Here is a 50,524-nt window from a genome sequence, read left to right as displayed (position 1 = left end):
AGCGCGGGCACCCCGGGCGTGGCCGAGGAGGCGGTGGCCGCCGCCGGCGGTGCCGCGAGCGCGGGCGCCCCGAGTGGCCCGCCCTCGTACCGGGTGCGGGCCGTGGGCGGGATTCCGGAGGTGCGGGCCGGGGACGATCTGGCGACGATCATCGCCGGGGCCGCGCCCGACCTCGTCGACGGGGACGTCCTGCTGGTCACCTCGAAGATCGTCTCCAAGGCGGAGGGGCGGATCGTGGAGGCGGCGGACCGGGAGGCGGCGATCGACGCCGAGACGGTTCGGGTGGTGGCCCGGCGCGGCACTCTGCGCATCGTCGAGAACCGGCAGGGCCTGGTCATGGCCGCCGCCGGGGTCGACGCCTCCAACACCCCCGCCGGGACCGTGCTGCTGCTGCCCAAGGACCCCGACGCCTCGGCCGAGGCGATACGGGCCGGGATCCGGGCCGCGCTCGGGGTCGAGGTGGGCGTCGTGGTGACGGACACCTTCGGGCGGCCGTGGCGGTCGGGGCTGACCGACGTGGCGATCGGCGCCGCGGGCGTGCGCGTCCTCGACGACCTGCGCGGCGGCAAGGACAGCCACGGCAACGAGCTGAGCGCGACCGTGGTCGCCAGCGCGGACGAGCTGGCCGCGGCCGGGGACCTGGTCAAGGGCAAGGCGGCCGGCTTCCCCGTGGCGGTGGTCAGCGGCCTCGGGCACCTGGTCTCGGCGGACGCCGGGGGCGGCGGCCGGGCGCTGGTGCGGAGCGCGGCCGACGACATGTTCCGCCTCGGCACCTCGGAGGCGATCCGTACGGCGATGACCCAGCGGCGTACGGTCCGGGCGTTCACCGACGACCCCGTCGACCCCGGCGCGGTGCGCCGCGCGGTGGAGGCGGCCGTCACGGCGCCGGCGCCGCACCACACCACGCCGTGGCGGTTCGTGCTGCTGGAGTCCGAGGAGTCGCGCACCCGGCTGCTGGACGCGATGCGGGACGCGTGGGTGGCGGATCTGCGGCGCGACGGCAAGTCGGAGGAGTTCATCGCCAAGCGGGTGCGCCGGGGCCAGGTACTGCGGGACGCGCCGTATCTGGTGGTGCCCTGCCTGGTGATGGACGGCTCGCACACGTACGGCGATGCGCGCCGGGACGCGGCCGAGCGCGAGATGTTCGTGGTCGCCACGGGCGCGGGCGTGCAGAACTTCCTGGTCACGCTGGCGGGCGAGCGGCTCGGCTCGGCGTGGGTGTCCTCGACGATGTTCTGCCGCGATGTCGTACGGGAGGTGCTCGATCTGCCGGACGACTGGGACCCGATGGGCGCGGTGGCGGTCGGACACGCGGCTCAGGCGCCTCGGGAGCGGGCGGGGAGGAGCGCGGACGCGTTCGTCGCGGTGCGCTGACTGTTCGTCGGGGTGCGCTTAGCGTTCGTTGGGGTGCGTGCGTTCGCTGGGGTGCGCTGTGTGTTCGTCGCGGTGCGCTGTGCGTTCGTCGCGGCGCTCAGCCCGGTGGCCGTTTCGCCGGGGTCTAGAGCGCCGCGATGTTGCCCGGGGTCATCCGGGGCGCGCGGCGCGGTGGGGTGTGGCCGCTGAGGAGGATCAGGCGGGTGGCGCGGTGGCGCTGGCCGGCGTACGGGGCGAGGAGCTCCAGCATCGCGGCGTCGTCCGCGGTGCGGTCGCCCGCCAGGGCGTACCCGACGATGCCCGGCAGGTGGTAGTCCCCGACGCTGACCAGGTCGGGGGCGCCCATCGCTCGCTGGAGGGTCTCGGCGCTGGTCCAGGGGCCGATGCCGGGGACCAGGTGCAGCCGGGCCGCGGCCGCCTCCTGGTCCATCGTGACGGCCTCCTCCAGACGGCGGGCCACGCGTACGGCGCGCAGGACCGTCGAGGAGCGTTTGGCGTCCACGCCCGCGCGGTGCCACTCCCAGGACGGGATCAGGGCCCAGGTCCTGATGTCGGGCATCACGTACATCCGGTCGGGGGCCGGACCCGGGGCGGGCTCGCCGAACTTGCGCACCAGGAGCCGCCAGGCGCGGTACGCCTCGTCCGTGGTGACCTTCTGCTCCAGGATCGAGGGGATCAGCGACTCCATGACCAGGCCGGTCCGGGTCAGTCGCAGGCCGGGGCGGCGGCGGGCGGACTCGGCGACGAGGCGGTGGCGGGGGGCGAAGCCGGCCGGGTCGTCGCCGTCTCCGAGCAGGCCCGGGAGGTGGTCGAGCAGCCACTCGGCGCCCGGGCCCCAGGCCTCGGCCTCCGCTCGGCCGCCGCGGACGGCGACGCGGAGGGTGCCGGGGCCGTCGGGGGTGCGGGAGGCTCGCCAGACCGATCCGTCGGGGGTGGTGCGGAAGGTGGGGTCTGCGGGGCCCCTTCTCAGGGGGCCGAGGACCAGGGCCAGGTCCAGGGGGCCGGGTGGGGTGTAGTGGCGGGTTCCCTCGCCTGTTCCCTCGCCTGTTCCCTCGCGGGGTGCGGTGGGGGTGGGGGTGGCTGTGGGTAGGGGGATGTGGCCGCCTCGCACGGTGGCGCGGGTGGGGGTGGGGTTCGGGGGGGTGAAGCGGCCTGCCACGGTGTTGAGACTACTTGGTGGGTTGGCCCCCACCCCGCCCCTTCCCGAAAGCCCTCTGGCGGGCGGCCGGGGGCTTCGCCCCGGGGGCCGGTCTTTCGTCTGCGGGCCGGTGGGGGCTGGTCGCGCAGTTCCCCGCGCCCCTTCTTATGCCCGGCCTTCGTCTGCGGGTCGTGGCCTCTTCTCGCGCAGTTCCCCGCGCCCCTGAAAACCCTCGTTCGTCTGCGGGTCGTGGCCTCCTCTCGCGCAGTTCCCCGCGCCCCTGAAAACCCTCGTTCGTCTGCGGGTCGTGGCCTCCTCTCGCGCAGTTCCCCGCGCCCCTGAAAACCCTCGCTCGTCTGCGGGTCGTGGACGCTCCTCGCGCAGTTCCCCGCGCCCCTCAAAACCCTCGCTCGTCTGCGGGCCGCAGACGAGCGAGGGGTTCCAGGACCCGCCTGGGCACTGGGGCGCAGCCCCGGCTCAGCCGCCCCACCCCACCCCCGGAGGGTTTAGGGAAGGGGTGGGGTGGGGCCTGGTTACTCGTCGGAGGAGAAGCGGAGCGCGGCCCCCGGGATGTTCGCCTCGCACCACACCCGTACCCCGTCCCGCAGCTCGTTGTCCGGGCCCACCACCGCCCCGTCGCCGATCACCGCCCCGGACAGCACACAGCGCGCCCCGACCACCGACCCCGCGCCGACCAGGGAGTCCGTGATCACCGCGCCGGGCTCGATCACCGCGTCCGCGAGGATCGTGGAGCCGGTGATGCGGGCGCCCGCGCCGATCACGGCGCGCTCGCCGACCACCGTGCCGCCGGTGAGCTTGGCGTCGGGGGCCACCGAGGCGCCCGGCAGGATCAGGCGGTCGCCGCAGCGGCCGGGGACCGCGGGGGACGGGGCCCTGCCCAGGACCAGGTCGGCCGAGCCCCGGACGAAGGCCTGCGGGGTGCCCAGGTCCAGCCAGTAGGTGGAGTCGACCATGCCCTGGAGGTGGGCCCCGGACGCCAGCAGGCCCGGGAACGTCTCGCGCTCGACCGACACCGGCCGGCCCGCCGGGATGGAGTCGATCACCGAGCGGCGGAACACGTACGCCCCGGCGTTGATCTGGTCGGTGACGATCTCCTCCGGCGTCTGCGGCTTCTCCAGGAACGCCTGGACCCGCCCGTCCGCGTCCGTGGGGACCAGGCCGAACGCCCGGGGGTCGGCCACCCGCGTCAGATGGAGGGAGACGTCCGCACCCGATGAGGAGTGCGTCCGGACCAGGGCGCCGATGTCCAGGCCCGTCAGGATGTCGCCGTTGAAGATCAGCACGGGGTCGTCCGGCCCCGAGCGCAGCTTCGACGCCACGTTCCTGATCGCGCCGCCGGTGCCCAGCGGCTCCACCTCCGTGACGTACTCCAGGTGCAGCCCGAGCTTCGAGCCGTCGCCGAAGTACGGCTCGAAGACCTCGGCCAGATAGGACGTCGCCAGCACGATGTGCTCCACGCCCGCCGCCCGCGCCCGGGCGAGCTGGTGGGTGAGGAACGGGACGCCCGCCGCCGGGATCATCGGCTTGGGCGTGTGCACCGTGAGCGGGCGCAGTCTGGTGCCCTTGCCGCCGACCAGGAGGATCGCTTCAGTCACCTGTCGTCTCTGCTTCCTGCTGGGGCCGGGCGGAATCGTTCGTTCAACTACGGCCGGCCAGTTTATGCAGACGGTTCGTGCCCGGTCGGTGCGCCCCCGCCGCTCCCCGCCCCGGTCAGCGCCGGCCCTGGAGCCGGGCCGACGACGACCGGGCCTTGCCGAGCTTCTTGTAGAGGCGCGTCCCCGGGCACTCGGTGGCGAAGCCGTCCCGGTGGCCGGAGATGGCGTTGAGTCTGACGCTTCGTCCCTTCCGGTAGAGATTCCCGCCGGCGGACGTGAGATGCGTGGTGCCCTTCGGATTCACCCCGTACAGACCGAGCTTCCAGGCCGTCAGCCGGGCGATCGCGTCGAGGGCGGCGGTGGACGGGTTGGTGGAGCTGTACGTTCCGATGACCGCGACGCCCATGGAGTTGGTGTTGAAACCGAGAGTGTGCGCCCCGAGGACCGGCTTGGCCACACCTCCCGCGCGGCCCTCGTAGATGTTGCCGCACTTGTCGACGGCGAAGTTGTAGCCGATGTCGCGCCAGCCGCTGCTGCGTACGTGGTAGCGGTAGATACTGCGCAGGACGGACGCCGCCTGCGAGCAGCGGTAGTTGTTGCCGGACGCCGTGTGGTGCACGAAGGCGGCCTTGACCCGGCCGGTGTACACGTACCCGGGCTCGCGCAGATGCTCGTCGGCGCCCCAGCCGTGGCGCGTGATGATGCGCGGACGCGGACCGATGTACGGGCGGGCGGCCAGCCCTTCCGACCCGGCTGCCAGCCCGTCCGCCCCCGCCGCCGGCCCCTCCGCCCCCGCCGTCCGCGGCAGCGCGCGCTCCTCGCGCCCCGGCGCATCCTCCCGCTCCGCCTCCTCCGCCGCGCCCACCCCGTCCGGGTCCGCGCCCGGGTCGACCAGGTCGATGTGCAGGCCCCGGGGCAGCGTGCCCGGTGTCGCCCGGCCCGCCCCGGACGCCTCCGGACGTACCCGCACCTGTACGCCGTCCGAATGGCCCACCCACAGCGGGGCGGTGGAGCCGTGCACGCGCGCGGCGTCGGACTCGGGGGTGCCGGGGTCGGGGGCGTGCTCCTGGTTGTGGGTGTCGACGTCCTGCCAGCCGGACCAGGCGCGGGAGCCGACGGCCCGGGTGCGCACCTGGACCGTGCCGTGGAGTTCGGCCCTGGCGTCGTCCCAGACCACGCCGAGCAGCGAGAACGGTTCGGTGCCGCGCTCCGGCAGCCCCTGGGCGCGGGCGGCGCCCAGCGTCCGGTCGGTCGCTCCCAGCGGGACCAGTGGCAGCGACTGGGTGGAACCCGCCAGTTCGGCGGCGGCGGAGGAGGAAGAAGAAGGCGCCGACGACAAGGAAGACGACGAGGAAGTGGACGCGGTGGCCGACGAAACGGCCGCGGCCTCGGCGGACACGGCGAGCGGCAGGGCGAGTGCGGTGGCGCACGCGACCGAGATCGAGGATGCAAGGAGTGCACGCATGTCGACGATGGTGGACATAAGCGTATAAATCTGTCCATCCCAGAAGCGGCCCGAAACTGACGGACCGTCGGCCGACCGGTGGACGCGGACGGTGCTCTCCCCGGGCGCGCCGCGCGCCCCCACCCGTAGGCTTGCCGCGTGAACGCCAGCGACCGCACCCCCGCCGACCTGCTGCGATCCGCGCTCGCCGCGGACCCGGCCCGCCCCCTGGTCACCTTCTACGACGACGCCACCGGCGAACGCGTGGAACTCTCGGTGGCCACCTTCGCCAATTGGGTGGCCAAGACCGCCAATCTGCTCCAGGGCGATCTCGCCGCCGAACCCGGCGACCGGCTCGCGCTGCTGCTGCCCGCGCACTGGCAGAGCGCCGTCTGGCTGCTCGCCTGCCACTCCGTCGGCGTGGTCGCCGAGGTCGGCGGCGACCCGGCGGGCGCGGACCTGGTGGTGGCCGGGCCGGACGCGCTGGAGGCGGCCCGCGCCTGCACCGGCGAGCGGGTGGCGCTCGCGCTGCGTCCGCTGGGCGGCCGCTTCCCGCAGCCGCCCGCCGGCTTCCAGGACTACGCGGTCGAGGTGCCGAGCCAGGGCGACCGGTTCGCGCCGTACGCCCCGGTCGACCCGGCCGGGGCCGCGCTCGTGGTGGACGGCGTCGAGCTGAGCGCCGCCGAGCTGGTGGAGCGCGCCCGCGCCGACGCCGCCGCCCTGGGCCTGGAGCCCGGCTCGCGGCTGCTCTCGGCGCTCCCGTACGACAGCTGGGAGGGGCTGGCGCGCGGGCTGTACGCGCCGCTGGCCTCCGGCGGCTCGGTGGTGCTCTGCCGCAACGCGGACCAACTGGCCGACGGCGGCCTCGAGAAGCGGATCGAGAGCGAGCGGGTCACCCACCGGGCGCTGTGACGGGTGCGGGCCGCCGGCATACCGCCGGGCGGCCCGCCCGCACGTCCACCGGGCAGGGCCGTCGCGACGGCCGTCCGATCGGCCTTCGGACAGCTGTCGTACGGATGTCGCGCGCACCCGGTACGACCATCGCCCCGGCGCCACCCTTGTGGCCCACAGCGGGCCGAGTCCCCGGGGTCCGGGGCCCAACTCCGGTGGATGATCGGCGGTACGCCACACAACCAAGCGCGCGCGACGACCGTCTACCGGGGTGCCCCGGCCGCATTCCGCGCGCCGCCGACCCGTGAAGGATGGACGCCGACGTGACCGACAGCCCGCCCCCCGAGCCCCACCACCGGGCCGAGGACGAGCCACGACCGGACACGCCGACCCCCGCGGAGCCGGACGCACCCGGGACGAGCACCCCCGCCGAGACCGAAGCCGAAGCCGAAGCCGAAGCCCGCGAGAGCACACCCGCCGGACCCGAAGCCGAAACCGAGGCCCGCGAGAGCACGCCCGCCGGACCCGAAACCGCAGCCGAACCCCACGAAAGCGCGCCCGCCGGACCCGACGTCTCCGACACCCCCGGCGCGCCTGAGCCCGGCAACCGCCGTCGCCACTGGCTGCGTTGGACCGCCCTCGGTGTCTCGTTCCTGGTGCTCGCCGCCGCCGGGACCGGCTGGTGGTTCTACAAGAAGCTCGACAACAACATCCGCACCGACACCACGGCCGCCGCCGAGCTGGAGCGCTACGAGAAGGAGCGCCCGCCGCCCGGCGCGGGCAACGCGCAGAACCTGCTGCTCATCGGCTCGGACTCGCGCGCGGGCAGCAACAGTGCCTACGGCCGCGACGACGGCGGCAGCCAGCGCTCGGACACCACGATCCTGCTGCACCTGGCGGCGGACGGGAAGTCGGCCACCGCCGTCTCGCTGCCGCGCGACCTGATGGCGGAGATCCCCGACTGCCTCAAGCCGGACGGCACCCGCACCCGGGCCCAACTGGCCCAGTTCAACTGGGCGTTCGAGTTCGGCGGCGCCGCCTGCACCATCCGTACGGTGGAGAAGCTGACCGGGATCCGGGTCGACCACCACATGGTCGTCGACTTCAGCGGCTTCAAGGACATGGTGGACGCGGTCGACGGCGTCGAGGTCTGCCTCAAGGAGCCGGTGGACGACCGGCAGGCGCATCTGAAGCTCCCCGCGGGCCGCCAGACGCTCCGCGGCGAGCAGGCGCTGGGGTTCGTCCGCGCCCGGCACGGCTTCGGCGACGGCAGCGACACCGAGCGCATGGACCGCCAGCAGCAGTTCCTCGGCTCGCTGGTGCGCAAGGTGCAGAGCAACGGCGTGCTGCTCAACCCGACCCGGCTCTACCCGGTGCTCGACGCGATGACCAAGTCGCTCACCACCGACCCGGGGCTGAACTCGCTGCGCGACCTGTACGACCTGGTGCGCGGGATGCGGGGCATCCCGACCGAGCAGGTGCAGTTCCTGACCGTGCCGCGCCGGCCGTACGTCAACGACACCGACCGTGACGAGCTGGTCCAGCCGGCCGCCCGGCTGCTGTTCCAGCAGCTCAGGGACGACCGGCCGCTCCAGGTGACCTCGGGCGGGGCCGCGGCGAAGGAGAAGGGGGACGGGAGTGCGCCCACGGGGACGCCCGAGAAGGCGGGCGACTCCGCGTCGGACGACAAGCCCGACGACCCCGTTTCGCCGAGCCCGGCGCCGACGTACCAGGGTTCGAATGCGGCGGTGACCATGTGCGGGTAAAGCGCGTGCCAACGGAGAACAGGGCGAGATGCGGATTGGGCGGATTGCCCGGTTGTAAGGGGCGTGGAATTTGTCACGGCCGTCGCTCTTCGCTCAACTGGGCAGATAGTGTGACGCGACCCGGTGCTTGTGGCCCCCGAGGCCACGCATCGCAGGATCGAATGACTGAGCGCTTTGGGGGAAGTGACTCGAGTGGCACCGACGGAGGACTAAGGCAACCGTGGATGCGCAGAGCCGTGGGCGGGCAGAGGAAGTCGACCCGGCAGACCAGTGGGTACTCAACCCGCAGACGGGCAATTACGAATTGCGACTGAATCCCTCCGGACCGCAGTCGTCCCCGTCGGCAGGCACTCCCCCGCGCAGAACCACCGCCCCCGGCAGAGGCGGCCCCGGCCGCCGCGACGTCCCCGGTCAGCGTGACAACCGCCGCTCCGGCGGCGACCAGGACGGGCCGCCCACCGCGGCGGGCCGGCGCAAGCGCAAGCCCAAGGCGTCCCGCAAGAAGAAGGTCCTGATGTGGACGGGCGGTGTGCTGGGGTTCGTCCTCGTCGCGGGCTCGACCGGCGCGTATCTGCTCTACCAGCACTTCAACAACAACCTGAACACCGTGGACGTCGGTGACGCCGGCAGCAAGCACGCCACCTCCGACGGCCCGGTGAACATCCTGATCATCGGTACGGACAAGCGCACCGGCAAGGGCAACGAGGGGTACGGCGACAAGGGCAGCGAGGGCCACGCCGACACCAACATCCTCTTCCACGTCTCCAAGGACCGCTCCAACGCGACCGCCCTGTCCATCCCGCGCGACCTGGTCACCAACATCCCCGAGTGCCCGACCAAGCAGAAGGACGGCACCGTCAAGACGGTGCGGTCCGAGGCGAACGTGCGCTTCAACACCAGCCTGGGCCAGGACGGCCGCGACCCGGGCTGCACGATGCGGACGGTCAAGGAGCTCACCGGGCTGAGCGTCGACCACTTCATGATGGCCGACTTCAACGCGGTCAAGGAGCTGTCGACGGCGGTCGGCGGGGTCAAGGTGTGCCTGGCCAAGCCGGTGAACGACCCCAAGTCGCACCTCAAGCTGCCGGCCGGGGTCTCCAAGATCAAGGGCGAGCAGGCCCTGGCGTTCGTACGGACCCGGCACAGCTTCGGCAACGAGAGCGACCTCGACCGGATCAAGCAGCAGCAGCAGTTCCTGAGTTCGATGATGCGGCAGATGAAGTCCGACTCGACGCTCACCAGCCCCACCAAGATCTACGGGCTGGCGAACGCGGCGACCAAGGCGCTCACCGTCGACTCGGGGATAGGGTCGATCAAGAAGCTGACCAGCCTCGCGCAGGACCTCAGCAAGGTCGATCTCAAGAACGTCACCTTCACGACCGTTCCGGTCATCGACAATCCCGCTGACGGCAAGGTGCACAAGACCGTGGTCATCGACCCGGTCAAGGCGCCGCAGGTGTTCAGCATGATGCGCTCCGACGTGTCGTTCACCGAGGTGAAGAAGAAGGAGAGCGAGGCCAAGGACGCCCAGGCGGCGCTCCTCAAGGGCACCCGCGCCCAGGCGTCCGCCGTGCGCGTCCAGGTGCTCAACGGCGGCGCGGTGGCGGGCTCCGCCTCCCAGACGCTGCTGTGGCTCCAGAACAGCAAGGGCGTGCTGAAGTCGGACAACGGCGGCAACGCCCCGGCGAAGCTCAAGGCCACCACGCTGGCCTACGCGCCCAACCAGGCGGACCAGGCGCGTAAGCTCGCCGATCTGATGGGTCTGCCCGCGACGGCGCTCAAGCCGGGGACCCAGGACGCGGTGGGCAAGACGCCGATGGTGCTGACCCTCGGCGCGGACTTCAAGGGCGCAGGCATTCCGATCACCGCACCGGCCAAGGCGCCCGAGGGCATCCAGAAGGTCGAAGCGGACAAGTCGGTGTGCGCCAAGTGACACCCGTGCGTACGCAACTGATGCGTACGCGACCGGCGTGTGCCAAGTGACAACAGGTCTCCGGCCCCCACGGGGCGCGGAGACCACCTGAGACAGGGGGTATTGGGGTGGGGCAGAACAGCGTGCGCGGGGAGGGAACGCGGCCGCGGCGCGTCCAAGGCGCCGATCAGCTCGGCTGGGACGAGTCTCTCTACACCGAGGAGGGGGGCGGCGACCGGCCGCCCGCGCAGCGCTCGTCCGGCGACGGGCCGGGCGACGGCAAGGGCACGCCCGAGAAGGCCACGGCCGGCGAGGGCTCCGGGCACCGCCGGGGCGGTCCGCGCAAACGGGTGAAGAAGAAGGGCAAGAGACGGGTGCTGCGCTGGGTCGCCTCGACGCTCGCCCTGCTCATACTCGGCACGGCCGGCGCCGGTTATCTCTACTACGAGCACCTCAACGGCAACATCCGCAAGGGCGACCGCAGCGCGGGCGGCTCCAACGCCAAGAAGTCCGCGGCCAACGCCGACGGCCAGACCCCGCTGAACGTCCTGCTGATCGGCTCCGACGACCGCAACAACCCCGCGAACCTCAAGCTCGGCGGCTCCAAGGACAGCGTCGGCAGCCCGCCGCTGGCCGACGTACAGATGCTGATGCACGTCTCCGCGGACCGCAAGAGCGCCTCGGTGGTCTCCATTCCGCGCGACACCCGCGTCGACATCCCCTCCTGTGTGGACCCGAAGACCAAGAAGACGATGCCGGCCACCAACACCCTCATCAACGAGGCGCTGGGGCGGGGCGGCGCGGGCTGTGTCCTGGACACCTGGGAGAAGCTCACCGGTGTCTACATCGACCACTGGATGATGGTCGACTTCGCGGGCGTGGTGGCGATGGCGGACGCGGTCGGCGGCGCCGACGTGTGCGTCAAGCAGAACGTGTACGACGGACCCAAGCCCAAGGTGCCGGGCGGCTCGCATCTGCGGCTCACCGCGGGCACGCACAAGGTCAAGGGCGAGCAGGCGCTCCAGTGGCTGCGCACCCGGCACGCCTTCGAGAGCGACCTGGGCCGGTCCAAGGCCCAGCACATGTACCTCAACTCGGTGATGCGCGAGCTGAAGAAGCAGAATGCTTTCACCAACACCGGGCGCATCATGAACCTGGCCGAGACGGCCACCAAGTCGCTCCAGGTCTCCCGGGAGCTCGGCACGGTCAAGAAGCTCTACGACCTCGGCATGGAGCTCAAGAGCGTGCCGATGGAGCGGATGAACATGCTGACCATGCCGCGGATCCAGGACTACAAGAACAAGGACCATGTGCTGCCGGCGCCCGGCGCGGCCGAGGCGCTGTGGTCGCTGCTGCGCGAGGACAAGCCGCTCGACAAGAAGGACGAGGCCCCGGCGAAGCAGGAGAGCAAGGGCCCGGCGGCCACCCCGGCCGGCTCGCTCGCACTGTCCGTCGTCAACGGCACCGGCGCGGGCGGCGCCGCGCCCACCCAGAAGCGGGCGACCACGGTCGCCGACACCCTGAAGAACAAGGGCTTCTACAAGGCGAAGGCCTCCGACGTCCGTGGCTCGGCCGCGGTCACCACGCTCACGTACCCCAAGAGCGCGGGCGCGCAGGGCAAGGCCGACGCGCTGTCGGTGGCGACCGCGATGGAGCTGCCGTCCAGCGCGGTGAAGGTGTCGGCCGACGTCTCCACGCTGACCCTCACGGTCGGCGCCGACTGGCGCACCGGCGCCACGTACCCGAAGAAGGCCGCGGAGGACAGCGACCCGCTGAAGGGCACGGAGAACATCAACGGCGCCAACAAGTCGGACTGCATGGACATCTACTGGCCGTACCGCTTCTAGCCGGCTTCTGGTCGGCTTCTGGTCGGCTTCTGGTCGGCGCGTACGCGAAAGGGGGCGCCCGGTGCTGTGAAGCACCGGGCGCCCCCTTTCGTACGAGTCGTACGAGGCGGTGTCAGACCTTGACCGCCGGGCGGCGGCTCGCGATGACCTTCTTGGCGAGCGCCTTCGGGCTGGTCAGGAAGCCGTAGCCCCAGGACATGTGCATGGTGGCGAGGGCGACGGGGATCTGCAGGCGGGCCTTGAGCGGCAGCCCCCGGCCCGCCGGGAGCGAGCCCGCCACGATCGCGGCGAGGTAACCGGCCGGGATCACGAAGCCCAGCGGGGTGAGCACGGCGCCCACCACGACGCCCGCCGCGATCGCGCAGACGGCGGTCGGCGGGGCGAGGTAGCGCAGGTTGATGGAGCCCTCGTGGTAGCGGGCGACGACATGGCGCCAGCGGCCGTAGTCCTTGTACTGCTTGGCCAGGGCGCGCACGCTGGGGCGCGGGCGGTACTGGACCTTCAGCTCGGGCGAGAACCAGATGAGGCCGCCCGCCTCGCGGATGCGGAAGTTCAGCTCCCAGTCCTGGGCGCGGATGAACTCCTCGTTGTAGCCGCCCTGTTGCTCCAGCGCCTCGCGCCGGAAGACGCCCAGGTACACCGTCTCGGCGGGGCCGGCCGCGCCGCCGGTGTGGAAGGCCGCGTTGCCGACGCCGATCTTCGACGTCATGGCGGCGGCGACGGCGTCCTCCCAGGCGTTCTCGCCCTCGGCGTGCATGATGCCGCCGACGTTCTGCGCGCCGGTCTCGCCCAGCAGGCGGACGGCGGTGGCGATGTAGTTCGGGGAGAGCATGCCGTGGCCGTCGACCCGTACCACGATCGGGTGGCGGGAGGCCTTGATGGCCGCGTTCAGGGCCGCCGGCGTACGCCCGGTGGGGTTGGGCACGGTGTGGACCCGCGCTCGTTCGTTGGCGGCGGTCTCGCGTACCAGCTCGGCGGCGATCTCGTTCGTGCGGTCCGTGGACGGGCCGAGCGCGATCACCACCTCCATCTCGCCCTCGTACTCCTGTTCCAGGATGTGGCGGACCGAGTTGCGCAGATGCCGCTCCTCATTGAGGACCGGCATGATCACGGAGACAGCGGGGTGCGTGGCGTTCATCGTGGGTCACGTTACCGCGAACGGGGGACAGCGTTGCGCGCGGCCGGGGCGGCGCCGGTTGTCGCAGATCGTATGGGCTTACGGTGCTCACTATCCCCCTTTCGCCCGCGGAGGTCCCCGTGCCCACGCCGCCCCCCTCCCGCTCCCCCCGTACCGACCGGCCCCGCACCAGACAGCAGGACGAGCGGCCCCGCTGGGGCATGCGGATGGCGACGACCCTCTCGGTCCTCGTGCTGGGTGCGGGCGGGGTGGGGCACGCCGTGGTGACCAGTCTGGACAGCGGGATCGGACGGGTCGACCCGTTCAAGGACATGAAGAACCGGCCGCAGGGCGGGAACGGCACCAACATCCTGCTGGTGGGCACGGACGGCCGGGACAGGATCACCCCGGAGGAGAAGGAGAAGTACCGCCTGGGCGGGGCGCCCTGCCACTGCACCGACACGATGATGATCGTGCACGTCTCGGCGGACCGGAGCCGGGCGAGCGTGGTGAGCATCCCGCGCGACAGCTACGCGGAGATCCCCGAGCACACCGACCAGAACACCGGGGCGCACCACAACCAGCACCCCGTGAAGATCAACGCGGCGTACGCGGAGGGCGGGCCCGCGCTGACGGTGCGCACGGTGGAGCACATGACCGGCCTCAAGATGGACCACTATCTGGAGGTCGACTTCACCAGCTTCATGAAGACCGTGGACGTGCTGGGCGGGGTGCAGATCTGCACCGCCCGGCCGATGCGGGACTCCTACACCGGCCTCGACCTCCCGGCGGGCACGCACAACCTCGACGGGGGGCAGGCGCTCCAGTACGTACGCTCCCGGCACACCGACGGGTCGGCGGACCTGGGCCGGATGCAGCGCCAGCAGAAGTTCATGGCGGCGCTGATCCACCGGGCCACCGGGTCGGGGGTGCTGATGAACCCGGTGCGCTTCCGGGAGGTCGCCTCGACGCTGCTTTCCTCGGTCCGGGCGGACCAGGGCTTCGGCGCGGAGGAGATCCTCTCGCTGGGGCGCACGATGCGGAACTTCGCCCCGGCGTCGTCGGAGTTCGCGACCGTGCCGATCGGGCAGATGGGCTTCCCGGTGAAGGGGATCGGCTCGACGCTGAAGTGGGACCCGGTGAAGTCGCGCAAGCTCTTCGCGGAGCTGCGCGAGGACCGGCCGCTGGCGCGGCCCAAGGGGCAGGACGGCAAGGGCCGGCTGCCGGGCGCGACGGTGGAGGTGGCGCCGGAGCGGATCCGGGTCCAGGTCTACAACGGCACCCGCCAGGACGGCCTCGGGCGCCGGGTCGACGACGCCCTGCGCGCGACGGGCTTTCGCACCACGGGCAACCCGATGGCGGGCGGCACGGCCGACCTCCACCGCACGCTGGTCGAGTACGACCCGCGCTGGGACCGCTCGGCCCGCTCCCTGGCCACGGCCCTGCCCGGCAGCGAACTGCGCCCGGTCAAGGGCCTGGGCCCGGTCCTGAAGGTCACGGCGGGAACCGACTTCACGGAGGTGCGCAGGGTCCGGGCGGAGGCGACGGGGGCGGGCGAGTTCGACACGGTCACGGGCGACCAGTCGCTGTGCCCGTAGCGCCCGTGGCGCCCGGAGGGCGGCTCGGGCCGGGGCCTAGGGCCTGTCCGATGGGTCCGGTCGGCTTCGGTCCCGGGGGCCTTTTCGGTGCTGGTGAGCGGGGGTTTGGTGCGTGCAGCTGCAAGGCGGAGGAGGGCGTCGACGCGTGGGGGCCCCTCCCTGCTCGAGCGGAGCCGAGAGCTTGGGGGAGTCGGCAACCGACGACAACGCCGCTGGGGGTCCCCCCTGGCCCTTAAGGCCTTGGGGGAGGGCGTGCCAAACCCCCGCGTGCCGACCGGACCCATCGGACAGACCCTAGTCGTCCAGGCCCTCCGCCGCCCGCTTCTCCCTGAGTTCCAGGATGGCGCGGCGGCGGGCGAGGCGGTGGGTGCGGCGGATCTGGGCCTCCTGGTAGCGCCGCTCGTCCCGCTCCGTCTCCGGCAGCACCGGCGGCACCGCGCGCGGCTTCCCGTCCGAGTCGACCGCCGCGAAGACCAGATACGCCGAGCCGACCTGCTGCGCCGGGGTGGACTCGTTCCACCGCTCGGCCAGCACCCGGACCCCGACCTCCATGGAGGACCGGCCGGTCCAGTTGACCTGGGCCTTCACATGGACGAGGTCGCCGACCCGCACCGGCATCAGGAACGCCATCTCGTCCATGGACGCCGTGACCGCCGGGCCCCCGGAGTGGCGTCCGGCGACCGCCCCCGCCGCGTCGTCCACCAGCTTCATGATCACGCCGCCGTGCACCGTACCCAGCAGGTTGGTGTCATGGGCGGTCATGATGTGGCTCAGGGTGGTGCGGGACGCCGAGGTCGGCTTGCCCGCGAGATCGCCCGGGAGATCAGTCATACCGCCCAGCTTATGCGCGGCCGGGCGTGTCCTCATTGCGCGGACATTGCATCAGCTGTGCAACAGCACGGGCCCAGATCCCCACCCACCCTGTCAGACACGCGGGGGACCCGTGCATGCTTGACGGCATGAACGACGGATGGTCCGACGACGACCGCGGCGAGCGCTACGGCCGCGGCAGCTCCGCCGCGCAGCCGGACGGCCCGCGCGTGATGCGCCATGTGCAGCGCCCCGTGGGCTCCGCCCCCGTGCGCCCGCAGCGCCCGGTCCCGCCGCAGCAGCCCTCGTACGACGACGGCGGCGGCTACGGGCAGCAGCAGTACGGCAACGGTGTGCCCGCACCCGGTGCGTACGACAGCGGCTACAGCGACGGCCAGGTGTACGGCACCCCGTCCGGGCGCGGCCCCGGCGGGCCCGGCGGCCGCGGTCCGGGTGGACCGGGCGGCGGCCCGGGCGCGGCCGGCGCCCCCGCCAGGCCCCGGCCGAACTGGCGGCGCCGCATCATGATCGGCTCGCTGGTCCTGGTGGTCACCGTGGTCGGCGTCGGTGTCGGCACCTACTTCTGGGCCGACGGCAAGGTGCGCCGCGAGGTGGACCTGTCCAAGGTCATCGACCGCCCCGGCGACGGCAAGGGCACCAACTACCTGATCGTCGGTTCGGACTCCCGCGACGGGCTGTCCAAGGACGAGAAGAAGAAGCTGCACACCGGCTCCGCCGAGGGCAAGCGGACCGACTCGATGATGATCCTGCACACCGGTGACAACGGGAACACGATGATCTCGCTGCCGCGCGACTCATGGGTGCAGATCCCCAGCTTCAAGGGCTCCCAGTCCGGCAAGCTGTTCCCGGCCAAGGGCCACAACAAGCTGAACGCGGCGTACGCGATGGACGGCCCCGAGCTGCTGGTGCGCACCATCGAGGCCAACACCGGGCTGCACATCGACCACTACGCCGAGATCGGCTTCGCGGGCTTCGCGGACATCGTGGACGCGGTCGGCGGTGTGGAGATCGACATCCCGCAGGACATCAAGGACAAGGACTCGGGCGCCGACTTCAAGAAGGGCAAGCAGACCCTCGACGGCCAGCAGGCCCTGGCCTTCGTCCGCAACCGCCACGGCTATGCGGCGGGCGACCTGGAGCGCACCAAGAACCAGCAGCGCTTCCTGTCCGCCCTGGCCAGCCAGACGGCCACCCCGACGACCGTGCTCAACCCGTTCAAGCTCTACCCGGTGATGGGCGCGGGCCTGGACACGCTGATCGTCGACAAGGACATGAGCCTGTTCGACCTGGCGGACATGTTCTGGGCGATGAAGGGCGTCACCAGCGGCGGCGGCACCTCGATGAACATGCCGATCTCCGGCAACGGCCCGCAGACGTCCCTGGTCTGGGACAGCTCGAAGGTCAAGCAGCTGGTGAACGAGCTGAACAACGACCAGAAGGTCACGGTGACGGCGTCCCGGTGAGCCCGGTCCCGTAACGCGACAAGACTCACAGAGAAAACACAGCGGTCTGCACAACTGCCCGCCCTTGCCCCGCTTTGCCCGCCCAACAGGCGGGTTGGGCGGGGTTTTTGGCGTGAAGAAAGCACTACTGCGGCCCTTGTTCCGGTCATACGATCACCGGCGTTCGTACGTTCTCCCGTACTCCGAAGGGCTGTAGTGAACATTCGCCGTGCACTGGCGACGGCCGTCGCCGCCGCTGTGACCGCTCCCGTCGTGATCCTCTCGGCTGGACCCGCGCTCGCCGACGCCAAGCCGGCCGCGCAGACCCAGCAGAAGCCGACGATCGCGGAGCTGGAGAAGGCCGCCGCGGCCGCGAAGAAGGCGTACGAGGACGCGCTCGCCACCGAGAAGACCGCCCGCGAGGCGGTGGCCGCGGCGACCTCCGACACCGCGCCCCTGCATGTGAAGGCCAAGGCGGCCGACAAGGAGGCGGGCACCGCGACGGCCGCGAGGACCGTCGCCGACAAGGCCGTCTCGGACGCCCAGTTCATCCTCGACAAGCTGCCCGCCGATGCGACGGCCGCGGACCGGGCCGCCGCCGAGAAGGTGCTCGCGGACGCCAAGAAGGACGCCGAGACGGCGGCCGGGGTCGAGAAGACCGCCGTCGAGAAGGCCAAGGCCGCCCTCAAGGAGGCGCAGGACGCCGAGGTCGCCGCCTTCAAGGCGCTGTACAGGGCGACCGAGGCCACCAAGACCGCGCTCGCGGCGAAGGAGGCGGCCGACAAGGCGCTCGCCGACGCCAAGAAGGCGGCCGCGGAACCCACTTGCGAGCCCGGCAGCCTGCTCGTCAGCACGGTCCTCACCGGTCTGCCGTCGCAGATCGCTGCCGGCACCAGCACCGACTTCTCGCTGCGGATCACCAACGGCACGGACAAGGCCATCGCCAGGCTGCGGCCGTTCACCTACGTCTGGGCCGCCGACAAGAGCCACCACAAGGTCTCCGCCGGTCTGCTGCACCTCCAGTGGTCCACCGACAGGTCGGGCGGCTGGAAGGACGTCGACAGCCTGCACCGCGCGGGCGTGGTCGAGAACCTGGCGGCCGGTGCGCACACCGACGTGAAGCTGCGGCTGAAGCTCGACGCCAAGACCCCGGCGGGCCAGGGCTTCGCCTTCGTGGCGGCCCTGAACGGGGAGAAGCCCTGCGACGGCTCGGAGCCGCCGATGGACAAGTACCCGTTCGAGATCCTCGCCGCCGGCGCCAAGCCCGGCACGGGCAAGGCGCGGACCACGGACACCAAGCCGCTGGGCGGCACGTCCACCACTGCGGTGAACACCACGTCCTCCGGCCAGCTCGCCGCCACCGGCTCCTCCTCCGCCACCCCGAAGCTCGCCCTGGCGGGCGGCGCGGCGCTGGTGGTGGGCGCGGGAGCGGTCATGGCGGCGCGCCGCCGCCGCACGGACGGCTGAACACCACCCCCGTAGTACGCCTCGGGCCCGTATCCGTCACACACGGATACGGGCCCGACCGGCTTGCGGCTAGGGCAGGTTGCGCGCCATCACGATGCGCTGGACCTGGTTGGTGCCCTCGTAGATCTGGGTGATCTTGGCGTCGCGCATCATGCGCTCGACCGGGTAGTCGCGGGTGTAGCCGTAGCCGCCGAGGAGCTGGACGGCGTCCGTGGTGGCCTCCATGGCGACGTCCGAGGCGAAGCACTTCGCCGCCGCGCCCAGGTAGGTCAGGTCCGCGTCGCCGCGCTCCGAGGCCGCCGCGGCCTGGTACGTGAGCGCGCGGGCCGCGGAGATCTTCATCGCCATGTCGGCGAGCATGAACTGGATGCCCTGGAAGTCGGCGATCGGCTTGCCGAACTGCTTGCGCTCCTTGACGTAGCCCTTGGCGTAGTCGAGGGCGCCCTGGGCGATGCCGAGCGCCTGGGCCGCGATGGTGATGCGGGTGTGGTCCAGGGTCTTCATGGCGGTGGCGAAGCCGGTGCCCTCCGCGCCGATCATGCGGTCGGCGGGGATGCGGACGTTGTCGAGGTAGACCTCGCGCGTCGGGGAGCCCTTGATGCCGAGCTTCTTCTCCGGGGCGCCGAAGGAGACGCCCTCGTCGGACTTCTCCACGACGAACGCGGAGATGCCCTTGCTGCGCTTCTCCGGGTCGGTGACGGCCATCACCGTGTAGTAGTCCGAGACGCCCGCGTTGGTGATCCAGCGCTTGACGCCGTTGAGGACCCAGAAGTCGCCGTCGCGGACCGCGCGGGTCTTCATGCCCGCCGCGTCGGAGCCCGCGTCCGGCTCCGAGAGGCAGTACGAGAACATCGCGTCGCCCTTGGCCAGCGGGCCCAGGTACTTCTTCTTCAGCTCCTCGGAGCCGGAGAGGATCACCGGGAGCGAGCCGAGCTTGTTCACGGCCGGGATCAGGGAGGAGGACGCGCAGACGCGGGCCACCTCCTCGATCACGATGACGGTGGCGAGCGCGTCGGCGCCGGCGCCGCCGTACTCCTCGGGGACGTGCACGGCGTGCAGGTCATTGGCGACCAGGGCGTCCAGCGCCTCCTGCGGGAAGCGGGCCTCCTCGTCGACCTCGGCCGCGAACGGCGCGATCTTCGCCTCGGAGAGCGAGCGGATCGCGTCGCGGAGCATGTCGTGTTCTTCGGACGGGCGGTACAGGTCGAAATCAGCCGTTCCGGCCAAGGTGACTCACTCCCCAAGGGCGCTAACTACCGTTAAGTAACCTTAATTTTAGTGGGGTGTACGCCCCGGGGCATACGTGAGCTTGACGACAGGCGGCGAAGGCTCTTGATCAAGGCGGATCACGGGCGGCGCGGGGCCCCGACTATGCTCGGGCAGCGCCCTCAAGCCCGTACCTCCCAGGAGCACCGCATGGCCCTCAAGATCACTGTGATCGGCACCGGATACCTCGGGGCCACCCACGCCGCGGCCATGGCGGAGCTGGGGTTCGAGGTGCTGGGCCTCGACGTCGTCCCCGAGAAGATCGAGATGCTGGCGCAGGGGCGCGTGCCGATGTACGAGCCGGGCCTGGAGGACCTGCTGCGCCGGCACGTCGCCGGGATCGAGGGCTCCAGCGGGCGGCTGCGCTTCACCACCTCCTGGGAGGATGTCGGCGCCTTCGGCGATGTGCACTTCGTCTGCGTGAACACCCCGCAGAAGCACGGCGAGTACGCCTGCGACATGTCGTACGTCGACGCCGCCTTCGCCTCGCTCGCCCCGCATCTGCGCGAGGGCGCGCTGGTGGTCGGGAAGTCGACCGTGCCGGTCGGGTCCGCGGCGCGGCTCGCGGCGGGGCTGCCCGAGGGCGTGCAGCTGGCCTGGAACCCCGAGTTCCTGCGCGAGGGCTTCGCCGTGGACGACACCCTGCACCCCGACCGGATCGTGGTCGGCGTGGAGAGCGAGCGGGCCGAGAAGCTGCTGCGCGAGGTGTACGCGACGCCGGTCGGCGAGGGCTCCCCCTTCGTGGTGACCGACTTCCCCACCGCCGAGCTGGTGAAGACCTCCGCGAACTCCTTCCTGGCCACCAAGATCTCGTTCATCAACGCCATGGCCGAGGTGTGCGAGGCCGCCGACGGTGACGTGGTGAAGCTGGCGGAGGCGATCGGCCACGACGAGCGCATCGGGAAGAAGTTCCTGCGGGCCGGGATCGGCTTCGGCGGCGGCTGTCTGCCCAAGGACATCCGCGCCTTCATGGCCCGGGCCGGTGAGCTCGGCGCCGACCAGGCGCTGACCTTCCTGCGCGAGATCGACTCCATCAACATGCGCCGCCGCGGCCAGATGGTCGAGATGGCGCGGGAGGCGCTGGGCGGCGGTTCCTTCCTCGGCAAGCGGGTCGCCGTGCTCGGCGCCACCTTCAAGCCGGACTCCGACGACGTACGCGACTCGCCCGCCCTCAACGTGGCCGGGCAGATCCACCTCCAGGGCGGCCAGGTCACCGTCTACGACCCCAAGGGCATGGACAACGCCCGCCGCCTCTTCCCCACGCTGGGTTACGCGGACACCGCGCTGGACGCGGTCCGGGGCGCGGACGTGGTGCTGCACCTCACCGAGTGGCGCGAGTTCCGCGAGCTGGACCCGGCGGCGCTGGGCGAGGTGGCCGGGGCGCGGATCGTCCTGGACGGGCGCAACGCGCTGGACGCGGTGAAGTGGCGCGAGGCGGGCTGGACGTTCCGGGCGATGGGCCGCCCCCGGGCGTAGCCCGTCCCTACCGGGGAGCCCCTGCCGGGGAGTCCCTACCGGGGGTCCAGGTCCTCGATGGTGGCGGTGGAGGGCCCCCGGCGGGGCTGGGCGGCGCGGGCCGCGAAGTCGACGTCACGGATCACCCGGGCGAGGTTGCCCCAGGTCAGAGCGGCGAGATCGGTGTCGTCCCAGCCTCGGTCGATCAGCTCGGCGAGCAGTACGGGATAGCAGGAGGCATCCTCCAGGCCCACGGTCCTCGGGGCGCCCGGCGCCAGGCCGTACCCGCCCGACAGGCCGAGGTGCTCCGGCCCGACGACCTCGCGCAGATGCTCGATGTGGTCGGCGACGTCCTGCGTACAGGCGGGCCGCCCGGCGCGGGCGACCTGCGCCGGGGCGAAGCTCACCAGACAGACGCCGCCGTTCTCCGGCAGCCCCTCGGCCAGCTCGTCGGTGAGGTTGAGCGGGTGGTCGGTGAGGGCGCGGGCGGCCGAGCGCGTGAGGACCAGTGGCGCCTTGGCCGCGCCGAGGGTCTGGCGGGCGGTCTCCGGGGCGGCTCCGGACAGGTCGATGACCATGCCGAGCCGGTTGAGCTCGCGCACCACCTCCTGCCCGAAGCGGGTCAGTCCCGCGCGGGTCCAGCTGGCGGTGGCGGTGAGGGCGACGGCGCGTACGCCGAGGGCGTGGTACGCCCGTACCGTGCCCAGCGAGTCGCCCAGGGCGTGGGCGGCGACGGGGCCGAAGAGCGAGGCGACCCGGCCGTGGTTGCGCGCGTCGGCGAGGTCCCCCACGGCCAGGGCGAGCCGCAGCCCCTCCGGGCAGGCGTCGACGAGCGTACGGAGCCGGTCGACGCGCTCCAGGGTGGCGCTGACGGGGTCCGGGCAGTCGGCGGGCACCATCAGCGACCAGAACTGCGCTCCCACGCCGCCGTGCCGCAGCCGGGGGATGTCGGTGTCGAGCGAACTCTCGCCGAGCTCGACGTCGTGCCACGGGGTGTTCACGAGGACCTGGGCGAGGGTGTTGTAGCCGTCGGCGACGGGGTGGGTGCGCAGGAGGGCGTGGATGCGGGCGCGCACCTCGGGGTCGAGGGTGTCGAGGGGGGCGTCGGGCTCTTGGCCCGGGCGCTTGCGGGGGGTGGCGGGGTGGTCCGGGGCGGGGTGGTCCGGTGCGGGGCGGTCCGGCGCGGGGCGGTCCGGCGCGGGGCGGTCCGGTGCGCCTATGCCGGCGGTGGCGTCGGCTTCGTCCTGCAGATCTGCCATGACAGCCTCCCGGTTCGGCGTTGGCGACGGCGCGTACGTCCACCCTCACACGGGGCCGCCGTGTGGTCGCGGCGGCTGTGCCGTTCGGGTTGCCCGGGGTTCGTCTGCGGGTGAGTGGTGGGTTGCTCGCGCAGTTCCCCGCGCCCCTGGGTAGTACGGCGGCTCGGGCCGTTCCCTGCGGGCCAGGAAGCCCTCTTTCGTCTGCGGGCCGGTGGTCGGCTGATCGCGCAGTTCCCCGCGCCCCTAAAAGCCTGTGGCTGAGCTGAGCACTCCGACTGCCGCCAACCCCCTAGGGGCGCGGGGAACTGCGCAAGCAACCGGCAACGACCCGCAGACGAACGAGGGTCTCAGGGGCGCGGGGAACTGCGCGAGCAGCCACCCACCGGTCCGCAGGTGGACGGCGGGGTCCGGGGGCGTGGCCCCCGGCTTACCCGCCCCGCCGCGGCGGGGGCCTACCCGTCCAGGGACTGGAGCGTGGACAGCGACGGGCCCCGGTGGGCGCGGGCATCGCGCCCCACGGCCTCCGCATCCCGCAGCACCCGCACCGCGTTCCCCCACGTCAGCTTCGCCACGTCCGGCTCCGACCAGCCCCGGCTCAGCAGCTCCGCGATCAGGTTCGGGTAGCCGGCCACGTCGTCCAGGCCGGACGGGGTGAACGCCGTACCGTCGAAGTCCCCGCCGATCCCGACGTGGTCGATCCCGGCGACCGCCCGCATGTGGTCGAGGTGGTCGGCGACCGTGACGACGGTCGCGACCGGACGCGGGTGCGCCGCCTCGAAGGCCGCGTGCAGCGCCATCGCCTCCGGCGAGGTGTCCAGCGCGTGCAGCCCGTGCGCCCGCAGGTTCTCGTCCGCCGCCGCCGTCCACTCCACCGCCGCGGGCAGGATGAACTTCGGTACGAAGGTCACCATGGCCACTCCCCCGTTGCCGGGCAGGAGCGACAGCACGTCGTCCGGCACGTTGCGCGGGTGGTCGCACACCGCCCGCGCCGAGGAGTGCGAGAAGATCACCGGCGCCTCGGACGTGGACAGCGCGTCCCGCATCGTCGTCGCCGCCACGTGCGAGAGGTCGACCAGCATGCCGAGCCGGTTCATCTCGCGGACCACCTCGTGGCCGAAGGGCGAAAGGCCGCCCACCCCGGGCGCGTCCGTCGCCGAGTCCGCCCACGGGAGGTTGTCGTTGTGCGTCAGCGTCATGTAGCGGACGCCCAGCGCGTACAACGCCCGCAGCGTGGCGAGGGAGTTGTTGATGGAGTGGCCGCCCTCCGCGCCCTTGAGCGAGGCGATACGGCCGGCCGCCCGGGCCTTCTCCATGTCGTCCGCCGTGAGCGCCCCGGCCAGCTCCCCGGGATAGCGCGCGATGAGCTGGTCGACGCAGTCGATCTGCTCCAGGGTGGCGCTAACCGCCTCGTCGCCCGCCATGTCGGTCCGTACGTACACCGACCAGAACTGGGCCCCGACCCCGCCGGCCCGCAGCCGGGGGATGTCGGTGTGCAGATGCCCGCTCTGGTCCCGGCCCACGTCACGGCGGTCGAGGTCGTAGCCGACCTGGTTGCGCAGCGCCCAGGGCAGGTCGTTGTGACCGTCGACGACGGGGTGCTGGGCCAGCAGCGTACGGGCCCGGGCGAGGTGGTCCACCGTGCTCACTTTCCGAAGCCGAAGGACGCCGAGGTCTCCACCTTGGCGCGCAGCCGCCTGCCCTTCTCGGTCGCCTGGTCGTTCAGCTCCTGCTGGAACTCCCGCATCCGCGCGAGGAGTTCGCCGTCGTGGGCGGCCAGCATACGGGCGGCCAGCAGACCCGCGTTGCGCGCCCCGCCCACCGACACCGTCGCCACCGGCACCCCGGCCGGCATCTGCACGATGGACAGCAGCGAGTCCATGCCGTCCAGGTACTTCAGGGGGACGGGGACGCCGATCACCGGGAGCGGGGTGACGGAAGCGAGCATGCCGGGCAGGTGGGCGGCGCCGCCCGCGCCCGCGATGATCGCCTTCAGCCCGCGGTCCGCCGCCTGCTCGCCGTAGGCGATCATCTCGTGCGGCATCCGGTGCGCGGAGACCACGTCGACCTCGTACGCGATCTCGAACTCGTGCAGCGCCTGGGCGGCGGCCTCCATGACCGGCCAGTCGGAGTCCGAGCCCATGACGATGCCGACGAGGGGAGAGGTGGTGCTCATTCGGTGATCGTTCCTCTGAGGTAGTCCGCCGCGTGACGGGCGCGCTCGCGTACGTCCGCGAGGTCGTCGCCGTAGGTGTTGACGTGGCCGACCTTACGGCCGGGCTTCACGTCCTTGCCGTACATATGGATCTTGAGCTGGGGGTCGCGGGCCATGCAGTGCAGATACGCGTAGTACATGTCGGGGTAGTCGCCGCCGAGCACGTTGCACATGACCGTCCACGTCGACCTCGGGCGCGGGTCGCCCAGCGGAAGGTCGAGCACGGCGCGGACGTGGTTGGCGAACTGCGAGGTGATCGCGCCGTCCTGGGTCCAGTGGCCGGAGTTGTGCGGGCGCATGGCCAGCTCGTTGACGAGGATCCGCCCGTCGCGGGTCTCGAAGAGCTCGACCGCGAGGTGGCCGACCACACCGAGCTCGTCCGCGATGCGCAGGGCCAGCTGCTGGGCCTCGCCCGCCAGCTCCTCGCCGAGGTCGGGCGCGGGGGCGATCACCGTGTCGCAGACGCCGTCGACCTGGACCGACTCGACGACCGGGTAGGCCACGGCCTGACCGTGCGGGGAGCGCACCACGTTGGCCGCGAGCTCGCGGGTGAAGTCGACCTTCTCCTCGGCGAGCACGTCCACGCCCGCCTTGAAGGCGTCCGCCGCGTCCGCCTCGGAGCGCACGAACCACACGCCCTTGCCGTCGTAGCCGCCGCGCACGGTCTTGAGGATGACGGGGTAGCCCTCGCCCTCCGCCGCGAACCGCGACACGTCGGCCGGGTCCGCCACCAGCCGGTGGCGGGGGCAGGGCGCGCCGATCGCGTCCAGCCTGGCGCGCATCACCCCCTTGTCCTGGGCGTGCACCAACGCGTCGGGCCCCGGCCGGACGGGAATGCCGTCCGCCTCCAGGGCCCGCAGGTGCTCGGTGGGTACGTGCTCGTGATCGAAGGTGATCACGTCACAGCCGCGCGCGAAGGCACGCAGCGTGTCCAGGTCGCGATAGTCGCCGATGACGACCTCGCTCACCACCTGGGCCGCCGAGTCCTGGGGGGTGTCACTGAGCAGCTTGAATCTGATGCCGAGGGGGATGCCCGCCTCGTGGGTCATACGGGCGAGCTGACCGCCGCCGACCATGCCGACTACCGGGAACGTCACACCCCCAGGGTATCCGCCGCCTCCAGGGGCCCCGGAAGGAGCCGGTCCACCCGCGCCGGGGCGGGCCCCGCGTGGCCGGGATGTGCGGGCGTCCACGAGCAATGCCCTGGGGCGCTGGTTAGCATGGCGGGGTTGATACGACGAGTGACACCGATGACGGGTGGCACCGATTCCAGAGAACGACACCGATCCGAACGGGGCTGAGCGATCACCATGAGTGAACGGGGCGCACTGCGTGCGCGACTGCAGCTGCTCGCCCGGGAGATCGCGAAGTTCGGCGCCGTCGGCGCGATCGGGTTCGTCGTCAACGCGATCGTCTTCAACCTGTGCATGCACGTGGCCCACCTGGCGGTGGTGCGCTCCGGCGTCATCGCGACCGCCGTCGCCATCGCCACCAACTACGTCGGCAACCGCTACTGGACCTACCGGCACACCGAGGGCGGCCGGCGCAGCCGGGAGCTGATGCTCTTCCTGCTGTTCAGCGGCATCGGTCTGGTCATCGAGAACGGCGTCCTGGCGCTCTCGCACTACGGCTTCGGCTACACCTCGACGGTCGCCGACAACATCGCCAAGAACGTGGTGGGCCTGGGCCTGGGCACCGTCTTCCGGTTCTGGTCCTACCGCACCTGGGTGTTCCGGGCGCTGCCCGCCCGGGAGGCCGTGCAGACCGCCGAATCCTTTCTGGGCGAGGCCCCGCAGCCGTACGCCCGGCACACCTCTTCAGGGTCGTAAACCGGTCATCTGATCGTCTGCTCCGGCTCCCGGGGGCCGCGCGCCACCCGGCTGAGGAAGAGCGCGAACACCGCGGGCTGCTGCTGGAGCATCTCCAGCCGGCCGCCGTCGGCCTCCGCGAGGTCGCGGGCGACGGCGAGGCCGATGCCGGTGGAGTTGCGGCCGCTGATGCTCCGCTCGAAGATCCGCGCCCCGAGGTCGGCCGGTACGCCGGGCCCCTGGTCGGTGACCTCGACCACGGTCTGGTTGCCGGTGACCCGGGTGCGCACCGCGACCGTGCCGCCGCCGTGCATCAGCGAGTTCTCGATCAGCGCCGCGAGCACCTGGGCGACCGCCCCGGGGGTGCCCACCGCCCGCAGCCCCTGCTTGCCGGAGCGGACGATGGCGCGGCCCGCGCTGCGGTAGGCCGGGCGCCACTCCTCCAGCTGCTGCTTGACCACCTCGTCGAGGTCGAAGACGACGGCCGAGCCGGTCCGGGGGTCGCGGGAGTTGGTGAGCAGCCGCTCCACCACGTCGGTGAGCCGCTCCACCTGGGTGAGCGCGATCGTCGCCTCCTCCTTGACCGTGTCCAGGTCGTCGGTGAGGGCGATCTCCTCCAGCCGCATCGAGAGCGCGGTGAGCGGGGTGCGCAGCTGGTGGGAGGCGTCGGCGGCGAGCCGGCGCTCGGCGGTGAGCATCCGCCCGATCCGCTCGGCGGAGGAGTCCAGGACGTCGGCGACCCGGTCCAGCTCATGCACGCCGTACCGCTTGTGGCGCGGGCGCGGGTCGCCGGAGCCGAGCCGCTCCGCCGTCTCGGCCAGGTCGGTGAGCGGGGAGGCCAGCTTGTTGGCCTGGCGTACGGCGAGGAGCACCGCGGAGACGATGGCAAGGAGCGCCACCGCGCCGATGATCAGCAGGGTGCGGCCGACCTCCCGGGTGACCGTGGAGCGGGACTCCTCGACCAGGACGGACTCGCCGCGGGCGCCGGTGGCGGTGCCACGGATGAGCGAGCCGCCGGGCCGGGCGCCGAGCTCGATGGGGGCGCGGCCGGGGATCCGGATCCGGGCGTAGCGGTCGGGGCCGACCCCGGCCAGCGACTGCGGGCCGACCGACTCGCCCGCGAGCATCCGGCTGTCGATGACGCTGACCAGCCGCAGCGCCTCGGAGTTCACGCTCTCCTGGGCGCTGCTGCTGATCGTCCTGGTCTCGACGATGACGAGGGAGACGCCGAAGACGGCGATCACCACGAGCACCACGGCGAGCGTGGAGTTGATCAGTCGGCGGCGCATGCCTCAGTGTCCCAGGCCGTACGGGCGGGGACCGACGCACACCGTCGGCCCACCCGGGTCAGCTCTTCTCGAAGCGGAAGCCGACGCCTCGGACGGTGGCGATGTAGCGCGGGTTGGCGGCGTCGTCGCCGAGCTTCTTGCGCAGCCAGGAGATGTGCATGTCGAGCGTCTTGGTGGAGGACCACCAGGTGGTGTCCCAGACCTCGCGCATCAGCTGGTCGCGGGTGACCACCCGGCCCGCGTCGCGCACCAGCACCCGCAGCAGGTCGAACTCCTTGGCGGTGAGCTGGAGCTCCTCGTCGCCCATCCAGGCGCGGTGCGACTCCACGTCGATCCGTACGCCGTGGGTGGCGGGCTGGGGGGCGGGCTCGGTGGCACCGCGCCGCAGCAGGGCCCGCACCCGGGCGAGCAGCTCGGCCAGCCGGAACGGCTTGGTGACGTAGTCGTCGGCCCCGGCGTCCAGGCCGACCACGGTGTCCACCTCGTCGGCGCGGGCGGTCAGCACCAGGATCGGGACGGTGTGGCCCTCGGCGCGCAGCCTGCGGGCCACCTCCAGGCCGTCCATGCCGGGCAGCCCCAGATCGAGCACGACGAGGTCGGCGCCTCCCTGGAGTCCGGCGTCGAGGGCGGTCGGGCCGTCCTCGCGGACCTCGACCTCGTAACCCTCCCGACGCAGTGCGCGGGCCAGCGGCTCCGAGATGGACGCGTCGTCCTCGGCGAGCAGTACACGGGTCATGGGGGTGATGGTAGTCCGCGACCGGGACGGGCTGTCCGTGGAACCCGTCAGGGACCGGGCGGGGTTGGGGGCCACGCCCGTTCCTGATCGTCGGCTGATCGCCTCTTGATCGTCCGGCGGCCGTTCCTTGATCGTCTTTTGGCTGTCCGCCCCTGCGGCTCTGGGATGCGATCCTGTTAACCACCTTCGAATATGGGCGGATGGTTCCAGCGACGCCTGTGATCCATCTCTCAAGTCCTTCCATATGCGGCTGTGTGGTGTCGTATGGTGTCTCAACGCCTTTAGCACTAACTCGGGGACCTTTGGCCTGCTTGGCGCGCCAAGGGTCTCTTTTCTGCAAAGGGACCGGAATTACTGGTTCCGAAGACAGTGAATGACCTGTGGGCCGGGCCCCGGGCGCGATGTTGCGCCCCGGGCGTGGATCCCGGTGGGTCCGTCCTCTCGCATCCGTCACCACGGACGCGAACCCCTCGGGCGTAGGGGCGGGCGCTCCCCTGCCGGTGCCGGCCACCCCCCACCGGGCGCGACAACCGCTCACGAAGCGCGCGTCCCGAGCAAGCAAGGATCGACCATGGCGTCCAGCCTGACGAAGGACTCGGCCAGCACGACCGGTACCGAGAAGACCTTCTTCGGCCACCCCCGCGGCCTGGCCACTCTCTTCATGACCGAGATGTGGGAGCGGTTCTCCTACTACGGCATGAAGGCACTGCTTCCGCTGTACCTGGTGGCTCCGGGCGGTCTGCACCTGAGCGCGACCACCGCGACCGCGATCTACTCGGTGTACCTGTCGCTCGTGTACCTGCTCGCCCTGCCGGGCGGCTGGTTCGGCGACCGCGTCCTCGGCCCCCGCAAGACCGTCGCCGTCGCCGGCGCGATCATCATGCTGGGCCACCTGACGCTGGCCCTGCCGTCCGCGGGCCTGTTCTACGCGGGCCTGGGTCTGGTCGCGATCGGCTCCGGTCTACTCAAGGCCAACATCTCGACCATGGTCGGCCACCTCTACGACGGCCCGGACGACCCGCGCCGCGACGGTGGCTTCACGGTCTTCTACATGGGCATCAACCTGGGCGCCTTCGCCTCGCCGCTGATCATCGGCACCATCGGTGAAGAGGTCAACTGGCACCTGGGCTTCGCGCTCGCCGCCCTCGGCATGGCGCTGGGCCTGGGCCAGTTCCTGCTCGGCAGCCGCCACCTGGCGGAGCGCTCCGCGGTCGTCCCGACGCCGCTGAGCGCCGAGGAGCGCACCTCCACCCTGCGCAAGGGTCTGATCTGGATGGCCGTCGCCGCCGTCTTCTACGGCGTCGTCGTCCTCACCGGCCACTACACGCTGAACTGGCTGCTCGTCCCGATCGCCGTCGCCGGTCTGGTCATCCCCGTCTGGGTGCTGGCGCGCATCAAGCGCGACAAGGACCTGGACCGCACCGAGCAGTCGAAGATGTCCGCGTACATCTGGTTCTTCGTCGCCGCGGCCGTGTTCTGGATGATCTACGACCAGGGCGGCTCGACGATGTCGATCTTCGCCGACAGCTCGGCCGAGAACAGCGTCTTCGGCTGGGAGTTCCCGGTCTCCTGGTACCAGTCGGTCAACCCGGTCCTGATCATGGCGCTCGCCCCGGTGTTCGCCTGGATCTGGCTGGCGCTGAACCGCCGCGGCAAGGAGCCCAGCACGATCGTGAAGTTCGCGTCCGGCCTGGTCCTGGTCGGTGCCTCGTTCTTCGTCTTCCTGATCCCGCTGACGATCGCGGGCGACGGCCACAAGGCCGCCGCGCTGTGGCTGGTGGCGATCTACTTCGTGCAGACCGTCGGTGAGCTCACCCTCTCCCCGGTCGGCCTCTCGGTCACCACCAAGATGGCCCCGGCGAAGTACGCCTCCCAGATGATGGGTGTCTGGTTCCTGGCCGTCACCGCCGGTGACGCCACCACCAGCCTCCTGTCCATCGGCGGCGTCGAGCTCAACGGCAAGGGCGTCGTCGCCATGGAGGCCGCGCTCGCCGTGGCCGCGGGCGTGGCGGTCTGGATGTACCGCAAGAAGGTCAAGGAGCTCATGGGCGACGTGCACTGATCCGCACGCCTCCTGTACGGCCAAGGGCCGCCGCACCTCTCGGGTGCGGCGGCCCTTCCCCTTTTCGTCCGTACGGGAGGGTCGCCTTCTCGTACGGACACGACGGTCACCGCGTGCCGCGCAGCCGCCTCCACGGCGTGAAGGTGAAGACCGCGCCGCCGAGCAGGACCGCCGTCCCGGCGATCAGGCCGAGGGCGCGCAGGGCGCCGTGGTCGTTCGCGCCGGTCTCGGCGAGGCCGCCGGCCGCGGACGCGCTGCCGCCGGTGGCCCCGGCGGAGCCGCCGGAACCGCCGGAGCCGCCGGACGTGCCGGTGCCGCCGGACGCGCCGCCCGGCTGGGCCGAGGTGTCGAGCTCCAGGGACACCGGCGCCGCGCCCTTGACCTCACAGGGGATGGTGATCTTCTGGCCGGCCAGGGTGACGTCGATCGTCAGGGCGCCGGGGCTGAGCGTGGACTTGCCACTGGCGCCCGGTTTGTAGGTGCCGGTCATGTCGTTGAGGCTGACCGGGTCGCCGGTGTTCAGGGGGCCGGAGTTGGGCGCACCCGTCACCGTCACCGCTCCCTTGTCGGCGCCGCCGACCGTGATCTGCATCGAGGGCTTCAGCGCGCCCGCGGGCAGCGGGGCCGGACTGTTCATGACGCCCTTGGCGGTCTTGACCGTGAGCGCGTAACTCCCGCCGCTCTTCTTGGCGTTGACCGTCACCTTGGAGTTGATGCTGGCCGGGCCGGGGGCCTTGCAGGCGAAGGTGACCGCGACCTCCTTGCCGGGGAAGTCGGTCTGCCCGCCGGTGCCGCCGGTGGTGGCGCCGCCCGAGGTGGTGCCGGTGGTGGTGCCACCGGTGCTGCCGCCCGTGGAGGTGGTGCCGCCCGAGGTCGTCGTACCGCCGGACGCCGTGGTGCCGCCGGACGCCGTGGTGCCGCCCGAGGCCGTACCGCCGGAGGTCGTGCCCCCGGACGTGGTGGTCCCGCCGGACGCCGTCGTCCCGCCCGTCGTCCCCCCGCCCTCCGTCACCTTGATCGTCGCCCCGGCGGCCGCCTTCTCCTTCGGGGAGCACTTGGTGTCCGTCGACAGCGGCTTGCTGACGTTGATGTTGTACTTGTCCGGCGCCAGCGTGACCTCGCCCGCCTTGGTCAGCTTCAGCTTGGCCTTCATGTCGGGCAGGACCATCGGGCTGTTCTTGGGGATCGGCGGGTTCTGCCGGGGACCCTCCACCGACAGGTCGGCGCTCTGGGCACCGGCCACCTTGACGGTGCCGGTCGGCTTCACCGTGTCCTTCTCCAGGTCGAGCACATCGGGGTTCTTGGACGCGGCCTGGACGGTCTTCCAGACCACCTCGACCTCGTCGCCCACCTTCGCCTCGGCGGGCGCGGTGATCTGCACCTTGGTGGTGCCCTGGACGGCGGGCAGGCCGGAGATGGGGGGCGGGATGCACTCGGTGGCGTAGGAGACCTCTGCCGCCCGGGCGGGCCCGGCGGCCAGGATGATCCCCGCGCCGCCGAGCATCAGCGCGACTCCTGCCGCGCTCATCCTCCGTTGCGTGGTCACGGATTTCCCTTCGTCGTGGGGGTGTTCGGATGCTTCTCGGTCGGTGCGGAGTCGGGGGTGAACCACGGCAGGGGCGTCGTCGCCGTGCGCGTGGCGGAGGTGCCGGTGTCGGCCGTGGGCGGCGGTTCGGCGGCGGGCCTGCGGGTGGGCAGGCGCGGGCGGACCCGACGGTCCGGGCCACCGTCCCCGCGCCCCCGTCGCGCGTGCCCCGCCGCGTTCGGGCGGACCCGGTCCACCACCGCCATGCCGATACGGAACACCGCCGCCGGGACCACCAGGCACAGCAGGATCCAGAAGAGCGTGACGCCCCATGGGCGGCCCACCCCCCACGGCTGGGTGGCGAGGACCTTCTGCCCGTACTTCACGGAGACCTGGTAGTCGCCGTGCGCGCCCGCCGCCAGCTCGACGCCCAGTCTCACCTCGGCCTTGCCGCCGGGCGCGACGGTCCCCTTCCACTGCCGGTCCTCCCACTGCGGCGCGAACACCCCGTGGGAGGTGCCCACTTGGAAGACCGGGTCCTTGACCGGGGCCGAGCCGAGGTTGCCGACGGTGACCACCAGCGTGCGCGCGGGCGAGGCCCCGAACCAGGTGAGCAGCCCGCTGCCGCCGTCGAGCTCCGGCGCGGTCAGCACGCTGAGGCGCCCGGTGCCGGACTGCTCGGGCAGCGGCGCCACCGGGTGGCCGGTGATCTTCACCTCGGCGTCCACCACGGCCTGTTCCCCCGTCACCGTGGCCACGTGCACCACACAGGGGCAGGGTTTGGGCGGCGCGGCCAGCGGCAGCGGCTTGCTGAAGCCGCCCTTGGCGTCGGTGGTCACCGCGCGCCCGTCCGCGTTGGCACAGGAGTTGGTGCCGCCGATGACGCCCTGGCCGGGTGTGGACTGGCCGCAGACCAGCAGCATCAGCAGGGTGCCGGGCCGCCAGCCGGTGCCGCTCGCGGTGATCTCGCTGTCCTTCGGCGCCTGCGGCCTGGAAAGCGTCACGGCGGGCTTCGGCTCCGCCGCGCTCGCGGCCGCCGACGGCGGCGCGAGTGCCGGTGCCAGCGCCAGCAGTACGGCCGCGACCAGCGCCGCCCCTCTCGTACGCGGCTTCACGATGCTGCTCCCGTCGTCGCCGGCTCCGCTGCGGGCTCGCTCTCTTCGGGGCCGCCCGGACCCGGCCGGCGCCGGGCGCGCACCCACAGCGCCACTCCCGCGCCCGCCGCCGCGCAGCCCACGCCCGCCACCGGCCCCCATGGCACGAACGCCGCCGAGGCCGTCGCCTCGCTGCGGGCCGCCCCGGGGGCCGTCGCCGTCAGCCGCACCTCGACCCGGTCCAGGGCGGGTGCGCGCCAGGGCTCGGTCAGCTCGACGCGCCGACCGGGCGGCAGCTCGACCGCCAGCGCCCGGGCCGGGCGCCGCAGCCGCTGCCCGAGCAGTCCGCGGGCCCGGACGGCCAGGCTCGGCGCGAGCGTGGTGTTGCCCCGGTTGACCAGGGCGTAACGGATGAGGGAGCGCCCCTTGTCGACCCGTACGTCCTCGACGGTGAGGGCGGGCAGCACCGGGCCCGCGACCCGCACCCGCACCCGTACGCCCACCTCCCGCCCGCCGCCGGAGGCGACCAGCGCCGCCGGGTGGTCGCCGGGCGGCGCGCCCGCCGGGACGGTGACCGCGAACGGCACCTCGGCCCGGGTGCGCGCCGGGATCCGCACCTCGGCCGAGGCGAGCGCGAACCAGGGGTCGGCGCCGGGGCACACCGCGAACGCGCCGGTGGCGGTGGCACAGGCGCCCGCGCCGCGCAGCCGCAGGGTCAGCGGGCGGGCGGTGGGGTTGGTGAGGGAGAGCCGGTCCTCCAGTACGGAGCCGGGCGCGCCCTCCAGATAGAAGGACGGTCTGCCCTCGCCGCCGGAGGCGGGCGCGGCGGTCCACTCCCCCTCGGCGGCCCGGGCCGCGGGCGTGGACAGGGCGGTGAGGGCCAGGGCCGCGGCGAGCCCGGCCAGGCGGATCGGTCGTGGCGGCATCAGCGGCTCCCCGTCGGGCGTCGGCGTCGGGCGTGGCTACGGCCTCAGCCGTGGGCCCGGGCGCCGCGCCGGGTCAGCCACAGCACTCCGGTCGCGCCCAGGAGCAGGACCGTGCCGCCGAGCGTGCCGAGGGCGACGGCCGAGTCGAGCGGGCCGGTCCTGGGCAGCGGGGCGACGGGCCCGGAGGCGCCGGTGACGTCCAGCGAGAGGGCGGGGCCGGGGCTGTTGCCCGGGGTGCAGGTCGTGGTGGTGCCCAGCGCCTTGATGGTGAGGACGGAGGCGGTGAGGGTGACCTTGCCCGACGCCTTCGGGGTGTAGGTGCCGCTCAAGTCGCTTATCTTGATGGGGGAGTTGGCGGGGATCTCGGCCGTGTTGGCGGGGCCGGACACGGCCACCGTGCCCTGGTCGGCGCCGCCGAGCCTGATGACCGCGCTCGGCTTCATCGCCCCGGCGCCCAGCGCCACCGGGCTGGAGGAGACGCCCTTCTGGAACGACATGGTCAGCTGGTAGGCGCTGCCGCTCTTGACGGCCTTGATGTCGATGGGCGACACCGCGCTCTTGGGTCCGATCGGCGTCTCGCACTTGTAGTTGACGTCCACGACGTCGGCGTGGGCGGCGGGGGCGGCCATCAGCACCACCGGGCCCGCCACGGCAGCCGCAAGGGCGAGTGCTGTCCGCTTCTGGTACGACACGTCCGACACCTCGAATTTCCCTCGTTCCCGAGGCCGTTCTGGTTACTGACGGCACATCAGATTGGGCGTCAAGGTACGCCGGGGACCTTGTCGAGGGAAGACACACAACACAGTGGATGACGGACGCGAGTGGCGTGAGTGCCTGAGGCGAGCAGTTCGCGCGGCGGCCGGAACGCCCCCGCGGGTACGCCGGATCGGGGAGCGCGCGCCCTACGCGGGCGCGGCGAGCTCCGCCCAGACCGTCTTGCCGGGCACACCGGGAGTCCGTACGACCCCCCAGTCCAGACAGAGCCGCTGGACGATGAACATGCCGTGGCCGCCGGGCCGTCCGGCGCGGTGCGGGGTGCGCGGCGCGGGCTGGCCGGAGCCGAGGTCGGTGACCTCCAGGCGCAGCACCTTGGAGCTGCACGCCACCCGCAGCTGCTCGGGGCCCTCGGCGTGCAGACAGGCGTTGGTGACCAGCTCGGAGACCACCAGCAGGACGTCCTCGGCGGCGGCGCGCCGGTCGGCGGTGGCGGCCGGCAGCCAGCCCCAGTCGTAGAGCGCCTGGCGGGTGAAGTCGCGCGCCAGTGGCACGATGCCGCTGGCTCCGTACAGGGCGAGGACGCGCGAGGCCGCCGCCGGAGCTCCGTCCGGCTCGGGGCCGCGGTCGCCCGGCGGATGCTGCCGGGTGGTGCTCATCAGCGCTTCACCTCACCGATCCACCGAATGCCTGGTTCACCAACGTCTTGAGTCTGGTCTCCTGCCCCGCCGGAGCGAGGTCAGTCGTCCAGTGCGGCTTCGAGCGAATCATGCACGGTGAAGACCGCTTCCGCTCCGGTGATCTCGAAGACGCGGGCCACGACGGGAAGCATTCCCGCCAGATGGACGCCACCGCCGGCGGCCTCGGCCTTGAGCCGGGCGCCGAGCAGCACGTTCAGTCCGGTGGAGTCGCAGAACTCCAGCTGCGCGCAGTCGACGACCAGCCGGCTGCGGCCCGCCTCGACCGCGCGCTCCAACGGCTCGCTGAGCAGCTCCGCCGTGTGGTGGTCGAGCTCGCCCACGGGCGTGAAGATCTCGCTGCGGCCGTGCGAGCGAACGCCGACCTTGAGCCGGCCCCCGTGTGTGCTGCCGACCGTGCCGCGGTCCATGCCCGTCCCTCTTCGCCGTGTTTTCGCCGTGCCGCACCGTGAGCGGTGCGGCAGTGGTTCGCGTAGCCCTCGCGGTGCTTCGCTGTGCTCCCCGTCACAAGTGACGCACCTCTCCGCATACGTCACCGAACACGGCTCCGTACACGCGGACTCCCCGAGAACACTACGCCTTCCCTACGCGCGCCGGAAGCCAAACACCACCCCGAACTGGACATATAGCGACAATCCGACCTTGCGACGGTAGGACCAAAGCGGGTAGGGGTAGGAGAGACAGTTTTTCACCACGACCGGCCATGGAGGCGCCGCACACCGATTCGCCACGTATGGGCATCGGCAGCCATATGCCGAGAACGATGGAGGAGACCCCATGTCACCCCGGCTCGACGAATCCATGGATACGTCGGCAACGCACGTACCGCACAGCCCGATCGAGGGACTCGACGATCTCCCGGAGATCCCTCCCTACGAAGACATCGCGCCGCTGGACGCGCGGGCCCTGTCGAAGACGCTCTTCGCCCGGCTCGACTCCCTCGAAGAGGGAACCCACGCGTACTCCTACGTACGCAACACGCTCGTCGAACTCAACCTCGCGCTGGTCAAGTTCGCCGCCTCCCGGTTCCGCTCGCGCAGCGAACCCATGGAGGACATCATCCAGGTCGGCACCATCGGCCTGATCAAGGCGATCGACCGCTTCGAGCACGACAGAGGCGTGGAGTTCCCCACCTTCGCGATGCCGACCATCGTCGGCGAGATCAAGCGCTTCTTCCGCGACACCTCCTGGTCGGTCCGGGTCCCCCGGCGCCTCCAGGAGCTCCGCCTCGACCTGGCCAAGGCGGGCGACGAACTCGCCCAGCGACTCGACCGCGCACCGACGGTGGGCGAGCTCGCCGAGCGCCTGGGCATCAGCAAGGAAGAGGTCGTCGAGGGAATGGCGGCGAGCAACGCGTACACCGCGAGCTCGCTGGACGCCCAGCCCGAGGAGGACGACACCGAGGGCGCGCTCGCGGACCGGATCGGCTACGAGGACCACGACCTCGAAGGCGTCGAGTACATCGAGTCGCTCAAACCGCTGATCGCCGAACTGCCGCCCCGGGACCGCAAGATCCTGTCGCTGCGGTTCGTCGCCAACATGACGCAGTCCGAGATCGGCGAGGAGCTCGGCATCTCCCAGATGCACGTCTCCCGGCTGCTCGCGCGCACCCTGACCCGGCTGCGCAAGGGACTGACGCTCGAAGAGTAGGCACCTGCCCGCTCACCGAGCCGGGCACATCCGTGCGAAGGGCCCGTTCCTCATGGGAACGGGCCCTTCGCCTTGTTGACGAAGCGTGCCGACTCGGTCACATTGAGCGCGGGGCAACCGGGGGGTCTGGGGGGACTCATGCCGTACGAGACCACGTCGTGCTCGACGCTGGAAGCGACCATGCGGGACCGGCTCGGGCGCGAGTGCCTGTACCTGCCGTCCGCCCGGCTCGCCCTCTACGTGGCGCTGCGGCACTGGTGCGCGCCCGGCGGCCGGGTCCTGATGTCGCCCGTCAACGACGACGTCATCCTCTTCGTGGTGCTCGCGGCCGGGCTGCGGCCGGTGCAGGCGCCGCTGGACCCGCGCGACGGCTCGATCGACCCCGGCGCCGTACCGCAGGAGACCTGGGCGGGCCTGTCGGCGGTGCTGACCACCAATCTGTACGGGAACCCCGACCCGGCGCCCGAGCTGCGCGCCCGGTGCGACCGGGCGGGGATCGCGCTCATCGAGGACGCGGCGCACGCCATCGGGAGCCGGGTGGCCGGACAGCCGGTCGGCACCTTCGGCGACGCGGCCGTCTTCTCGCTCTCCAAGCACACCGCCGCCAAGGCGGGCGGCTTCCTCGCCGTCGCCGACCCGGGGCTGCGCGAGGCCCTGGTCAAGACCCGTGACGAGCTCCTCGACCCGCCCCGCCGCACGGGCGAACTCGCCTACTGGGCCCGGCCGTACGCGGAGGCGGCGGTGCGGGGCCTGCGGCTGGCGCCCGCCGCGCGGGCGGCGCTGCGGCTGCTCGGGCGCCAGGAGCGCGCGGACATCCGGATGGCGCTCAGACCCGACGCGCTGAGGCGGGCCGTCGCCGCCGCCCCCGCCCTCGACGCGTTCCACTCCTGGGTACGGGTGGACATGCACGACTACCGCATGGGCGCGGGCGGGCTGCGGCGCGCCCGGATCGAGCGGAAGCTGGACCGCCTGGACGCGGTGCTGGCGCGGCACCGGGCCGGGGCCGAGCGGCTGCTCGCCAGTGAGTGGGCACGGCCCGGACCCGGGCCCGTACAGCCGCTGTTCCGGGTGCCGCTGCTGGTCGAGGACCGGGACGCGGCGCGGGCGGCGCTCGCCGGGGCGCGGGTGAACGTGGGTTACCTCTACGACCCGCCGCTCGACGACTACGCGGGCGACGCCTTCACCGACCCCTCGCCCGCGCCCGGGGCCGCGCGCTGGTTCGCCCGGCACGCGCTGCCCGTCGACCCCCTGAAGGCCGGACTCGCGCTGCGGGTCCTGGAGGAGGCGGGGACCCGGCCCGCGAAGGGCGGCCCCGCCGGTGTCTGAGACCACCTCCGACGCCCGCCGGGCCGTGGACGGGGACGGGGGGCCGACAGCCGAGGGGCGGATCACGGAGCCCGGCGGCGGTGACTCCCTGTTCCGCAACGCCTACGCCCTGATGCTCTCCACGGCCGTCTCGGCCGCCCTCGGCCTCGGGTTCTGGCTGGTCGCCGCCCGCTACTACAGCGAGGAGGCGGTCGGCCAGGGTTCCGCCGCCATCGCCGCGATGCGGCTGCTCGCCTCGGCCGCCGCCACCACGATGATCGGCGCGGTGGTGCGCTATGTGCCGCGCGCGGGCCGGGCGACCGGGCCGCTGGTGGTGCGGGCGTATGTGGCGAGCACGGTCGTGGTGGCGGTGGCGAGCACCGGCTTCCTGTTCACCCTGCCGCTGTGGGGGCCCTCGTACGAGCCGCTGGGCGGGCTCGCCTCCGGGGCGGTCTTCGTGACCGCCTCGGTGGTCTGGGGGGTGCTGACCCTCCAGGACGGGGTGCTCACCGGGCTGCGCAAGGCGGTCTGGGTGCCGGTCGGCAACGCGGTCTTCTCCCTCGGCAAGCTGCTGCTGCTGGCCGGCTTCGCCGCCTTCACCCTGGGGGTCTTCCTCTCCTGGGCGGCGGCGATGGCCCTGTCGGTGCTGCCGCTCGGCTGGCTCGTCTTCTGCCGGCTGATCCCGGCCCAGGCGGCCGCCGACCACGACCGGCCGGTGCCGCCGATGCGGGAGATCGGGCGGTTCCTGGCGGGCGACTCGGTGGGCGCGCTGTTCTCGCTGGCGATGATCAATCTGCTGCCGGTGATGGTCGCGGTCCGGTTCGACGCCGCGCAGAACGGATTCTTCTATATCGCGTACACGGTCGGCGGGACGATGGAGTACATGGCCATCAACATGGCCTCCTCGCTCACCGCGCACGCCTCGCACAGCCCGGACCGGCTGGCCGACGGGGTACGGGGGGCGCTGCGGCGGATGGCGCTGCTGCTCGTTCCGGTGGTCGCGTTCCTGATCGTGTTCGCCCCGCGGATCCTCGCCCCGTTCGGCGCGGACTACGCCGAGCACGGCACCCTCGTCCTGCGCCTGCTGGCCGCCGCCGCGCTGCCGCGGGTCGCCGTGGAGCTCTACATCGGGGTGCTGCGCGTCCAGGGCCGCACCGGGGTCCTCGCGCTGCTCCAGGGCGCCATGTGCACGCTGGTGCTGGGCAGCGCGGCGGTGCTGCTCGGCCCCACGGGGATCGAGGGGGCGGGGTGGGCGGTGCTGGTGTCGATGTGCGGCATGGCACTGGTCTCGGCGCCCGGCCTGCGGGCTGCCCTCGCCGGACGCGCCACCGTACGTACCCCTCGCCCCCGCTCCGGCAAGGGGCGCTCCGAGGAGTACGGGACGAGCTGGGCCCGCGACGCGGCGCTCGCGCGGGCCGAGGAGGCGAAGCAGTACGGGACGCGGTGGGCGACCCAGACCGCGTACCTCAGCGGCGGCCTGGAGACCGGGACGCCGGCGCTCGGGATTCCGGTGTACGTGCCGGCCTCCGGGCGGCCGGGTGGGGAGACCGGGGAGACCACGGTCACGCTGCGGCTCCGGCCCGTAGGGCCGGGGGAGCCGGGGCCGGGGCGGGACGGGGAGTCGGTGTTGGCGGCGGTGCTGTGGGTGCTGCTCGGGTTGGCGGCGGTGCTGTTCTGGGTGCCGTTGTCGCGGGCGGAGGACGCGAGGAGTGCGGTGTCCGCCCACGTCGACGGGACGGGCCTGATCGCGGCCCTGCCGCCGGTCTCCCTCACGGCCGGGGTGCTCCTGATCGTGGTGTTCAGCGCGGCCGTCTCCCTCTACCGGGCCCGGCCCGCGCTGCTCACCGCCGGGCTCGCCGTGACCGTGGCCGCGCTGCACACGGCGCCGCTGATCCTCGGGGTCCGTCCGGAGCCGCTGTCCGGGCCCGGACATTCCGCGCTGCCCCGCCTCCTGACGGACGTGTCCGGCCTGACCTCACCGACGGGCCCCGCACGCGCCCTGCCGATCGCCCTCCAGGTCCTCTGCCTTGCCCTGGTCGGGCTGACGCTGGTGGTGCTGGGGGTGCACTGGCGGGTGACGTGTGGGGTGGTGTGGGTGCTGGGGGTTGTGGGGTGGGCGGGGCAGTCGGTGTTCGCGGGGGTGGCGGTGCCGGTGTTTGTGGTTGTGGGGGTGTGTGGCGGGTGCGCGGTGGTCAGGCCCCGCCCCTGAACTGGCCCGGCCTTTGTCTGCGGGTGAGTGGGTGGCTGGTCGCGCCGTTCCCCGCGCCCCTGAAAACCCTCGGTCGTCTGCGGACCGTGGCCGCTTCTCGCGCAGTTCCCCGCGCCCCTTAGGCAGTCCCCGGCGCCCGAAGAACTTAGCTCAGCCACCGACCCTTTAGGGGCGCGGGGAACTGCGCGAGCAACCGGCCACGACCCGCAGACGAACGGAAGTTTCCCGGGACACGCAGGACTGCCCGAGGCCCCGGACTACCCCAGGAGCGCGGGGAACTGCGCGAGCAACCCACCACTCAGCCGCAGACACAGTCCGGGCCCAAAAGGGGGCGCGGGGAACTGCGCGGCCAGCCACCCACTCAGCCGCAGACGAAGGCCGGGCACAATTCAACGCCGTCGCCGCTCCGCGGCGCCCCGTGTCGCCGCCGGCAGCGGCAGCCCCGGGAATGGCGAGGCGAGCGTCGCGAACGCCGCCAGGGACACCAGGAACGCCGCCGCCGAGAAGCCCCGTACCAGGAACAGGCACGTGGACACCAGCGCCCCCAGCGACAGGCTGAGCGGCGCCGCGAGCGCCAGCGCCTCCAGACGGGCGCCGGGACGCAGCATGTCCGGCTGCGGGTACAGCAGCGCGAAGCCAGGGCCGAAGGAGACGAACAGGAGCACCGGGATCCAGCGCCCCGGAGTGGCCGCCGGTAGCAGGGTCGCCGCCAGCGCCACCCAGCCGGAGAGCGCCAGCCCGACACGGACGCCGTTCTGGACGGGAGTCGTGGGAGTCGTGGGAGTCGTGGGAGTCGTAGGGTTCATCGTGTCCTGCCTCCCGGCGGGCGGTACTGAAGGACCGTGCCGTAAGGGTTCCGCGCGATCACCCGGAACCGCGGCGACGCCGCCAGCTTCGCCGTCAGCTCCTCGAAGCCCCCGGCGGGCAGCAGCCCCTCCCCCGCCGTGTAGACGTCCTGCGTACGGGTGAGCAGCACGAACGCCGGTCTGCCGTCCTTGGGCAGCCCCGGCGCCAGGAAGCCGGCCGGATCCTTCAGCATCCTGATGTTCTCCGCCGGCGCCTGCTCCACGAAGAACCAGTGCTCCAGCTGGTCGTAGCGGTGCAGCGCCATCGGGAAGGAGCCGGTCGCGGCGAGGATCAGCGAGCCTTGCGGGGCCGCGTCGATCACCTTGGTCACCAGCGCGGTCTCGGCGGGCGGGGTGTAGTACATCCGCTCCTTGCCGTAGTACGCGGGCAGGAACCCGGCGACCAGGGCGAGCAGCACGGCGGGCAGCGCCACGGCGGAGATCCGCCGCCGCGCCACCGCGCCCCGCGCCGGCACCAGCGCCGCCGCGGCGAAGAACGCGGCGCCCGGCAGCCCGAACAGATAGACCCGGAACAGCATCTCGCCGCCGTAGTCGTTGACCGCGAACAGCGGTACGGGCGCGAGGGAGACGAGCAGCAGCGGCAGCGCGCTCCTGAGCAGTTTGCGCCGGGTCAGTACGGCGACGGCGGCCAGCGCCGCCACCGCCAGGACCATCACGATGTCCGCCCGGCCCTGGAGCACCGGCCCGGGCCCGGTGAGCTCGCCCGTGTATCCGGCCCGAGAGTTGTTGAGGAGGTTGCCCGCGGACTCCTTGAGCGAGTCGAGGGTCTCCACGAACAGCGTGCGGCCCATGGTGAGGTCCCAGACCAGCATGATCAGACCGGTGACGACGAGCAGGCCCGGGTTGCGGTAGCGGCGGGTGAGGTTGAGCGCCAGCAGACAGACGCACAGCATCACCGGGGTGAGCTGGTGGGTGAAGTTGATCGCGGCGATCAGCGGGGCGAGGATCACCACGCAGACCGCCCGCTGGCGGGCCGTGGTCGGCGGCGGCACACTGGCGGCGGCCGGGTCGAGACGGGCGCGCGAGCGCAGGTCCCCGGCCGAGCCCGGGCGGACGAAGTGGCGCAGCACCACGGCGAGTACGGACAGGTGCAGGATCAGCGCCAGGCCCTGCGGCGAGAAGTAGTCCTGGCCGACCCAGTTGGCGGCCTCGAAGATCCACACGCCGGTCCACACCAGCCGCCAGTCCTCGGCGAAGGTGCGGTAGAGCAGCACCAGGACCGGGATGAGGACCACACCGTAGAAGAGGGCGGCCCAGTTCAGATACGCCTGGGTGCTCTCCACGCCGAAGGCGCGCACCAGCGCCGAGTTGAGGGTGAAGAAGCCGGGCCACTGGTCGTAGGCGGCCATGTTGCCCGACAGCGGGGTGTCCGGTCTCAGCTCCTGGTTGTCGAGGAGGTGGGTGACGACGGCGTCGTGCTTGGAGGCCCAGGGGTAGCGCACCGAGTCGTAGAGGATCGCGGTGGGCGCCTTGAGGGCGAAGAGCAGGGCGACGCTGTAGAGGCCCGGCCACCAGGGCGCGGTGCCCGCCCGGCGCAGGCTCACCACGAACCCGGCGGTCAGCACGGCCAGCGAGAGGAGGAAGGCGGCGGGCAGCCGGTCGAGCAGCCCCCAGTCGCCCATGTGCCGGTAGTCGATGCGCGGCAGCGCGTACAGCCACAGGGCGGTCGCGAGCGCCAACGGCAGCCAGGTGAAGAGGGTTTGAGGGTCGGTCAGGTCCGACAGCCGGCGCTTCGGGGCACGTGGGGGCTCGCTCCTGTCACCGGTACCGCCCTCCGGTGGCAGCTCGCTGCTTCCGGTCGCGGGCGCGGGCACATGGTGCTGCACAGTGCGACTCCCCCCACGGATGTGGTGTGCGGCCGTCACGCCGCCGTCCCCTGGCTGTCCCTTCAGCGAAGTATAGGAACGTCCTTCGCCTTTGTACGGTGGGCGTACGGGCCCGGGCCGGGCGGCTCATCCCGCGAACACGGGCCCGCGCGCCGCTGCCCTGGCCCTGCGGCAGAGCCGCCAGCCCACGGTCGCCGCCGAGTCCCGGAACGGGGCGGTGCGGGCTCCCGTCCCGCGCATCCACGCCTCGACGTCGGCGGCGGTGTGGCCGCACCGCACGATGAGCCGGGCGATGCGGTACGCGTCGTCGGTGTCCGAGCTCAGCGCGTGCCGCACCGCGACGGCCGTCTCGTACCCGGCGGCGCGCGCGGCCCGGCGCACGGCGCCGCTGTTGTAGCCGTGCGGATAGGCGAGATGGGCCACCCGGTGGCCGAGCGCGTCCTCCAAGGCGGCCTTGGAGTCGGCCAGTTCGCCCCGCAGGGCCCGGGGGCCGAGGGTGTCGAGCTGGGGGTGCGAGACCGTGTGGGCGCCGACCTCCATCCCGTATTGCTCCAGAAGTTGCGCCTGGTCCAGGGTCATCATGGGCGCGGGCGGCAGCAGCGAGCGGCCGCCCGGGGCGAGCGCGCCCGTGGTGAGGTACGCGGTCGCGGGCAGCCCTCGGGCGGCGAGCGCGTCGGCGGTGCGGCCGGGCAGATCCGCGAAGCCGTCGTCGAAGGTGAGCACGACGGGCCGGGCGGGCAGCGGCGCCCGCCCCGCGAAGTGGTCGGCGAGGGCGCCGATCGTCACGGGGGTGCGGCCACTGGCCACGACCGCGTCGAGGTGGGCGGCGAACCGCCGGGGCGAGACGGTGAACTCGGCGATCCAGGCGGGCGGGTCGTCCCGCACCGCGTGGTAGAGCAGGACCGGGATCGGCGGCCGGGCGGCGGGTCCCGGGGGTGCGGCCGTCACCGTCCCGCCTCCCACGGCCGCCGCAGCCCGCGCACCCGGCACCGGGCCCGCAGATAGCCGAGCGGGCCGTACAGCATGCCCCGGCGCTCGAGGCGGGACAGGCCGCGCGACCACGGGTAGTCCTGGGCGCCGTGCCCGCCCGGCACCGCCTGGGCGCCCGCGCCGCGGTGGGCGCTGATGGCGCGGGCGTGGGCGAGGCCGCGCGGCAACCGGGCCAGCAGCGCGGGCAGCAGGTCGGGGCGGCGCACCAGGAGCGCGGTGAGGTAGGCGGTGAGCCCGGCGCCGTAGCCGTACGCCTGGTTCTCCAGGTCCTGCCAGGTCTCGCGGTGGTGGTGCCAGACCAGCGCCTCGGGCGTGTAGCGCAGCCGGTGTCCGGCGGCCACCGTGCGCGCGAACGCGTAGAGGTCGTCGCCGCCGCGGGCCGGGGTGCCGGTGCCGGTCGCCGGGTCGAAGCCGCCGATCGCGCGCAGGGCGGCGGCCCGGAAGGCCATGTTGGCGCCGGAGCCGAAGCGGCCCGCCGTGAACGGGAACAGCGGCTCGTCGGCGGGCGGCCGGGCCGGGTCGAAGCAGCGCGGCGCGAAGCCCTTGGTGAAGCCGCCGTGGCTCTCCAGGAGGATCTGCGCGGGCGTGGTCAGCCGGGCGGGCAGGATCAGCCCGGTCGTGCAGCCGAGCCCCGGGTCGGCGGCGAAGGGCGCGGTGAGCGCGGACAGCCAGTGCGGGTCGGCGACCACGTCGTCGTCGGTGAACGCCAGGATCGTTCCCCCGGCCTCGGCGACGCCCCGGTTGTGCGCGGCGGCCAGGCCCGGGACGGGCTCGCGGACATAGCGCACGCCGTGCGCCGCGTAGCTCCCCTCGACGAGCTCGCGGGTCTGCGCGGTGGCCGGGTTGTTGTCGACGACCACGACCTCGTGGTCCGGGTGGTCCTGGCGCAGCAGCGAGTCCAGCGCGCGGGCCAGCTGTCCGGCCCGCTCCCGGGTGGCGACGACGACGCTCGCGCGCGGCAGCCGCCCCGGCGTAACGGGCCGCTCGTCCGGCGGGAGATGGCCCGCGAGCTGTTTGCGGGCCGCCGCCGCCAGCACCTCGGCGGCGTCCTCGCCGCGCCCGACCCGGCCGATCACCGTGCCGACCGGGCGGCCCCCGAGCCGGACCAGCACGTACACCTCGCCCTCGCGCACGGGTGGCCCGCCGGGCGCGGGGGTCAGCGAGAGCACCCCGCCGTCCAGCCCGTCGAGGTCCAGCTCCCCTACGCCGATGGCCCCGTGGACGCCCTGCTCCCGGACCAGCACCTCGGCCTCCGGCAGACGGAGCCGTCTCGCTGCCGGTGTGTGTGCCGTACGTCGTGACATGCGACTCCCCCGTGTTCCTGCGCGCGGTTCGTGGTTCCGTGGCGCGGGCCTGCGGCCGGGTCTAGTGCCCGCGCAGGCGGCCCGCCTGTTTCAGGGCGCGCCGGGCGAACGCGGCGAGCGCGGGGCGCTCCCGTACGAACCCGTGCGCGCGGCGCGACGGCTCGCGGGCCAGCCGGTGCAGCACGGCCCCGGCCCCCGGCCGCAGCGCGGCGCCCTCGTACACCGGGATCTCCCCGGTCTTCAGGGCGTCCTTGTACTCGGCGGCGCCCCGCCCCAGGTCCAGCACCTCGATCCCGGCGGCGGCCGCCGCCTCGGCCATCCGCAGATGCAGCACGAGGCCGGGCGAGTACCTGGCGAACTCCGGGTCGTAGGAGGGGAACCAGCAGGAGAGCACCGTGCGCGAGCGCAGCCCGAAGTGGGCCGCGACCGGGCGGTCCGCCGCGTAGAGCACGGACAGGACGCCGGAGCAGCCGGGCGCGCGGGTGTGCGCGAGGTAGCGCACCAGGGTGCTGATCCACTCCCGGGCGAACCGGTCGCGGCGGCCGGTGCGGCGGTACTGCGCGGACTTCCACGCCATGAGCTGCCGCAGCGCCGCCGGATCGCGCTCGTCGAAGACGAACCGCACCTCGCCCGCCTGCCGCCCGAGCCTGCGCTCCTTGGCGGCGGTGGTGCGGAAGAACTTGGGCGAGCGCTCGCGCAGCCCGCTCTCGTACGTCTCGTACCCGGCGCCGACGTCCATGACGAAGGAGGGGTACGCGTCGGCCGCGTCCGGCACGAACAGCGTCTGTCCGGCCTCCAGGTTGTCGAACTCCCAGGCGAAGAGGCCGCAGCCGCGCAGCAGCTCGTCCGCGTCCAGGGCGGCTTCCGGCCGGGTCACGACGCCCTGGCAGTCGCTCACCCCGAGCCCGATGGCCCGCCCCCGCCCGAGGCGGCCCTTCTCGAAGGGCAGGAAGGCGGCCGGATCGCCGCCATCGCGGACCACCGCGACCCGCGCCGAGGGCCGCACATGGGCGACGGCGAGGGTGAACTCGGGTTCCATGAAGGGGTTGGCGGGCGCGCCCGACTTCGCCCGTATCTCGCGCCAGACGTCCAGCTCACCGGCGTTCAGCTCACCGGGTCTGACCACCCGCACCCGCGCACCTCGGCCACTGCTCAACTCGACCCCCCGGCCTTCCCCTGAGCATGTGCCAAGGACGGTACCGGTCGAAATGTCGGGAGGGTAGCCGAACGGTCACTCTGTGACAGTACGGTGAAGACGGGCGGCTAGTCGGCGAGCGCGGCCGCCACAGCTGCCTCGGCGTGCAGCCGGGTGGTGGGGAACACCGGTACGGGGCTGTGCTCCTGACGGATCAACAGCTCGATCTCCGTGCAGCCGAGGATGACGCCCTCGGCGCCCTCCGCGACAAGGCGCGCGATGACGTCCTGATAGGCGCTGCGGGACTCCTCCCGCACCACGCCCAGGCACAGCTCCTCGTAGATCACCCGGTGGACCAGCGCGCGGTCGTCGGCGTCCGGGGTGAGCACGTCGAGGCCGTGCGCGCGCAGCCGGTCGCGGTAGAAGTCCTGCTCCATGGTGAAGGCGGTGCCGAGCAGGCCCACCCGCCGCACGCCCCGGGCCCGTACCGCCTCGGCCGTCGCGTCGCCCAGGTGCAGCAGCGGCACCGAGACGGCCGCCGCGACCTGGTCGGCCACCTTGTGCATGGTGTTGGTGCAGATCAGCACGAGGTCGGCGCCGGCCGCCGCCAGCCCCTTGGCGGCCGCCGCGAGCACCTCGCCCGCGCGCTCCCACTCCCCGGCGCGCTGGAGCTCCTCGATCCCGGCGAAGTCGACGGAGTGCAGGACGCAGCGGGCCGAGTGCAGCCCGCCGAGCCGTTCGCGTACGAGCTCGTTGAGGAGCCGGTAGTACTGCGCGCTGGACTCCCAGCTCATGCCGCCGATCAGGCCGATGGTCTTCATCGCGCCACTCTAGGCTGTCGGTGAGATCAGCCGACTTGATGAGGGGTGGGGCCATGAGCAGGCACGAGGTGACCCGGGTGGCGGGAATCGGTGCGCCCGGGGGGCGGGCGGCCGAGGCGGCGCTGCTGGTGTGCGCGGAGTACGCGGACACGGCCCTGTACCACCACTCGCTGCGGTCGTACTTCTTCGGCGCGGCCTGGGCCCGGGAGCACGGCTACGACTACGACAGCGAGCTGTTCTTCGTCTCCGCGCTGCTGCACGACCTGTCGCTGACCCCGCCGTTCGACAGCCACGCGCTGCCCTTCGAGGAGGCGGGCGGCCATCTGGCGCGGGTCTTCACGGCGGGCCTGGGCTGGCCGGACGCGCGCCGCGACCGGGCGGCGGAGCTGATCGTGCTGCACATGCGGGACGACGTGACTCCGCAGGAGGACATCGAGAGCCGGCTGTTGCAGGTGGGCACGAGCGCGGACGTGTCCGGCACCGGTCTGGAGGCCTTCGACGTGTCGTTCCGGCGGGAGCTGGTGGGGGCGTACCCCCGGCTGGGCTTCGCGGAGGCGTTCGTGGGCCACTTCCGCGACCAGGCCGAGCGCAAGCCCGGCTGCGCGGCGGCCGAGCTGGTGGCGGGCGGCTGGGCGAAACGGGCCCTGGACAACGGGCTGGATCGCGCGTAGCGGCCCGCTTGGGCATGCTTGCCGGCAGGGGGCGCACCCCCTGCCGGACCCACCCGATGCCGAGGAGGACCGTATGACCGAGGTCGTCGCCGTGACCGGAGCCAGTGGAGCCATCGGCGGGCGGGTGGCGCGCCGGCTCGCCGAGCGGGGGGTGGCGACCCGGTTGGTGGGCCGCAGCCCCGAGCGGCTGCCCGACCTGCCCGGCGCGGTCAAGGCGGCGCCCGCCGCCTTCGGGGACGCCGTCGCCATGCGGGACGCGCTGGCCGGGGCCGGGACGCTGCTGATGGTGTCCGCCCACGAGGCCCCCGACCGGGTGCGGGAGCACATCACGGCGCTGGACGCGGCCGTGGCGGCGGGGGTGCGGCGCGTCGTGTACGTGTCGTTCCTGGGCGCCGCCCCCGACGCCACGTTCACCTTCGCGCGCGACCACTGGCACACCGAGCAGCACATCCGGGGCACCGGCCTCGCGTACACGTTCCTGCGGGACAGCCTCTATCTGTCCGGGCTCGCCGCGATGGCGGGCCCGGACGGGGTGATCCGGGGCCCCGCCGGGGACGGCCGGGTGTCGGGCGTGGCACACGAGGACATCGCGGACGCGGCGACGGCGGTCCTGCTGGCGCAGGCCGGGGAGCACGACGGCGTCACCTACGACCTCACCGGCCCCGAGGCGCTCACCCTCACCGAGGTGGCGGCGGAGCTGAGCCGGGCGACCGGACGCACGGTCACCTATCTGGCCGAGACCCGCGAGGAGGCCTTCGCCTCACGGGCCGGCTACGGCGCCGAGGAGTGGGAGGTCACCGGCTGGGTGAGCTCGTACGAGGCGATCGCGGCCGGTGAGATGGCGACGGTCAGCGACGCGGTGCCCCGGCTGACCGGGCACCGGGCGCGGTCCTTCGCGGACTACCTGGCCGCCCACCCGCGCGCCTACGCGCACTTGACTCCCTGACGCCACACGTCGCTGACCAGCGGCACACCGGGCCGGTAGGCGAGGTGGACATGGCTCGGCGCGTCGAGCAGCGCGAGGTCGGCGCGGGCGCCGGGCGCGATCCGCCCCACGTCGGTGCGGCGCAGCGCGGCGGCGCCCCCGGCGGTGGCGGCCCAGACGGCCTCGTCCGGCGTCATCTTCATGTCCCGTACGGCCAGCGCCACGCAGAACGGCATCGAGGACGTGAACGAGGACCCCGGGTTGCAGTCCGTGGACAGGGCGACGGTCACCCCCGCGTCCAGCAGCCGCCGGGCGTCGGGCCACTGGGCGCGGGTGGAGAACTCGGCGCCGGGCAGCAGGGTCGCCACGGTGTTCCCGCTCGCCAGCGCGTCGACGTCGGCGTCGGTGAGGTGGGTGCAGTGGTCGGCGCTGGCCGCGTCGAGCTCGACGGCGAGCTGGACGCCGGGGCCGTAGGAGAGCTGGTTGGCGTGCACCCGGGGGGTGAGCCCCCTGGCCTTGCCCGCGAGCAGGATCGCCCGGGCCTGGTCCCCGTCGAACGCCCCCTTCTCACAGAAGACGTCGACCCAACGGGCGTACGGGGCGCAGGCGTCGAGCATCTCGCCGGTGACGAGCGCGACGTAGCCGGCGGGGTCGTCGGCGTACTCGGGGGCGACGATGTGCGCCCCCAGATAGGTCACCTCGTCCGTGTGCTCCCCGGCGATCCGCAGCGCGCGGGCCTCGTCCTCGACGGTGAGCCCGTACCCCGACTTGGTCTCGAAGGTGGTCGTCCCCTGCCGCAGGGCTTCGCCCAGATACCGGGCGACGTTCGCGCCGAGCTCGGCGTCGGTGGCGGCGCGGGTGGCGGCGACGGTGGTCCGGATCCCGCCCGCCTTGTACGCCTGGCCCGACATCCGGGCGTTGAACTCCTGGGTGCGGTCGCCGGCGAAGACGAGGTGCGAGTGGGAGTCGACGAAGCCGGGGATGGCGGCGCGGCCGTCGGCGTCATGGGTGCGGTCCGCGGCCGGGGCGTCCTCGGCCCGGCCCACCCAGGCGACGGTGTCGCCGTCGATGACGAGGGCGGCGTTCTCGATGAGGCCGAGGGGGGTGGGGCCGAGGGTGGGGTCGTTGGTGACGAGGGTGGCGATGTTGGTGACGAGGGTGGTGGGCATGTGCGGCTCCTGTCGGTGGTCGGCGTGTTTGTTCCCCACCCCGCCCCTTCCCGAAAGCCTCCGGCGGTTTCCGTTCGGCTGCGGATCGTCTGTGGCTGGTCGCGCAGTTCCCCGCGCCCCTTAGATGCGCCCCTGCGGGGCGCCTAGGGGATTGCCGCGGAGCGGC

Annotated in this window: 41 protein-coding genes; 16 read left to right on the top strand and 25 right to left on the bottom strand. The window is 72.7% G+C overall.

What is annotated here, in order from left to right; all coding sequences use genetic code 11:
- The first annotated feature begins 33 nt into the window (after positions 1 to 33).
- Positions 34 to 1,374 carry a coenzyme F420-0:L-glutamate ligase gene (locus ABD236_RS32000; RefSeq protein WP_344080103.1) on the top strand — a complete coding sequence of 447 codons (1,341 nt, stop codon included), beginning with the start codon at positions 34 to 36 and terminating at the stop codon, positions 1,372 to 1,374.
- Positions 1,375 to 1,498: 124 nt separating this feature from the next.
- On the opposite strand, the gene ABD236_RS31995 is transcribed toward ABD236_RS32000, so the two are convergent.
- From ABD236_RS31995 to ABD236_RS31985, 3 genes are all read right to left on the bottom strand, one after another.
- On the bottom strand, positions 1,499 to 2,533 hold the full coding sequence (locus ABD236_RS31995) for a DNA-3-methyladenine glycosylase family protein (protein ID WP_344080085.1): 1,035 nt from the start codon (positions 2,531 to 2,533) through the stop codon (positions 1,499 to 1,501).
- Between the two features lie 512 nt (positions 2,534 to 3,045).
- Positions 3,046 to 4,128, bottom strand: coding sequence for a mannose-1-phosphate guanylyltransferase (gene manB, locus ABD236_RS31990; RefSeq protein ID WP_344080082.1), 1,083 nt, complete (start codon positions 4,126 to 4,128; stop codon positions 3,046 to 3,048).
- A gap of 115 nt (positions 4,129 to 4,243) precedes the next feature.
- Positions 4,244 to 5,593, bottom strand: coding sequence for a peptidoglycan recognition protein family protein (locus ABD236_RS31985; RefSeq protein WP_344080079.1), 1,350 nt, complete (start codon positions 5,591 to 5,593; stop codon positions 4,244 to 4,246).
- 138 nt (positions 5,594 to 5,731) lie between these two features.
- Here ABD236_RS31985 and ABD236_RS31980 point away from each other — a divergent pair, with 138 nt between their 5' ends.
- The 4 genes from ABD236_RS31980 to ABD236_RS31965 all read left to right on the top strand — a co-directional run bounded on the left by ABD236_RS31980 (position 5,732) and on the right by ABD236_RS31965 (position 11,988).
- The gene (locus tag ABD236_RS31980; protein ID WP_344080076.1) at positions 5,732 to 6,484 is read left to right on the top strand and encodes a TIGR03089 family protein; all 753 of its coding nucleotides are present in this window, start codon (positions 5,732 to 5,734) and stop codon (positions 6,482 to 6,484) included.
- A gap of 290 nt (positions 6,485 to 6,774) precedes the next feature.
- Positions 6,775 to 8,229: an LCP family protein gene (locus ABD236_RS31975; protein WP_344080073.1), complete on the top strand. Its 1,455-nt coding sequence runs from the start codon at positions 6,775 to 6,777 to the stop codon at positions 8,227 to 8,229.
- A gap of 220 nt (positions 8,230 to 8,449) precedes the next feature.
- Entirely contained in the window at positions 8,450 to 10,162 is a 1,713-nt protein-coding gene (locus ABD236_RS31970) for an LCP family protein (RefSeq protein ID WP_344080070.1), read from the top strand.
- 107 nt (positions 10,163 to 10,269) lie between these two features.
- Positions 10,270 to 11,988, top strand: a complete 1,719-nt coding sequence (locus ABD236_RS31965; RefSeq protein ID WP_344080067.1) for an LCP family protein — start codon at positions 10,270 to 10,272, stop codon at positions 11,986 to 11,988.
- A gap of 112 nt (positions 11,989 to 12,100) precedes the next feature.
- On the opposite strand, the gene ABD236_RS31960 is transcribed toward ABD236_RS31965, so the two are convergent.
- Positions 12,101 to 13,126 carry a glycosyltransferase family 2 protein gene (locus tag ABD236_RS31960; RefSeq protein WP_344080064.1) on the bottom strand — a complete coding sequence of 342 codons (1,026 nt, stop codon included), beginning with the start codon at positions 13,124 to 13,126 and terminating at the stop codon, positions 12,101 to 12,103.
- An 83-nt stretch (positions 13,127 to 13,209) separates the two neighbouring features.
- On the opposite strand from ABD236_RS31960, the gene ABD236_RS31955 reads away from it, so the two are divergent.
- Positions 13,210 to 14,703: an LCP family protein gene (locus tag ABD236_RS31955; RefSeq protein WP_486387792.1), complete on the top strand. Its 1,494-nt coding sequence runs from the start codon at positions 13,210 to 13,212 to the stop codon at positions 14,701 to 14,703.
- Between the two features lie 294 nt (positions 14,704 to 14,997).
- On the opposite strand, the gene ABD236_RS31950 is transcribed toward ABD236_RS31955, so the two are convergent.
- Entirely contained in the window at positions 14,998 to 15,534 is a 537-nt protein-coding gene (locus tag ABD236_RS31950) for an acyl-CoA thioesterase (protein ID WP_344080061.1), read from the bottom strand.
- Positions 15,535 to 15,662: 128 nt separating this feature from the next.
- Here ABD236_RS31950 and ABD236_RS31945 point away from each other — a divergent pair, with 128 nt between their 5' ends.
- Complete coding sequence (locus ABD236_RS31945; protein ID WP_344080058.1) at positions 15,663 to 16,997, top strand: LCP family protein; 1,335 nt, start codon at positions 15,663 to 15,665, stop codon at positions 16,995 to 16,997.
- 195 nt (positions 16,998 to 17,192) lie between these two features.
- Positions 17,193 to 18,443: an LAETG motif-containing sortase-dependent surface protein gene (locus ABD236_RS31940; RefSeq protein ID WP_344080056.1), complete on the top strand. Its 1,251-nt coding sequence runs from the start codon at positions 17,193 to 17,195 to the stop codon at positions 18,441 to 18,443.
- Positions 18,444 to 18,512: 69 nt separating this feature from the next.
- Here ABD236_RS31940 and ABD236_RS31935 read toward each other — a convergent pair whose 3' ends face one another.
- Positions 18,513 to 19,670 (bottom strand): acyl-CoA dehydrogenase, encoded by a 1,158-nt coding sequence (locus ABD236_RS31935; protein ID WP_344080054.1) that lies wholly within the window; start codon positions 19,668 to 19,670, stop codon positions 18,513 to 18,515.
- A 189-nt stretch (positions 19,671 to 19,859) separates the two neighbouring features.
- On the opposite strand from ABD236_RS31935, the gene ABD236_RS31930 reads away from it, so the two are divergent.
- Positions 19,860 to 21,185 carry a UDP-glucose dehydrogenase family protein gene (locus ABD236_RS31930; RefSeq protein ID WP_344080050.1) on the top strand — a complete coding sequence of 442 codons (1,326 nt, stop codon included), beginning with the start codon at positions 19,860 to 19,862 and terminating at the stop codon, positions 21,183 to 21,185.
- A gap of 35 nt (positions 21,186 to 21,220) precedes the next feature.
- Here ABD236_RS31930 and ABD236_RS31925 read toward each other — a convergent pair whose 3' ends face one another.
- From ABD236_RS31925 to ABD236_RS31910, 4 genes are all read right to left on the bottom strand, one after another.
- The gene (locus ABD236_RS31925) at positions 21,221 to 22,423 is read right to left on the bottom strand and encodes a dipeptidase (protein WP_344080048.1); all 1,203 of its coding nucleotides are present in this window, start codon (positions 22,421 to 22,423) and stop codon (positions 21,221 to 21,223) included.
- A 452-nt stretch (positions 22,424 to 22,875) separates the two neighbouring features.
- Entirely contained in the window at positions 22,876 to 24,060 is a 1,185-nt protein-coding gene (locus tag ABD236_RS31920) for a dipeptidase (RefSeq protein WP_344080097.1), read from the bottom strand.
- A 5-nt stretch (positions 24,061 to 24,065) separates the two neighbouring features.
- A complete protein-coding gene (gene purE, locus ABD236_RS31915) occupies positions 24,066 to 24,596 on the bottom strand; it encodes a 5-(carboxyamino)imidazole ribonucleotide mutase (RefSeq protein WP_344080045.1) in 531 nt (176 codons plus the stop codon).
- A complete protein-coding gene (locus ABD236_RS31910; protein ID WP_344080042.1) occupies positions 24,593 to 25,732 on the bottom strand; it encodes a 5-(carboxyamino)imidazole ribonucleotide synthase in 1,140 nt (379 codons plus the stop codon). The genes purE and ABD236_RS31910 overlap by 4 nt, the downstream gene beginning before the upstream one ends.
- 213 nt (positions 25,733 to 25,945) lie before the next feature.
- On the opposite strand from ABD236_RS31910, the gene ABD236_RS31905 reads away from it, so the two are divergent.
- On the top strand, positions 25,946 to 26,464 hold the full coding sequence (locus tag ABD236_RS31905) for a GtrA family protein (protein ID WP_344080039.1): 519 nt from the start codon (positions 25,946 to 25,948) through the stop codon (positions 26,462 to 26,464).
- A 5-nt stretch (positions 26,465 to 26,469) separates the two neighbouring features.
- Here the strand turns inward: ABD236_RS31905 and ABD236_RS31900 are convergent, their stop codons facing one another.
- Together ABD236_RS31900 and ABD236_RS31895 are read right to left on the bottom strand one after the other, a co-directional pair.
- Positions 26,470 to 27,732 (bottom strand): ATP-binding protein, encoded by a 1,263-nt coding sequence (locus ABD236_RS31900; protein ID WP_344080036.1) that lies wholly within the window; start codon positions 27,730 to 27,732, stop codon positions 26,470 to 26,472.
- 58 nt (positions 27,733 to 27,790) lie between these two features.
- Positions 27,791 to 28,468: a response regulator transcription factor gene (locus tag ABD236_RS31895; RefSeq protein ID WP_067159845.1), complete on the bottom strand. Its 678-nt coding sequence runs from the start codon at positions 28,466 to 28,468 to the stop codon at positions 27,791 to 27,793.
- Positions 28,469 to 29,039: 571 nt separating this feature from the next.
- Between ABD236_RS31895 and ABD236_RS31890 the strand changes: the two genes are divergently transcribed.
- Positions 29,040 to 30,530, top strand: coding sequence for an oligopeptide:H+ symporter (locus ABD236_RS31890; RefSeq protein WP_344080031.1), 1,491 nt, complete (start codon positions 29,040 to 29,042; stop codon positions 30,528 to 30,530).
- Positions 30,531 to 30,636: 106 nt separating this feature from the next.
- Here the strand turns inward: ABD236_RS31890 and ABD236_RS31885 are convergent, their stop codons facing one another.
- From ABD236_RS31885 to ABD236_RS31860, 6 genes are all read right to left on the bottom strand, one after another.
- Positions 30,637 to 32,058, bottom strand: coding sequence for a hypothetical protein (locus tag ABD236_RS31885; RefSeq protein ID WP_344080028.1), 1,422 nt, complete (start codon positions 32,056 to 32,058; stop codon positions 30,637 to 30,639).
- Positions 32,059 to 32,072: 14 nt separating this feature from the next.
- Positions 32,073 to 33,170, bottom strand: a complete 1,098-nt coding sequence (locus ABD236_RS31880; RefSeq protein ID WP_344080025.1) for a hypothetical protein — start codon at positions 33,168 to 33,170, stop codon at positions 32,073 to 32,075.
- Positions 33,167 to 34,075 (bottom strand): COG1470 family protein, encoded by a 909-nt coding sequence (locus ABD236_RS31875; RefSeq protein ID WP_344080022.1) that lies wholly within the window; start codon positions 34,073 to 34,075, stop codon positions 33,167 to 33,169. The genes ABD236_RS31880 and ABD236_RS31875 overlap by 4 nt, the downstream gene beginning before the upstream one ends.
- A gap of 44 nt (positions 34,076 to 34,119) precedes the next feature.
- Positions 34,120 to 34,767, bottom strand: coding sequence for a peptidase (locus ABD236_RS31870; RefSeq protein ID WP_344080019.1), 648 nt, complete (start codon positions 34,765 to 34,767; stop codon positions 34,120 to 34,122).
- Positions 34,768 to 34,977: 210 nt separating this feature from the next.
- Positions 34,978 to 35,448: an ATP-binding protein gene (locus ABD236_RS31865; protein WP_344080016.1), complete on the bottom strand. Its 471-nt coding sequence runs from the start codon at positions 35,446 to 35,448 to the stop codon at positions 34,978 to 34,980.
- Between the two features lie 80 nt (positions 35,449 to 35,528).
- Positions 35,529 to 35,897, bottom strand: coding sequence for an STAS domain-containing protein (locus ABD236_RS31860; protein WP_344080013.1), 369 nt, complete (start codon positions 35,895 to 35,897; stop codon positions 35,529 to 35,531).
- A gap of 367 nt (positions 35,898 to 36,264) precedes the next feature.
- Here ABD236_RS31860 and ABD236_RS31855 point away from each other — a divergent pair, with 367 nt between their 5' ends.
- The 3 genes from ABD236_RS31855 to ABD236_RS31845 all read left to right on the top strand — a co-directional run bounded on the left by ABD236_RS31855 (position 36,265) and on the right by ABD236_RS31845 (position 40,651).
- Positions 36,265 to 37,137 (top strand): RNA polymerase sigma factor SigF, encoded by an 873-nt coding sequence (locus ABD236_RS31855; RefSeq protein WP_425543998.1) that lies wholly within the window; start codon positions 36,265 to 36,267, stop codon positions 37,135 to 37,137.
- Positions 37,138 to 37,317: 180 nt separating this feature from the next.
- On the top strand, positions 37,318 to 38,463 hold the full coding sequence (locus tag ABD236_RS31850; protein ID WP_344080091.1) for a DegT/DnrJ/EryC1/StrS family aminotransferase: 1,146 nt from the start codon (positions 37,318 to 37,320) through the stop codon (positions 38,461 to 38,463).
- The gene (locus tag ABD236_RS31845; protein WP_425543997.1) at positions 38,456 to 40,651 is read left to right on the top strand and encodes a lipopolysaccharide biosynthesis protein; all 2,196 of its coding nucleotides are present in this window, start codon (positions 38,456 to 38,458) and stop codon (positions 40,649 to 40,651) included. The genes ABD236_RS31850 and ABD236_RS31845 overlap by 8 nt, the downstream gene beginning before the upstream one ends.
- A 389-nt stretch (positions 40,652 to 41,040) precedes the next feature.
- Here the strand turns inward: ABD236_RS31845 and ABD236_RS31840 are convergent, their stop codons facing one another.
- The 6 genes from ABD236_RS31840 to ABD236_RS31815 form a co-directional block, all read right to left on the bottom strand.
- Positions 41,041 to 41,457 (bottom strand): hypothetical protein, encoded by a 417-nt coding sequence (locus tag ABD236_RS31840; RefSeq protein ID WP_344080010.1) that lies wholly within the window; start codon positions 41,455 to 41,457, stop codon positions 41,041 to 41,043.
- On the bottom strand, positions 41,454 to 43,343 hold the full coding sequence (locus ABD236_RS31835; RefSeq protein ID WP_344080007.1) for a hypothetical protein: 1,890 nt from the start codon (positions 43,341 to 43,343) through the stop codon (positions 41,454 to 41,456). The genes ABD236_RS31840 and ABD236_RS31835 overlap by 4 nt, the downstream gene beginning before the upstream one ends.
- Positions 43,344 to 43,469: 126 nt before the next feature.
- On the bottom strand, positions 43,470 to 44,291 hold the full coding sequence (locus ABD236_RS31830; protein ID WP_344080004.1) for a polysaccharide deacetylase family protein: 822 nt from the start codon (positions 44,289 to 44,291) through the stop codon (positions 43,470 to 43,472).
- Complete coding sequence (locus ABD236_RS31825) at positions 44,288 to 45,637, bottom strand: glycosyltransferase family 2 protein (protein WP_344080001.1); 1,350 nt, start codon at positions 45,635 to 45,637, stop codon at positions 44,288 to 44,290. The genes ABD236_RS31830 and ABD236_RS31825 overlap by 4 nt, the downstream gene beginning before the upstream one ends.
- A gap of 61 nt (positions 45,638 to 45,698) precedes the next feature.
- On the bottom strand, positions 45,699 to 46,769 hold the full coding sequence (locus ABD236_RS31820; protein WP_344079998.1) for a GNAT family N-acetyltransferase: 1,071 nt from the start codon (positions 46,767 to 46,769) through the stop codon (positions 45,699 to 45,701).
- Positions 46,770 to 46,900: 131 nt separating this feature from the next.
- The gene (locus ABD236_RS31815; RefSeq protein WP_344079995.1) at positions 46,901 to 47,593 is read right to left on the bottom strand and encodes an aspartate/glutamate racemase family protein; all 693 of its coding nucleotides are present in this window, start codon (positions 47,591 to 47,593) and stop codon (positions 46,901 to 46,903) included.
- Positions 47,594 to 47,646: 53 nt separating this feature from the next.
- On the opposite strand from ABD236_RS31815, the gene ABD236_RS31810 reads away from it, so the two are divergent.
- Complete coding sequence (locus tag ABD236_RS31810; RefSeq protein ID WP_344079992.1) at positions 47,647 to 48,264, top strand: HD domain-containing protein; 618 nt, start codon at positions 47,647 to 47,649, stop codon at positions 48,262 to 48,264.
- Between the two features lie 73 nt (positions 48,265 to 48,337).
- Entirely contained in the window at positions 48,338 to 49,210 is an 873-nt protein-coding gene (locus ABD236_RS31805) for an SDR family oxidoreductase (RefSeq protein WP_344079989.1), read from the top strand.
- Here ABD236_RS31805 and hutI read toward each other — a convergent pair.
- Positions 49,189 to 50,358: an imidazolonepropionase gene (hutI, locus tag ABD236_RS31800; RefSeq protein ID WP_344079986.1), complete on the bottom strand. Its 1,170-nt coding sequence runs from the start codon at positions 50,356 to 50,358 to the stop codon at positions 49,189 to 49,191. The two genes, ABD236_RS31805 and hutI, sit on opposite strands and share 22 nt — an antisense overlap.
- Positions 50,359 to 50,524: the final 166 nt, after the last annotated feature.

The sequence above is a fragment of the Streptomyces crystallinus genome (assembly GCF_039521265.1).
In the GTDB taxonomy this organism is placed as follows: Bacteria; Actinomycetota; Actinomycetes; order Streptomycetales; family Streptomycetaceae; genus Streptomyces; species Streptomyces crystallinus.
This window is presented reverse-complemented; position numbering and strand designations above follow the sequence as displayed.

Bases quoted from the DNA above. Each gene is read 5' to 3' on its own strand.
- ABD236_RS31840 (WP_344080010.1), bottom strand. From the start codon at position 41,457: ATGAACCCTACGACTCCCACGACTCCCACGACTCCCACGACTCCCGTC.
- ABD236_RS31810 (WP_344079992.1), top strand. From the start codon at position 47,647: ATGAGCAGGCACGAGGTGACCCGGGTGGCGGGAATCGGTGCGCCCGGG.
- ABD236_RS31985 (WP_344080079.1), bottom strand. From the start codon at position 5,593: ATGCGTGCACTCCTTGCATCCTCGATCTCGGTCGCGTGCGCCACCGCA.
- ABD236_RS31860 (WP_344080013.1), bottom strand. From the start codon at position 35,897: ATGGACCGCGGCACGGTCGGCAGCACACACGGGGGCCGGCTCAAGGTC.
- ABD236_RS31865 (WP_344080016.1), bottom strand. From the start codon at position 35,448: ATGAGCACCACCCGGCAGCATCCGCCGGGCGACCGCGGCCCCGAGCCG.
- ABD236_RS31875 (WP_344080022.1), bottom strand. From the start codon at position 34,075: ATGCCGCCACGACCGATCCGCCTGGCCGGGCTCGCCGCGGCCCTGGCC.
- ABD236_RS31975 (WP_344080073.1), top strand. From the start codon at position 6,775: ATGGACGCCGACGTGACCGACAGCCCGCCCCCCGAGCCCCACCACCGG.
- ABD236_RS31805 (WP_344079989.1), top strand. From the start codon at position 48,338: ATGACCGAGGTCGTCGCCGTGACCGGAGCCAGTGGAGCCATCGGCGGG.
- ABD236_RS31930 (WP_344080050.1), top strand. From the start codon at position 19,860: ATGGCCCTCAAGATCACTGTGATCGGCACCGGATACCTCGGGGCCACC.
- ABD236_RS31850 (WP_344080091.1), top strand. From the start codon at position 37,318: ATGCGGGACCGGCTCGGGCGCGAGTGCCTGTACCTGCCGTCCGCCCGG.
- ABD236_RS31895 (WP_067159845.1), bottom strand. From the start codon at position 28,468: ATGACCCGTGTACTGCTCGCCGAGGACGACGCGTCCATCTCGGAGCCG.
- ABD236_RS31925 (WP_344080048.1), bottom strand. From the start codon at position 22,423: ATGGCAGATCTGCAGGACGAAGCCGACGCCACCGCCGGCATAGGCGCA.
- ABD236_RS31890 (WP_344080031.1), top strand. From the start codon at position 29,040: ATGGCGTCCAGCCTGACGAAGGACTCGGCCAGCACGACCGGTACCGAG.
- ABD236_RS31825 (WP_344080001.1), bottom strand. From the start codon at position 45,637: ATGTCACGACGTACGGCACACACACCGGCAGCGAGACGGCTCCGTCTG.
- ABD236_RS31815 (WP_344079995.1), bottom strand. From the start codon at position 47,593: ATGAAGACCATCGGCCTGATCGGCGGCATGAGCTGGGAGTCCAGCGCG.
- ABD236_RS31885 (WP_344080028.1), bottom strand. From the start codon at position 32,058: ATGAGCGCGGCAGGAGTCGCGCTGATGCTCGGCGGCGCGGGGATCATC.
- ABD236_RS31945 (WP_344080058.1), top strand. From the start codon at position 15,663: ATGAACGACGGATGGTCCGACGACGACCGCGGCGAGCGCTACGGCCGC.
- ABD236_RS31950 (WP_344080061.1), bottom strand. From the start codon at position 15,534: ATGACTGATCTCCCGGGCGATCTCGCGGGCAAGCCGACCTCGGCGTCC.
- purE (WP_344080045.1), bottom strand. From the start codon at position 24,596: ATGAGCACCACCTCTCCCCTCGTCGGCATCGTCATGGGCTCGGACTCC.
- ABD236_RS31905 (WP_344080039.1), top strand. From the start codon at position 25,946: ATGAGTGAACGGGGCGCACTGCGTGCGCGACTGCAGCTGCTCGCCCGG.
- ABD236_RS31855 (WP_425543998.1), top strand. From the start codon at position 36,265: ATGTCACCCCGGCTCGACGAATCCATGGATACGTCGGCAACGCACGTA.
- ABD236_RS31960 (WP_344080064.1), bottom strand. From the start codon at position 13,126: ATGAACGCCACGCACCCCGCTGTCTCCGTGATCATGCCGGTCCTCAAT.
- hutI (WP_344079986.1), bottom strand. From the start codon at position 50,358: ATGCCCACCACCCTCGTCACCAACATCGCCACCCTCGTCACCAACGAC.
- ABD236_RS31900 (WP_344080036.1), bottom strand. From the start codon at position 27,732: ATGCGCCGCCGACTGATCAACTCCACGCTCGCCGTGGTGCTCGTGGTG.